Here is a 56,981-nt window from a genome sequence, read left to right on the forward strand (position 1 = left end):
GGCTACGAGATCCGCACCGCCGCGGTCCTGCGCGCGATTCCCTGCATCACCACCGTCCAGGGCCTGGCCGCAGCCGTCCAAGGCATCCAGGCGATGGCATGGAGTGACCACGATGTGAGGTCGCTCCAGGAACACGCGCGGAGGCAGAGGGCCGATCTCCGCCCCCGGGCGATCCAGGGGGAACCGGCACGGGCGGGCGTCCGTCCAGCAGATGAAACGGCGGTTCCGTGATTCTCGGGGCTTGATACGTTGTTGCTTCTGCCCAGTGTTCGTTTCTCGTGAATCGCCGGCCGATGGGAGCATTTGATGACCGGAACCGTGGTTGTGACCGGTGCGAGCAGTGGAATCGGCGCGGCGACGGCCAGACGGCTTGCGAAGGACGGATACGACGTGGTGCTGGCGGCTCGCCGCCTGGACCGGCTGCGGGAGCTCGCCGACGAGATCGGCGGGCGCGCGCTTCACCTCGACGTCACCGACCCCGAGTCCGTCGCCGCTCTCGCCGCGGCGCTGGACAGGTGTGACGTGCTGGTCAACAACGCCGGTGGGGCGATCGGCTCGGAGTCCGTCGGCACGGGCGACCCCGCCGACTGGGCCCGTAGTTTCGAGATCAACGTGCTCGGCACGCTCCACGTCACCCAGGCGCTGCTGCCCCTGCTGCGTGCCGCGGGCACCGCCACGATCGTCACCCTGACCTCGACCGCGGCCTACGTGAACTACGAGGGCGGCGGCGCCTACAGCGCGGCCAAGCACGCCGAGCACGCGCTGGTGCAGACGCTGCGGCTGGAGCTGGCGGGTGAGCCGATCCGGGTGGTGGAGGTCGCGCCGGGCATGGTGCACACCGAGGAGTTCGCCCTCAACCGCTTCCGTGGCGACGCCGGCAAGGCCGCTGCGATCTACTCCGGCGTGGACCGGCCGCTCGTCGCCGAGGACGTCGCCGAGTGCATCGCGTGGACGATCGGCCTGCCGCCCCACGTCAACATCGACCAGCTGGTCGTGCGGCCGCTCGCGCAGGCGGCCCAGCACAAGGTGCACCGCGGCCCGCTCTTCCCCTCCTCCGAGAACGATTCCTGAGCCCTCCTCATGAAGGAGGACACGGCGGATGAATCGGCAGAACAAAATGGTGTGACCGCCCGGAAGCTCTTCGTGAGAATTCCACGTCGACTCGTATTCTTTTCCGTCGGGTGACGGATCGGCACACGCCGCCGCCGGTTCGACGCCCTCCGCACGGTGTCATTTCACTGTTTACGGCCCGCCATCACCGGCGGGCCGTTTTTCATGGGTCCCGTAAGCCGTGGGATGCGGACGAAAAAGAAGGGGGCGATGGTGCGCGCGCCCATTCGTGTCCGATTCAACGTACCTTTTCATTGATATCGGTCTTTTATTGTGTTTTTGGCGGTCTTGATTGTTCACCGACCGCGAGCGCCCGGCTCCAGCGCCGGTCACGACATCCGAACACCGCTCTGTCCTGGTGCGATGACCACACCACGGCGGCACCCTCTCCCTATGGTGATCACACCGGAGCCAGGGCCGTGGCCAGGCCGGACGCACCGGAGAATCGGTCAGCGGATCACGCGGCCGGCCCGGACACGCCTCCCCGTCGGCATGGAAAACGACCTCGAATACACGGGGTCACCCATCGTGATATTCGAGTACATCCTCCGTTAACAAATGCGGACCGCTAAAACGGATAACCGCTGTTATCACATGGATATATGTCAATCAAGAGCTTGATAGCGCACGGGCGCCTTGCTACCTTTGTCGTGGTTGAGCCAATTCCCCCTGCCCTTGCGCAGGACACGGGAAAAATCGGGGTGACAGGTCGGCTGCGACGAGGACGCCGCTCAAGACAAACCTCCCTCAGTGGATATCAGCGTTCGATGACGCACCAGCTTTGACTTTTGCCATGCCCGAATACGCCAGGGCACCGGCACGAAGACCTTTTCGTCATCGCGGCCTCGGGCCGCCCGCCATCGGCGCGGGCGGCCGACGGCCACGACCAAGGAGGAATCACCTGTGAAGTCGCAGCGCGCTGCCCTCACGCCTCAAATGCTGCGGTACGACGACTTCGACCACCGCTCGGAGACCCGGTGGCTTCCCTACCTGATGTACTTCCACCGGGTCGGCTACCGCTCCGAGGTGATCAACACCGACGCGCTCGGCTTCCGGATCTCCCACGGCGCCGGTGCCCGCGCCTCCGCCGGCGGTGACCTGCCGCGCGGCCCGGTGCGGTTGTTCGCAGGCAGTTCCACCGCGTTCGGCATCGGTTCCACGACCGACGCCGCCACGATCCCGTCCCGGCTGTGGACCGAGTACGCGCCGTCGGTGCCCTGGCTGAACTTCGCCGGACGGAGCTACAACTCGACGCAGGAGCTGTCGCTCTTCCTGCTCTACCGTCACCTGCTCCCGGAGATCGAGGAGATCGTCGTCTTCTCCGGGCTCAACAACCTGGCGCTCGCCCGGCTGCCCGAGTGGCAGCGGGGGGACCACGGCGGCTTCTTCAGCTGCGGCGAGTACTTCGAGCAGATGGAGGAGCTGCGCGCCCGGCATCGCAAGGCGCCCGTGGTCTTCGGCCGGCGTGCCGAGCGCAGGGCCGCCCCGCCCGAGGAGGCGCCGGTGCCGCCGCTGGCGGACCGCATCTCCTACGCGGCGGACCTCACCGTCCGCCACCTCGAAGGCTGGCGCCTGCTGGCCGGGCAGACCGGGGCGCGGCTCTCCTTCGTGATGCAGCCGCTCGCCACCTGGGTCAGGGAGGAGCACGCCCCGCAGGAGAGGCTGCTGTTCGGCGAGCTGGACGAGAAGTCCAACTTCTGGTCGCTCTACGGCGACATCGCCACCAAGGAGGCCGGCCGCGCCTACGCCGAGGCGCTCCGCGACGCCTGCGAGAAGAAGAAGATCGACTTCTTCGACATCAACCCGGTGCTCTCCGAGGCCGTGCGGGAGCAGGACTGGCTCTTCGTGGACCGGGCCCACTTCACCGACGAGGGGCACGACATCGTCTCCCGGATCCTGGCCGACTCCCTCGGCCTGACCTGACCCGACCCGACCAGGCCTGGCTCGACCGGGCCCGACCTGACCCGGCCTCCCCCCCGCGGCCCGAGGGCTCGCAGGTCCCGAAGGCCCGTCCCGAACCGAACCGAACCCCCGAAAGGAACGTGTGCCGTCATGTCGTTCGTGCGAAGGGTGCTGTCCAGGCTTTTCGGCCGCAGGCCCAAGAAAAAGAAGAAGGACGACGCGTCCATCTACCCCATGTTCTGACGAGCCCGTGCGATCCCCCGGCTCGCCGGGGACGGGTCCCTGAGACACGAAGGAAGGGCAGGAAGGTGCGACGTCGTACGTCACACACATCTCCCCCGGAGGCGCAACCCCGGGGCGGGACGGAATCCACCTCCAGGACGCTGTACGCGAAGGCCGGCGATCCGGAGGGCTCGTTCCCGGCGGGCGGGTTCGTCCAGGAGATCCGCGCCGAACTGCGGCGGCTCGCCGGCCCGCACGACGGCACGCCACGGCTGGACGATCTCGTGGAGCAGGCCGCGACCTGGGCCGGGCAGGACAGGGAGCGCTACCGGTCCCTGATGGAGCGCGCCTCCTCCGGCCCGCCCGGCGCCGGCGACGTCCTGGTCCGCCGGGCGGCGCTCGGCTGCGCCCCGCTCGGCCTGGCGTCCGGGGCGTGGCTGCAGTGGCTGAGCTCCCCGGGGAACGCCGACGACGCCGTGGTGCTCGACATCCTCACCCTGTACGCCTCCGACGTGGGCGTCGGTCATCCCCGCGCCTCCCGGGGCAGCGCCTATCTCGTCCTGCTGCGTCACCTGCTGCTGTCGGAGAACGCCGTCCCGCGGACCCGGCTCGCGCTGGAGCGGCGGATCGCCGACGGGGCCTTCTACCTGCCGGCCCTGCTGCTCGGCATGAGCCGCCGCCCGGACGACTTCCGGCCGGAGATCCTCGGCGCCGACCTGTGCCTGCGCTCCGCCGGGCTGCCGCCCGCGCTCACCCTGGTCAGGCAGGCGCATCCGGCGGCCACGGACTGGACCGCGATCGATCCGGGCACCGTCCGGCAGGCCGGATGGCGCTCCGGGGCCGAGCAGAGCCGCGTCGCGGTGGAGGCGCTTCTCGACGCGGCGCCCGGCGGAAGGGGGGACGTGTCCCGCCCCGCCGGGGGTGACGCGGAGCGGGTGGCGCTGGGTTTCGGCTGGGCCCTGGCCGCGCTGCGACGCTGGAGCGACGACCTGCACGCCGAGCTCGACGCCTCCCTCGACCCCGCGTACGAGATGGCCGAGCTGCTGAGGATCAGGTCCCGCGAGGGCTCGGTCTACCACCACGACTTCACGCTGCAGGGCCGGTCGCTGTCGGAGTGGCTGAAGCAGAGCCGGACCGACCCCGGGCCGCTGCTGGAGGCGCTGGCCGGGAGCCGCCTGGTGAAACCCGGGCGCTCGTCGGCCAGCTCGCTGGTCAACGGCCTGGTCGGTGAGCGCGGGCCGATGTTCCGGGTCTTCGGCCCCGAGGACCTGTCGGTGATCCGCCGCTGGATCGACGCGCTCCCCGCCGGTGGGGACGGGCCGGCGGCCGTGCCGCCCCCGGCCGTTCCCGGCCCGGACCCGCTGGTGCTGCCGTCGCTGCAGGCCGCCCCGCCGGAGCAGGGACGTACCCCGTCGGGACTGCGGGAGGCCTACCACCTGCTGCAGCGCAGGACCGACACCCCGGCCCTGCGCCGCTTCGCGCTGACGTACGTGCACCGCTGGCTCGCCCGGTCCCGGCACGGGATCGACAACGGCGAGCTGCAGCTCCCGGAGCGGTGGAGCCCGGAGGGGCTGCGGCCCTGGCTGGCCGAGCAGCACGACCGGCACGGGCGCGAGTTCGAGGAGAACGCCGACGTACCGGTGCCGTCGCGCGAGGAGCTGATCGACTCCACCCTCCAGCTGGCGCCGCTGACCCTGATCGACGGGAGCTGGCTGCAGGGGTTCACCGACTACGAGCACGCCTCCTCCGAGATCGGCCACTCCCTCTTCGAGACCTACTGGGACGAGCTGGGGAACGGCGAGGTGAAACTGAACCATCCGCTGATCTACCGCCAGGTCCTCGCGGAGATGGGCATCGAGCTGCCGCCCACCGGGACGCCCGAGTTCGCGCGCTGGCCGGGCCTGCGGGAGAGCTCGTTCGAGCTGCCGGTGTACTGGCTCAGCATCGGCCGGTTCCCGCAGACGTTCATGCCCGAGGTGCTGGGGCTGAACCTGGCCATGGAGCTGTCCGGGGTCGGCGGCACCTACCGGCGCGCCCGCATCGCCCTCAGGAAGCACGGGTTCAGCACCCGGTTCGTCGACATCCACAACACCATCGACAACGTCGCCAGCGGTCACTCCGCGTGGGCCGCGGACGCGGTCGACACCTACATGGCGGCGCTGCCCTCCTCCCGGGGAACCGGCGCCCAGGCGCGGGCCTGGGGACGGGTCCGGGCCGGCTACCGGTCACTCAACCCGCCGAGGGGGTTCTGGGCCCGCCAGGCCGCACGCCGGGCACGAGCGCCCCGCGACTCCCGTTGAGCCCCCCTCCGCAGCACCCCTCCGCAGCCCCCTGAAGGAGCACGCCCGTGTCAGACCTGGTCCTGGGCATCTCGGCCTACTATCACGACAGCGCGGCCGCGCTGGTCGCCGACGGGGTCCCCGTCGCGGCGGCGCAGGAGGAACGCTTCACCCGCCGCCGCCACGACTCCGCCTTCCCGTCCCGGGCGGTGGAGTACTGCCTGCGCGAGGCGGGGGCGGACCTGGGCGACGTGTCCGCGGTCGCCTACTACGAAGACCCGAAGTTGAAGTTCCGGCGGGTGGTGTCGACCTTCCTGGGGGCGGCTCCGCGGGGCTTCGCCTCGTTCAGCGCCACCCTTCCCGAGTGGCTCTCCTGGAAGCTGGACGTCGCCACGACCCTGCGGCGCAGGCTCGCCGAGCTGGACGCCGGAAGGGTGCCGCGGATCGTGATCCGCCGCCACCACGAGTCCCACGCCGCGTCCGCCTTCCTGCCCAGCCCGTACGAGAGCGCCGCGGTGCTCTGCATCGACGGGGTCGGCGAGTGGGCGACGACCACGCTCTGGCACGGGCGGGGGAACCGGCTGCGGCAGCTCGCGGAGCTGCGCTTCCCCCACTCGCTGGGGCTGCTGTACTCGGCGTTCACCTACTTCTGCGGTTTCAAGGTGGACTCGGGCGAGTACAAGCTGATGGGCCTGGCCCCCTACGGCCGGCCCCGCTACGCCCACCTGATCAGGGAGAGGCTGATCGACCTGAAGCCGGACGGCTCGTTCCGGCTGGACATGCGCTACTTCGAGTACCTGCGCGGGCAGGTGATGACCGGCCGCGGGTTCGAGCGGCTCTTCGACGGGCCGCGCCGGCTGCCCGAAGGCCCCCTCACCGAGCGCGAGTTCGACCTGGCCGCCTCGGTGCAGCAGGTCACCGAGGAGGTCGTGCTCGCCCTGGCCCGTACGGCCCGGCGGGTGACCGGCGAGTCCCGGCTCTGCCTGGCCGGAGGGGTGGCGCTGAACTGCGTGGCCAACGGCAAGGTGATCCAGGAGGAGGTCTTCGACGAGGTGTGGATCCAGCCCGCCGCCGGTGACGCCGGAGGCGCCCTGGGCGCCGCCCTCGTCGTCGCCTCCGAGCGGGGCGCGGCCCGCGCGCACCTGGGCACCGGGCGGGACGGGATGTCGGGGTCGCTCCTCGGGCCCGCCTACGACGACGAGGAGATCGGCGCCTACCTGGACGCCGAGGGCATCCCCTACACGCGGCTGGAGCCGGACGAGCTGGCCCGCCGGGTCGCCGCCGAGCTGGCCAGGGGCAGGATCGCCGGATGGTTCCAGGGACGGATGGAGTTCGGGCCCCGCGCGCTGGGAGCCCGTTCCATCCTCGGGGACCCGCGGGACACCGGGATGCAGTCGGAGATGAACCTCAAGATCAAGTTCAGGGAGTCGTTCCGGCCGTTCGCGCCGTCGGTGCTCGCCTCCGACGCCAAGGACTACTTCGACCTCAAGCAGGACAGCCCGTACATGCTCGTGGTGGCGGGGGTCTCGGCGGCGCAGCGGATCGAGGCCGCCGACACCGGCGGCGTGACCGGGCTGGACCTGCTCCGCGTGCAGCGGTCCACCATCCCCGCGGTCACCCACGTCGACTCGTCCGCGCGGGTGCAGACCGTCACCGAGCACAACAACCCCGCCTACCACCGGCTGCTGGCCGCCTTCAAGGAGGAGACCGGCTGCCCGGTGCTGGTGAACACCTCGTTCAACGTCCGCGGCGAGCCGATCGTGAACTCCCCGCGCGAGGCGTACGCCTGCTTCATGCGCACCAACATCGACCTGCTGGCCATGGGCGGCTTCCTGCTGGACAAGACGGCCCAGCCGGAGTGGCGCGAGGAGAACGACTGGCGCGAGGCCATCCCGCTGGACTGACCCGGGCACCCGCCCCTCCCGCCCGCGGCCACGTGCCGGTGACCCTCGCGGCCGCCGTGCCCGCGGGTGCGCGTACCCGCGTGCCCTCGGGTGCGCGTGCCCGGTGTGCCCCCGTGCCCGTACGTGCCCGCCTCCCCGTACGTCCGAGAAAGGAACGCATCCCCGATGCGCAAGGTGGCACTTCTCTCCGCCTACTACCTGGTGATCACCCCGGCCGGCCTGCTGGCCCGGGTGACGCGCGATCCCCTGCGCCGCCGCTGGAACCGGCGCGCCCGCACCTACTGGATCTCCGCGGAACGGCCATGACGGACCACATCCTGGTGATCCACCGCTGGCGCGACCGGCACGCGCTGTACGAGCACTACATCGACCACCACGCCCACCGGGTCAGCTACGTGACCACCGAGCTGGGCAGGGCGTCCGTACCGGAGACCGCCGCGGAGATCGTGACGGTCCCGGCCACCGACGACCTGGGGGCGGTGCGCGCGGCCGCCGAGACGCTGACCGCGCGCTTCGGCCCCCCGGCCCGGGTGCTCGCGCTCAACGAGGGCGACCTCGACACGGCCGCCCGGCTCCGCGCCCACCTCGGGTACCCGGGGCAGCGGCCGGACCGGCTGGCCCGGTTCCGCGACAAGCTGACGATGGTCCGGACGGTCTCGGCGGCCGGTCTCGCGGTCCCCGCCTTCGCCGACGCGCCCGGCTCGGAGGCCGTGCTGGACTTCGCGGACGCGCACGGCTGGCCCGTGGTGGTCAAGCCACGGCGCGGCACCGCCAGCAGGGGCGTGCTGCGGCTCGACTCCGCCGGGGAGGTGTCCGCGCTCGGTGACCTGCCGCCGGAACCGCGGCTGGTGCAGCGTTTCTGTCCCGACCCGGTCTACCACGTCGACGGCCTGTGGACCGGTACGGAGCTGGGTCCCTGGCGGGCGTCGCGGTACCTGAACACCTGCGTGGACTTCACCGTCGGCGAGGTGCTCGGCTCCGTGGAGGTCGACGACCCGGACCTGCTGGGCCCGCTGGGCGACTTCACCGCCGCCGTGGCCGGCGCCCTGAGCGACCGGCCGTGGGTGTTCCACCTGGAGGTGTTCGTGGGGTCCGGGGGCGACGGCCTGCCGCGCATCACCTTCCTGGAGGCGGGGTACCGGGTCGGCGGCGCCGAGATCCCCTTCCTGTGGCGGGAGGTCCACGGCATCGACCTGATGGCCGCCGCCGCCGACGTCCAGCTCGGCCGTACCCCCTCGCTACGGGTGCCGGCCACCTGGGAGACCGGTGGCTGGCTGCTGGTGCCGACCCCCGTACCGGCTCCTTGCCGGGTGGTCTCGGCCGAGCTGCGGATCGACCCGCAGGAGGGCCCGTACGCGCGGGTCGTGCCGCCGGTGGGACGCCTGGTGCCCCGGGTGGGCGGTTACGAGCACGTCGGGGCGCGGTTCCGGTTCCGCGGGGCGTGCACCGACGACGTGGAGAAGGCCATCGTGAAGACCGCGTCCCAGTTCCGGCTGGTCTGCAGCCCCGTGCCGTGACGTTCGAGTGCCGTGGAGGTGAACGATCCAATATGCGTACGGACATTCCGGCGGCTCCGCCGGAACTCATGGACACCGCCGTCGCCGTGTACAGGTACGCGATCATGTGCGGTCACATCAACGCCGGGACGGTGGCGTCCGAGCTGGGCATGGGCCCGGCGGAGGCGGCCGAGGCCTGCGAGAACCTGCTGGACCTCAAGCTGCTGATGGAGAAGGACACGGAGGGGACGCTGATCCCGGTCCATCCCGACCTGGCGCTCACCGTGCTGAACGAACCGCTGGCCGACGAGATCAGGCGGCGGGAACAGGCGATCGACGTCAACACCCGCCGGATCCAGCGCATCTCCGAGGACCTGGCGCGGGCCGCCGCCCGTCCCCAGGGCACCGAGGGCGTGTACCTGGTGTCCGATCCCGCCGAGGTCCAGCGGGAGATCGACGCGGCGAGCCTGCGGTGCACCCGGGAGGTGGTCGTCATGCGGCCCGGCGGCTGGAAGCGCGAGGGCCGCCGGGCCGACGCCGTCTCCACCGAGGCGTCGATGTTCAAGCGCGGCATCACCCGGCGGATGCTGTTCCAGCACACCACCCGCGCCAGCCTGGGCATGCGCTCCTACGTCGCCCGGACCGTCGAGCACGGGGGGCTGGTCCGCACCACCTCCGAAAGCCTGGAGCGCATGTTCATCTTCGACCGGCAGATCGCCTTCATCCCCGCGGACCCGCAGGGCGACGCCCCCTCGGGCGCGGCGATGATCACTCATCCGGTGGTGGTGGACTTCCTCTACCGGGGCTTCGAACGGGTCTGGGCGGGCGCCATGCCGTTCGAGGGCAGGGACGTGAGCTACGACGAGGTCTCCGCGGACATCAAGCTCTCGCTGCTGCGGATGATGGCGTCCGGCCTCAAGGACGAGGTGATCGCCAACCGGCTCGGCATGGCGGCCAGGACCTGCCGTCGGCACATGTCGGCCATCATGGACGAGCTGGGCGCCACCAGCCGCTTCCAGGCCGGCATCAAGATCGCCCAGATGGGCGTGCTGTCGCCCGAGTACGCCCTGGACGCGGCGCGGGACGGCCGGGACGACGCCCACCCGTCCTGGTGAGGTGGGACCGGGAGGGGGCCGAGGCGGGGCGCGGGGTGGGGGCGCGCACCCGGTCGGCAGCGGGGAACCGGTCAGCGGTAGCGGAAGCCGTCCAGGAACCGGCGGAAGACCCCGCCCACCCGGGGAAGCGGTTCGGCCGGGGGTGGCGCGGTCGCGCGCTGCCGGGCGATGGGCTGGTCGTAGTCGGTCCGCGCGATGGCGTCGACGATCTGTTCCTCGTCGTAGTCCTCGGACCCCTCGATCACCGGCACGAAGCCGACCAGCATCCCGTTCCGCATCACCTGGGCCTCGAGACCGGCCGTGCCGTCGGTGTCCCAGTCGGCCTCCCGGCCGCCCGGCAGCAGCACCCGGACCCCCATGTGATGACCGCCCCTGGCCAGCTGGGCGTTGATGCCACGGTCGCGCAACGCGTCGACGACCCTCCGGGCCCGGTTCTCTTCCACCTCTCCCAAGGTAGCCGGGCCGGGCCGTTTCCGAGCGGGCGCGGGAGCCGTCCTCAGATCGGAGGACGTCCCGGGCCGCCGGTCACGTCCGCGAGGAGCTCGGCGAAGGTGATCGCGGTGTCGTCCTCGTGGAGCGGGCCGATGACCTGGACCCCGACCGGGAGCCCGCCCGGGGTGCACCCGATCGGCGCGGCCACCGCGGGCAGCCCCGGCAGGGAGGCGTGGGAGATCCAGAACGGCAGGTCCCCGTACGGCCGCTCCCCCTCGGGCGTCACGATCACCCTTTGTTCGAAGGGACGCGGGTCGTGCGGGAAGGCGGGCGTGAAGGTGACCGGGCACAGGAACACGTCGACGTCGCCGAAGTGGGCGTTCCAGGCGGCGCGGGCGGCCGTCCGCCGGTTCTGCTGCTCGACGATCGCCGGGAACGGCGCGAACTCCCCGCCGGGCCCCTGGGAGGCGAGGAAGAGCCCGACGTGGAAGCCGAACGACTCGGCCTCCCGGACCGGGTCCACCCCGTCCGGCCAGCCCTCCACGAGGGTCGCCCCGGTACGGGCGAGGGCGTCCACGAGATCCGAGAGCGGTCCCGCGACCTCGGCGGAGACCGGTGCCCGCGGGTGGTCGAGGACGAAACCGACGCGGAAGCCGGCCGTCCGGGTGTGGCGGGAGGGCGGCAACGTCCAGGAGCAGGCCCTGGCGGCCTGCCCGTCGGGGCCCGCGGTGACGCCCAGCGCCGTCCTGAGGTCACCGGCCGACCTGGCGAGCGGCCCCGCCGAGGTCATGTACGCCGCCTCGTCGGGACCCGGCGGGACGCCCGGCGGCGAGAACCCGCCCAGCGGGACGATCCCGGTGCTCGGCCTGAGCCCGTACACCCCGCAGAAGGCGGCCGGGATGCGGATGGACCCCACCAGGTCGGTCCCGTACTCCAGGAACGTCAGGCCCGCGGCGAGCGCGGCGGCCGACCCGCCACCGGAGCCGCCCGGGGTGCGCGCGGTGTCCCACGGGTTGTTCGTCACGCCGTACAGCTCGTTGGCCGTCTGCGCGAAGTCGCCCAGCATGAACGCCACGTTGGTCTTGCCCGCGATGATCGCGCCGGCCCCGCGCAGCCGCCTGACGACGGTGGCGTCCGAGGCGGCCGTGAAGCCCGCGGAGGCGGGATCGCCCCAGGTGGTGTGCGATCCCGCGACGTCGAAGGCGTCCTTGATCGTCATCGGGACGCCGTGCAGCGGCCCGGTCTCCCGGCCGCGCGCCAGCGCCCGGTCCGCCGCGGCCGCGTCCCGGAGCGCCTCCTCACGCCGGAGCTCCACGACCGCGTTCAGCGCGGGGCCGACCGCGTCGATCCGGGCGAACAGCGCCTCGGTCAGCTCGGCCGAGGAGATCTCCCGGCGCCGGATCATGCCCGCGGCCTCGGACGCCGGCAGGAACAGGACCTCGTTCACGACGTCTCCCCGGTGAGCCGGGCGGACGTCTTCCCGATCGGGGTGGCGGGCGTCTCCCCGGTCGGTGGAGCGGGCGTGTCCCCGGGCAACGTGGCGGGCAGGCCGAAGGCGGGGAACAGGCCGGCGCCGAAGGTGGTGAACTCGGCGATCGCGTCACCCCGGACCCGCAGCACGTCCAGCTTGGCCGCCCGGTACACGGTGTCGCCGGGCCGGCGCAGGTAGCAGGCGGCGGCCGGATGCCGGTTGGCCATGGTGGGCAGCAGCCTCCACTCGCCCGCGCGCCCCGGGCCGAAGGCGCGCTCGAACAACGGCGCCAGCGCCTCAGGGCCCTCGTGGCACAGCGGGTGGGGTGGCATCGTGACGCGCAGGTCGTCGTGGACGAGCGCGGCAAGCGCCTCGGTGTCGCACCGGGCGTGCGCGTCGACGTAGCGGGTCAGCAGCGTCCGCTCCCACGGGCTCGGCTCACCGGCCGGCCGGTCCGGAGAGTGCCCGCGCAGCGTGCCGCGCGCCCGCTGCAGAGCGCTGTTGACCGCGGTCACGCTGGTCCCGAGCGTCTGCGCGGTCTCCCGCGCCGACCAGCCCAGCACCTCCCGCAGGACGAGCACCGCCCGCTGCTGGGCCGGGAGCAGCTGGATGACCGCCAGGAACGTCAGCTCGATCGTCTGCCTCGCGACCACGACGGCGTCCGGCTCGGACTCGGCGGGCGCGATCTCGTCGAGCAGCCGGTCGGGGTACGGCTGCAGCCACGGCACGTCCGCGAACGAGCGCAGCAGCCCGGCCCGTCGCGCGTCACGGCGGATCGCGTCCAGGCAGGCGTTGGTCGCGATCCGGTACAGCCAGGCGCGCAGATCGGGGCCGCCGTCGAAGCCATCGCGGTGGTGCCAGGCGCGCAGGAGCGTCTCCTGCACCAGGTCCTCGGCGTCGGTGAACGAGCCCAGCATCCGGTAGCAGTGCACGTGCAGCTCGCGGCGGTATCGCCCGGCCCGCTCGGCGAACGCCGACCCCTCCTGCGTCATGTCCAGATCCTGAAGAAGTGTCATGCATGTGAAACGTCACCGGCCGGGCCGGCTCATCGGCCGGGCGACGACTTTCTCATGTCCGGATGAAGGACACCCGGATGAAAGGCCACCGTACGACGGCCCACCCGCGCTCCTCCGTACCGCGGGGTCCGCGGCGTGGCGGTCACGTCCCGCGCGGATCTACCGCGTCACGCCCGCGTTCCGCAGGAGGGCGCGCAGGATCGGCTCGGCGTGGGTCCACAGCACCGCGCCGCCGATGTCCGGCACGAGATGCCGGACTGCGCCCGGGATCCGGGCGGTGAGCGTGGCCCCCCGGTCGGGCGAGTGGCCGGTGTCCTGCTCGCCGTACCAGACGTCGACCGGAACGGTGATCCTCCCGAGGTCGAACGGCCATCGTCCCATGGCCAGGACGGTGTCGCGGGCGTAACCGGCCGGTCCCTGGCCGAATCCCTCGTCCAGGGCACGCCGGTAGGCGGCCTCGAAGGCGGGGGTGGTGTACACCGCCAGGTCGCAGGGCGGGCTTCCCGCGGTGACCATGTCCCACATCGCGGCCGGGCCGAGACCGGCGAAGATCCTCTCCGCGCCGTCCGGGTCGCGGACGGTCGTGGCGACGAGCTCGCGCAGCTGCGCGGGCAGTTCCCCGGCCCGCTCGGGCGCGGCGATCTCGTCCGCGCCGGACACGACGGCCAGCGCCGGGACGATCCCCTCCACCGCGCACGCGAGCGCGAACGGCGCGCCCTGGGAGTTGCCGACCATCACGGGGGATCCCAGCCCGCGCAGTCCGGCGAGGTGCCGGATGTCGTCGGCGAATCCGGAGAACGTCCGGCCGGGAGCGGGTGTGGAGGCGCCGAGGCCCGGCCGGTCCACCGAGATCAGGCGAACGCCGAGCGCGTCGACGGCGTCCGCGCCGAACCCGAGCCACCGGCTCGTGGCCGCTCCCGGGCAGAGCAGCACCGGGACGCCGTCCGGCGGCCCCCACTCCGCCCAGCCCAGCGTCCGCCCGTCGGGAAGCCGGCTCTCTCCGAGCCGATGAGGATCATCGATGCGCACGTTCACGTCCTCCATGATGGCCATGTGCCCGCCGTGCCCGCACGTGATTTTCGGCCTGCCCCGAACTCTGTCGGCAGAACACCCTCTACCGGACCGTGGCCCGGAACCCCCGCCCCCTCCCGGAGGAGATCCGGCGGGACCGCGATCCGGGACGGCACCCCCCGTACCGTCCCCGGGACGACCTCGGCCCCGTCCAGGCTCGTCGGGGGGAGGAGACGAGTCCGGACGGGGCCGGGGCGAGGGTGGTGTCCGGGCACCGCACGCCCGGACAAGGGTGGGAAGGCTACTGCGGGATCGTGTCCGCGCCGCCGACACCGGCACCGGCGGCAGGCGGGGTGGCCGAGGCCGAACCGGCCGAGTAGGCGTACGAGGGACGCGTGACGCTGCCGTCGGCGCGCAGCCAGTCGCTCATGGTGCTGCCGCTGCTCTGCGCCCGGCGGATCGTGGCGATGTCGTAGAAGTTACTGCTCGTCCAGGTCAGCTTGGCGTCGCCGAAGTCCTGCGTGATGGTCTTCGCGCTCTTCACGTGGTTGCTCTCGGCGTAGATCCTGCCGCCCACGCCCAGGCCGATGAAGTAGTCGTCGACCTCCACGTAGTTGGCGAACAGGTGGGCGTACCCGAACCGGACCCGCGGGTGACGGGTGTTCGACCCGTCGAACCAGTTGTGGTGGTAGGTGGCGTTCAGGTAACCGCTGTCCTGCGCGCCGTTGCCGTCGCTGTGCCCGAGAAGCATGGACTTGTCGGTGCCGACGTAGCGGTTGTAGGAGACCGTCGCCAGGTCCGAGCCGCGCTTGATGTCCACCGACCCGTCACCGGCCGGGTGGAAGGTGTTGTGGTCGATCCACACGTGGTGGGAGTAGCACTGCACGTTGATCGAGTCGTCCGGGGAGTTCCGGAAGGTCAGGTTACGGATGATCACGTTCTGGACGTGGGTGAACCTGTCCCTCTCCGCGGGGTCGCACAGGTCACCGCCCCAGGCGACCTCGTCCGGGCCCCACCCGTTGACGTCGAGACCGAACCCGCTGATCGTCGCGTTCGACCCGACGCCGATGACGGTCTTGTTCGACCCGACGTCCAGCATGTCGGCGCCGCCACCGGTGATCGTGCCCGAGACGCGGACGATCCGGGGGGTGTCGTCGGCGACGGCCGCCGCCAGCTGCGCGTAGGTGGAGACGGTCACCGTCTGCCCGCCGGCACCGCCGTTGGTACCGCTGCGGCCGTACTTGGTGAGGGTCGCGAAACCGACCAGGCCGCTCGCGTTACCGGGGGGAGCGGTCACCGTCGGCGTCGGGGAGGGCGTCACCGTCGGGGTGACCGTGGGGGTCGGGGTGACCGTCGGGGTGGGGGTCGGGTCGGGGTTGCCGCCGCCCGCCGGGACCAGACGCCACTGCTTGGTGGCGGCCGAGTCGCAGGAGTTCTGCTGGATCAGCGCGCCGGAGGCGGTGGAGTTGTCCTTGGTGTTGAGGCACTTGCCGCCGTTGGCGTTGGCCACCCGGTAGGCCGGCCCCGAGGCGGTCAGGTTCCAGGTCTGCGAGGTCGCGCCCGAGCATCCCTCCTGCTGCACGGCCTTGCCCGCGGAGGTGCTCGCGCCCTGGACACCGGCGCACTTCCCGCTGTGCGCGGCCTTGAGCAGGAACCCGGCCCCGGCCGCCGTCAGGTTCCAGGTCTGGTCGGTGCCGCCGTCGCACCCCTCCTGCGCCAGCTGCACGCCGTCGGAGCCGGCCGCTCCGGGAACGCCCAGGCACAGACCGCTGCCCGCGTTGACGACGGTGTACGCCCCGGCGGCCGGGGCCGCGGCGGCCGCGCCGGCGACCGCCCATCCGGAGGCGGTGACCGCGGCCACCGCGGTCACCACGGCGGCCCTGGCGCCGAATCTCATTCTCACAACCGAACTCCTCGCTGGTCCGGCAGGCCTGCGGGACCTGCGTCCGGGATCTCCCCCGGTGGGTGCGCGTCGCTCACGAACGCTCTCGACGACGGTTAGACACACCGTAGGAAAGCGCTTTCCCAATGTCAATGGACAGCGAGGATTTATGACACTTCATGAGTAACCGGACAGGGAGGGCCGGTGAACCGATCACGGAGGAGGAGTGCCGCACGCCCGGCGGCATGCCACCGGGCACACCGGGAAGGAGAAGGCTCGTACGGGGAGCGGATCGTGGCCCGCGCGGGACCGCGGGCCGGGAAGACGGGGAACCGGAAGCCGAGCAGCGGGAGGCGGGGGCCGAACTCCGATGATGCTGGTGGGAACGTCCGGCTGGCAGTACGCCGACTGGCGCGGGGAGTTCTACCCGTCCGGCGTGCCCCAGCGGCTCTGGCTGGAGCGGTACGCCGAGACCTTCGGCACCGTCGAGAACAACAACAGCTTCTACCGCCTCCCGGCGCGCGAGACCTTCGAGAACTGGAGGGAACGCACCCCGCGGACGTTCGTCATGGCGGTCAAGGCGAGCCGCTTCCTCACCCACATCAAACGGCTGAAGGACCCGCAGGAGCCGGTCGAGCGCCTGATGGCGGCGGCCGGTGGCCTCGGGGACGGGCTGGGGCCGGTCCTGCTGCAGCTCCCGCCGACGCTGCGCGCCGACGCCGGGCTGCTCGACGCGTGCCTGGGCTGCTTCCCCGCGCACGTGCGGATCGCGGTCGAGCCGCGGCACGAGTCCTGGTGGAGCGACCCGGTCCGCGAGACGCTCGCGGCGCACGGCGCGGCCCTGTGCTGGGCGGACCGGCTCGGCCGCCCGCAGACGCCGCTGTGGCGGACCGCCGACTGGGGCTACCTGCGGTTCCACGAGGGCCGCGCCAACCCCTGGCCCTCGTACGGTGACGACGCGCTCCGCTCCTGGCTGCGCCGCCTGGGCGAGACGTGGGACGACCGGTGCGACGTGTACGTGTACTTCAACAACGACCCCGGTGGCGCGGCCGTGCGCAACGCCGTCCGGTTCACCGGGTTCGCGGCCGCCGAGGGGTGGCCGACCACGTCGGCATGACGCGTGAGGAGCGGGCCGGACCGGTCCTGCAAGCAGCCGGAAGGAGCGTCAGGCCCGTCTCCAGAAGTCGTCCGGGTGCGCTCCCGGCCGGAACCCGCAGGCCTCGACCATCGCGCTCGCCTCGGCGAGACCCCGGGCCAGCAGTGCGGGCTCGTGGGCGTCGCTGGCGAAGGCGACGGTCTGGCCGCCCTCCCGGTGCCACCACCGCACGATCTGCGGGTGCAGGGGCACCTGGGTGTTCACCTCCAGTGCCCTGCCCGAGCCCGCGAGGACCCGAAGGACGGCGCGGTACTCCTCCTCGAACGCGGCCGGGTCGTAGGGCTCGGCCCCGGCCGGCCAGTACCGGATCGGATAGTCGATGTGCGCGAGCACCTCGAAGTCGTCGTACCCCTCGACCAGCCGCACGGCCTCGGCCAGGTAGTCGCGCACGACCGTGGCGGGTGGCCGGTCCCGGTAGAGACCGGAGACCTCGTCGAACCCGGCGCCGGCCGTTATGGAGTGCACCGAGCCGAGGACCCGGTCGAACCTCCCCGCCCGCAGCACCCGGTCGAACCGGTGGCCGTGCCGGTGCGGCTCGCTCAGCTCGACACCCGACAGGATGCGCAGGTCCGGGAAGCGGTCGCGGCAGCGCTGCAGGCACTCCAGGTAGCCGTCGAGGTCGAGCTCGGGAGGCGTGAGCACCCCGTCGGTGACCAGTACCCGCCAGGCGTCCGGGATCTCGGTGTCCTCGCGCAGGGTCCAGGGGGTGAAGTCGGCGTGCTCGGTGAACGCCAGGGAGGACAGCCCGATCTCGACCGCCCGCTCGCAGGTGCCCTCCATGGAACCGGCGAGCGCGTCCCAGGACCACTGGCTGTGCACGTGACCGTCCTGCGGAAGCGGCATGCGTCTCTCCCGATCCCCAGCTGCGACGTCCTCCCCCGGAACACCGGGGCGGCGCACGGACGTCTTTCACCGCGACGAGCGTCCCTCTCCGGACGCTACAGGACGGATCCGCGCGCGTCTGCGGGCTCGCCGCAGGACCGGCGGGTTCTCACCGTCGCCCTTCGCACGGACACGCGCGCCCGCGGTCCCGCTCCCTGCCGGGAAGCACCGGGAACGACCTTTCACGCCCCTTCCGGCCGGGAGCACCGGAGACGACCTTTCAACGGAAGCACCGGGAACACGACCCCCTCACGGCCTCGCTCCCGCCCGGAAGGCCCGCAGGAACGGCCCTCCACATGTCACGGCCTCGCTCCCGCCCGGAAGGCCCACGGGAACGGCCCTCCACATGATCCGATCCTCTTGAACATCCTCAGAAATCCAGCGAATGTAGGCGGGACAATCTCATAGCGCCTGTTTCCCGACGGTCGCGCGGAGAGGACACCCCTCCCCCGCCGGCCACGTGGTCCCCGGCCTCCTCCCCCACCCCCAGGAGACACGACCGTGCGAACCCGGGCACTTCCCGCCCTCGTCCTCTCGCTGCTCACCGCCGGTTCCCTCGCGCCGCCCACCCCGGCGGCCGCGCTGTCCCTCACGTCCCCGGCCACCGTGTCGGCCGCGTCGGCCTCCCCCGTGGTGGACGACGACCTGGCGGCCAGGCTCCGGGCCGTCCCCGGCCTGACCGTGGTCTCCGAGACCCAGGCGAGCGGCCACCGGTTCTTCGTCCTCACCTTCACCCAGCCGGTGGACCACCTGCGTCCCGGCCGGGGGACGTACCAGCAGCGGCTCACCCTGCTGCACCGCGCCGAGGACGCGCCGACGGTGCTCTACACCGGCGGGTACGGCCTGGCCGTGAACCCGACGGCCTCCCGGACCGAGCCGACCCGGCTGCTCGAGGGCAACCAGGTCTCGGTCGAGCACCGCTTCTTCCGCTCGTCCCGGCCGGAGCCCGTGGACTGGCGCAAGCTCGACATCTGGCAGGAGGCCACCGACGAGCACCGCATCGTCCAGGCGCTCAGGACGATCTACTCCGGTAAGTGGATCCAGACCGGCGCGAGCAAGGGCGGCATGACCTCGGTCTACCACCGGCGCTTCTACCCGGACGACGTGGACGGCGTGGTGGCCTACGTCGCGCCGAACGACCGGATCAACCCCCTCGACGGGGCGTACGACAGGTTCTTCGCGACCGTCGGCGACGCGGCCTGCCGCAGCGCGCTGGAGAACGTGCAGAAGGAGGCGCTCAAGCGCCGCGACCGGCTGGTGCCCCGCCTGGAGGCGGAGGCCGCGCAGAACGACCAGACCTTCACCCGGACGCTGGGCACGGCCGACCGCTCGTTCGAGATGACGGTGCTCGACACGGTGTGGGCGTTCTGGCAGTACCTCGGCGTCGACGACTGCCCGGACGTGCCACCGGCCACGGCCACCGACGAGGAGATCTACGACTGGATCGACTCCGTCGCCGGTTTCTCGTTCTACACCGACCAGGGCCTGGAGTACTACCTCCCGTACTACCGCCAGGCGGCCGAGCAACTCGGCTGGCCCGAGCTGAGGTTCGACCACCTGCGCGGCCTGACCCGCTACCGCGGCCTGTACCAGCCCAACTCGGTGCTCCCCGCCGAGCTGCGCACAGCGCACAACCCCCTGCCGATGCTGGACGTGGACCACTGGGTCCGCGGGCGTTCCAGCAGGATGATGTTCGTCTACGGCGAGAACGACCCGTGGGGCGCGGAACGGTTCACCCCCAGCCGGAACGACTCCCACCTGTACGTCGCGCCGGGCGCCAACCACGGGGCGAACATCGCCGCGCTGCCCGAGGCCGACCGCGAGGCCGCGACCGCGACCCTGCGGCGCTGGGCCGAGGTCACCACTCCCCCGCCGGCCGCGCGCACCGCGCCTCTCCCCGACGACGACATGCTCCCGCGCCGCCGTCCGCTCTGACCCCGTCGCGTCCTGTGTGGCCCGGACCGCTTCCGGGCCACACGGGACGCGTGTTCCTCGTTCACGACGAACCGCCCGACGACCTGGACCGAACCGTCGAGCGCTCACCGGGGAGAAGGCCGGGTGCGCTCAATCCCGGCGGAGTTCGCCGCGCTCGATGCCTCCGACGAAGGCGTCGTACTCGGCGTCGGTGAACAGGTGCGGCGGCCTCTGCGGGTTCTTGGAGTCGCGCAGCGCCACGAGGCCGCCGTCCAGGAAGGCGACCTGAACGCAGTTGGTGCCGCCGCTGCTGAGGCTGCTGGTCTGCCAGCGGGCGTCACGAAGCCGGGCTTCGATCCAGGCGGGGTCGAGGGTGTCCTTGTTCACGAGAGATCCTTCGCGATCGTGGCGAGAAGCGGCAGCGAAGCCTTCGGCCCCATCCCCCGTACAGACTGACACCCCATGGACACTTCGCCGACCACCGAAGCATTTCCGGTTTAGCGTCGACCGCGTGAGAAACCCCTCGAACACCGGCCATCGGGGAGAATCGCCCGCCCTGGCCGCAGCAGCCGTCACCTCCGTCCCACCGGCGATCGGATCGCCGGTTCCGGAGCCACCCGGGGCGGTACGGCGTGGAGCACGGCTCCCACGTAGCATCCGATCTGGCGCGGGCACCGGCTCCGCGGGAGACGAGGTGGCGTGACGCCGTGGGAGATGGTCGCCGTCTTCGCGGCGGGCATCGGCGCCGGTATCGTCAACGCGGTCGTCGGCTCCGGGTCGTTGATCACCTTTCCGGTTCTGCTCGCCACCGGCATGCCGCCCGTCACCGCCGCGGTCTCCAACACTCTCGGTGTGATCCCCGGCTCCATCGGCGGGGTCGTCGGTTACCGCAGAGAGCTCCGTGGCCAGGGCCGGCGCCTTCTGAGGATGAGCGTCGGCGCCCTGATCGGCGGCCTCACGGGCGCCACGCTCCTGCTGGCCCTGCCGGCCACGGCGTTCGAGAGGATCGTGCCGGCCCTGGTGGGCCTCGCCCTCGTCCTGGTCGTCCTCCAGCCCTGGATCAGCGAGAACACGCGGCGACGTCGCGAACGTACCGGCGCCTCCGCAGATCCCGACGGTGGCCCCCTGCTCCTCACCGGGGTGACGCTCGCCAGCGTCTACGGCGGCTACTTCTCCGCGGCCCAGGGGATCATCTACGTGGCCCTGATGGGCGTGCTCCTCGACGAGACCCTGCAACGCCTCAATGCCGCCAAGAACGTGCTCGTCATCGTCGTGAACGGCGTCGCCGCGCTCTTCTTCCTCTTCTCCGCGGACTTCGACTGGACGGCCGTCGTGCTCATCGCGGCCGGTTCCGCCCTGGGCGGCCCGATCGGGGCCAGGGTGGGCCGACGTCTCGGTTCCACGGTGCTGCGTGTTCTCATCGTGGTGGTCGGCACCGCCGCCATCGTGCAGCTGTTGTGGAGCTGACACGGGACTCCAGCCCGTTGAATGTCTTTCGCGCCTTTGATCCGCTTGGCCTGATTCGCCCGTTCAGGGTGGTTCGTGCGTATCTTGGGCCGGCCCGGTCACACCTCGGGGTCCTCCCAGTGCGGGGTATGCGATTCGACGTCCTCCGGCACACGAATCCGTCCGTCCGAGAGGACGAGTGGTGCGATCTCGGTGCTCTCGTGGAAGCGCAGATGACCGGCGAAGAACTCGACACCGGCGGCATGTGCGCCTGCCGAGCGCCGGCCGAGCCAGTGCAGCAGCGCCCGCAACCGGTAGAAGTCGTCGGGGTGGAGTTCCTGGCGTACCGTCAGCGCCCAGCCGTCGGCGTGCTCCCGCGCGACCAGCTCGGCCACGAGCGCGCCTCCCACCCTGCGGGCGGCGCCGCGCTGGGCGAACACGGGTGCCGGCTCCGCGTCCTCCCACTCGCAGTCGGGGTCGCCGGGGTCACCGAGCGGGTAGGTCTCCACGTACCTGCCGGTGCCGATCGGCAGCCGCTCAGGTCGCGGCCCCTGCCCCACGTGCCACCGCAGCTCGGCGAGCTCGTCGTCGGTGACGTCGGCGCGGACGTCCACGGTCAGCACGAGTTCGTAGATGTCTCCCACCGGCACACCGTACCGTCGCGACGCCATGGCCTCGATCGTGCCGAGACTGATGACGCGCATGGGGAAAGCCACCTGATTGAGTGATTTGCGGTTTTCTTAGAGCTTTCAGCACCTCATGACCCCGGTGCTTGCGCGTGAACTTGTCGTTACATATCTGCTGTTAAAGGGATTCATGGTTATTATCTGCCCAGTCCCCGCGATCAAGCGGGACCCCGATCGGAGCGAAGGTGGCGAGGTGTCCGAGCGCAGCGAGGATGGGACCGGGGCGATGCCGAACAGGGGCCAGCTTCCCGCGGAGATCGACACGACGAAACCCAGCATCGCGCGGGTCTACGACTGGTTCCTGGGCGGGAAGGACAATTTCGCCGTCGACCGTCAGGTCGCCGAGGCGGCCATGAAGGTCTCCCCGGGAGCCCAGGAGGCCGGGCAGCAGAACCGGGCCTTCCTGCGGAGGGTCGTGCACCACATGGCGGCCGAGGCGGGGGTCAGGCAGTTCATCGACATCGGGTCGGGCCTGCCCACCCAGGGCAACGTGCACCAGGTGGCGCAGGAGGTCGATCCGGCGACCCGGGTCGTCTACGTGGACAACGACCCCATGGTGCTGGTCCACGGGCGGGCGCTGCTCGCCACCGACGGCAGCACGAAGGTCATCCAGGCGGACGCGCGCGACCCGCGGTCGATCCTGGAGAACGACCAGGTCAAGGACTTCATCGACTTCAGCAGGCCGGTAGGGCTGCTGATGCTGAGCATCCTGCACCATCTGCACGACCAGGAGGATCCCGCGGGAGTGGCGGCCACGCTGCGCGCCCCGCTGGTGTCCGGCAGCTTTGTGGCCATCTCGCACTTCTGCAACCCCGGTGAGGCGCACCCGGCGTCGTCCCAGCAGGCCGCGGCGGCCGAGAAGCTCTTCAACGAGAACCTCGGCACCGGCCGCTGGCGCACCCCGGACGAGATCACGGGGTACTTCGGCGACTTCGAGCTGGTCGAACCGGGCCTCGTCCCGCTCCCCGAGTGGCGCGCCGAGCCGAGCTTCTTCGTGAAGAACACCCTTCTGTACCACACCTACTACGGCGGCCTGGCCCGCAAGCCCTAGACGAACCTCGGCCGAGCGCCGGTCCTTCGGTACGCCACCGGATCCACCGGGGCGTCGCCGGTGCGGTCGAAGGGATACGGCACGCCGCGCTCCACGCCGCCGAGGACGACCGCACGGCAACCCTCCGCACCACCGACGAGCCCTGCTCGTCCCGCATGGAACCGGCCCGCGGTGCCGGCGCGGTTCGCGTCGCCACCCCGCAGCGGGAGCGGCACCTCCGAGAAATGCCCTCGGCCTCCGGGCCGGGGGCATTTTCAGGTTTCCGCCGTCATCACGGGATCGATCCGCGTCCTACGGCGCTCAGGCGGCAGGGCCGCCGTCGCGCATCGCCTCACGCGTGTTCGTCGAGGCCGGACGGTCGAGACCTCCGGCGACCTCCGCGCGGACCAGACCGTCGGCCGGTCCCAGCGCGATCCGCCGACGGTTCGACGGGTGAGCCCGCCTCCCGGCACCGCGGCCCCTCCTCATGGTGCGCGGTGTCCTCACCATAGCGTTCATTCTTATTCCATTGCAACGAGCCCGATGGGGATCATTGCATTACAATCAAGACCATTGCAACATTTAAACGAGCTTGACCTGCATATTTGCGCCTCATACGCAACTTACACGTTGCCTTATCCAGAAATGCAACGTAGTGTTTCCCTCATCAGAAACAACGAACCGAAGGACGGCACCATGCAGAAGTTCGACACCCCCACCCCCGTGACCGCCGTCCTGGACATCCCCGCCGGCCGCATCCACCTCATCGCCGCCGACCGCACCGACACCGCCGTCGAGGTCCGGCCCGCCAACACCACCAAGAACCGCGACGTCAAGGCGGCCCAGCAGACCGAGATCACCTACAACGACGGCGTCCTGCACATCACCGCACCGCAGGCCAAGAACCAGCTCCTCGGCGCCTCCGGAGCCGTCGAGGTCACCGTCCAGCTGCCCGCCGGCTCCCACATCAAGGCCACGGCCGCCAGCGCCGAACTGCGAGGCGTCGGACGACTCGGCGAGGTCACCTTCGACAGCGCCCACGGCTCGGCCAAACTCGACGAGACCACCGCCGCCCGCCTCACCCTGCAGTCCGGCGACCTCACCGTCGGCCGCCTGAACGGCCCCGCCCAGATCAGCACCCACAAGGGCGACCTGCACATCACCGAGGCCACCCGCGGCACCCTCACCCTGCGCACCGACTCCGGCGACATCCACATCGGCGCCACCCGCGGGGCCTCCGCCACCCTCGACGCCGGCACCACCTACGGCCGCATCCACAACGCCCTCACCAACACCGGCACCGGCGGCACCGGCAGTGCCGACGGCGCCGACCTGACCATCCACGCCACCACCTCCCACGGCGACATCACCGCCCGCAGCCTGTAGCGCAGCCCGTGCCAGGGACACCTCCCAGGCGTGACCACCCCGATCCCGCACCACTTCACAAGGAGCACACCACCATGTCCCTCCCCCTCACCGACCAGGACCGCCCGCAGCTGCGAAAGGTCATCGAGGAGATCGTCGAGTCCGGTTTCACCGGGATGACGATGCGCGTACACGACGAGCACGGCGCCTGGGCCGGCAGCGCCGGCACGGCCGAGCTGGGCGGAACCGACGAGCCGCCGATCGACGGGTACGTCCGGATCGGCAGCAACACCAAGACCTTCACCGCGACCCTGGTGCTGCAGCTGGTGGCCGAGGGCGTCATCGAGCTGGACGACCCGGTCGACGACCACCTGCCCGAGTTCGGGCTGGACCGGCGCATCACCGTGCGGATGCTGCTGCAGCACACCAGCGGGATCTTCAACTTCACCGGCGAGTACTACGACGACGGAAGTTACGTCCCAGGGATCCCCGCCACGACCGCGGGCCAGGAATGGGTCGACAACCGGTTCAAGACCTACCTGCCCGAGGAGCTGGTACGGCTGGCGCTGTCCAAGCCGGCACGCTTCGAGCCGGGAACGGGGTGGAGCTATTCCAACACCAACTACGTGCTGGCCAGGCTGCTGATCGAGAAGGTCACCGGCCGCTCGGTCGCCCAGGAGATGCGGCGGCTGATCCTGGATCCGCTGGGACTGTCGGGCACCGTGGTGCCGACCACCGAGACCGACCTCCCCCGGCCGCACGCCCACGGCTACTACCGCTACGCCGAGGACGGCGAGCACAGGACGGTCGACGTCACCCGCCAGAACCCCTCCTGGATCTCCAGCGGCGGTGACATGATCTCGACCACCCGGGACCTGCACACGTTCATCTCCGCCCTGGTGAGCGGAAAGCTCCTGCCGGCCCCGCTGCTGACCCAGATGTGCACCCCTTATCCGACCGGCGCCCCCGGCATGGACTACGGCCTGGGAGTGTTCGTGCTGACCACACCGGGCGGCACCGTCATCTCCCACAACGGCGGCATGGCCGGCCACGCGGCACTGATGTACAGCACCCCCGACGGCGCCACGACCCTGACCGCCTCGCTGAACTACGTCGAGGACGTCGAGATGACCCTGGGCGAGCCCTTCCAGAAGGCGACCCAGAGGCTCATCGAAGAGGTCTTCGGCGAGAAGACCGGGCCGGCCGCGTCACCGCGCTGATCGAGGCCGAGCACATCCACGAGCTATCAACAGGGACGCATAAGAGCAGGCCGGAAACACTTTTCCTGCTCACGAGAGGTAGGGCGGGCGGGACTCGAACCCGCGACCCAGGGATTATGAGTCCCCTGCTCTAACCGGCTGAGCTACCGCCCCTCGCGCACGCCGTACGCGGCATTCAACCAAAGGTCGGGCCCGTTCGCATCGCCGCCCGGCGGGCCGGGTTCAAGATGTGACCTTCGGCGAGGCCGCGGGCGGACCCGAGGGGCAGGGGACTCGCTACCCTACTGGGGAACCTTGTTGAGGAGTGTTGGATCATGCGCGTTGTTGGAGCTTTCCGGGAGTCGTACGGCGTGGAGCCCGCGGGGGTGTGGCATGCTCCCGGGCGGGTCAATCTGATCGGCGAGCACACCGACTACAACGACGGGTTCGTGCTGCCGTTCGCGGTGCCGTGGGGGGTGAACGCGGCGGTCTCGCCCCGCGAGGACGGGGTGGTCCGGCTCCGGTCGCTGCAGGCGGCGGACGAGCCGGTGACGCTGGAGCGGCTGGACGCGGCCCAGGGCTGGGCCCGCTACGTGGCCGGGGTGTTCTGGGCGCTCCGCGAGGCCGGGCACCGGGTCGGCGGCGCCGACGTGGTGATCGACGGGGACGTCCCGCAGGGGGCGGGCCTGTCGTCGAGCGCGGCCCTGGAGGTCGCGGTCGGCACGGCGCTGAACGAGCTGTACGGGCTCGGCATGACCAAGATGGAGATCGCGCTCGCCTCACAGAAGGCCGAGAACGACTTCGTGGGGATGCCGTGCGGGATCATGGACCAGGCGGCCTCGGCCCTCGGCGAGGAGGGGCAGGCGCTGTTCCTGGACTGCCGCAGCCTCGGCACCAGGAACATCCCGTTCGACCTGGCGAGCCTGGGCCTGCAGCTGCTCATCGTCAACACCGGCGTGCACCACTCGCACGCCGGCGGGGAGTACGCCGACCGCCGCCGGGACTGCGAGAACGCCGCCGCGCACCTCGGGGTCGACGCGCTCCGCGACGTCACCGACCTGGCGGACGCCCTCGGGCGGCTCAGCGGCGACGAGCGCAGGCGCACCCAGCACGTGGTGACCGAGAACCACCGGGTGGAGGCCGTGATCGGGCTGCTGCGAGCCGGGAAGGTGACCGAGATCGGGGCGCTGCTGAACGCCTCCCACCTGTCGCTGCGCGACCAGTTCGAGGTCTCCTGCGCCGAGCTGGACGTGGCCGTGGAGTCGGCGATCCGGGGCGGGGCCCGGGGGTCACGGATGACCGGTGGCGGGTTCGGCGGGTCGGCGATCGCGCTGGTCGCCGACGACCGGGTGGAGGCCGTACGCGCGTCGGTCACCGGCGCCTACGCCGAGCGCGGCTGGGCCGCACCGGAGATCTATCCCGCGGTGCCCGCGGCCGGAGCCCGCCGGCTGGCCTGAACGCCTCCGGCTCGAACGCCTCGTCCCGGCCCGGGCCCGCGTTCCGCGCGGGCCCGCGTCCATGTCCGGGCCCGCGTCCGTACCCGGGCCCGCGTCCGCACCCGTGTCCGAGCCCGCAGCCGTGCCCGAGCCCGTGGCCGTGCCCGTGTCCAGGGCCGCCCCTACCGCGTGGTCGTCGCGCCCGAGGCCGGACCGGAGGACGGGCCCGGCGGGACGGGCGCCTTCGGGCCGGCCGGCCAGTCGGGCATCAGCGGCGGGCCCTCCTGCTCGGCCGCGCGGACCAGGCGGCGCAGGAGGCCGTCGAGAAGCTCCCGCTCGTCCGCGTCCAGCGGTGCGAACAACGCCCGTTCCGACCGGTCGCCCTCGTCCATGCGCTCCTGCCAGGCGGCCCGGCCGGCCGGGGTGAGCCCCACGAGCAGGCGGCGGCGGTCGGCCGGGTCGTGCGCGCGGTCGACGTACCCGGCCTTCTCCAGCCGGTCGAGCCGGTTCGTCAGCGTGGCCGGGTGGGTGTCGAGCCACTCGGCCAGCGTCGAGGGCGTCGCCCGGTAGGGCGGCCCGGTGGCCACCAGGTGGTGCAGGATCTGGAACTCCCACGGCTTGAGCCCTCCGGCGGCCAGCCACTCCTCCTTGTGCCGCTTGAGCAGCCGCACGAGCATCTGCATGCGCGTGACCATCCCCTCGATCTGTGGGTCGAGGTCGGACAGCTCCCGGGACCAGTGCGCGATGTGACGGTCGACGGAGTCGGGCTCTGACATGCCCACAGGGTACGCCGCCCGTCGGCGATCCAAAGTTATGAATGCATATATTTTGCTTTCATAGTACTTTTCTCTCATGACCCCCATGCGAGACACCCTGTCCCCCCTGCGGGACGCCCGCTTCCGGCTGCTGTGGGCCGGGCAGAGCCTGTCGGCCGTCGGCGACTCGATCACCGCCGTGGCGCTCGCGCTGGCGATCGTCACCACGACCGGTTCGGCCACCGACCTGGGCCTCGTGCTGGCCGCCCAGTCGATCGCCACGGTGACGCTCATGCTGCCCGGCGGGGTCTGGGCCGACCGGCTGCCGCGCCGCCGCGTGATGGTGGCCGCGGACCTGGTCCGCGGTCTCGCCCACGCGGCCATGGGCGTCGAGCTGGTCACCGGCACGGTCGACATCGCCCACCTGGCGATCCTGGCCGCCCTCTCCGGCGCGGGGTCCGCCTTCTTCCTGCCCGCCACGACCGGCCTGGTGCCCGCCACCGTGGCCCCGGAGCACCTCTCCCGGGCCAACGCGCTCATGGCGATCGCCCAGCGGGGATCCATCCTGCTCGGCCCGGGGATCGCCACCGCCCTGGCGCTGACCGTCGGCGCCGGCTGGGCACTGCTCCTGGACGCGCTGACGTTCGCGGCCAGCGCGGTCCTGCTGGGCCGCCTCCGGCTCGCGCCGATCCCGCCCACGCCGCACGAGCCGTTCCTGCGGCAGCTCGCCGAGGGCTGGACGCAGATGCGACGGCACCGGTGGTACTGGACCAACCTGGTCGGCCACTCCATGTGGAACCTGAGCCGCTGCGTCCTGATCACCATCGGGCCGGTGCTCGCCGTCACCACCCTGGGCGGCGAGCTCGCCTGGGGCACGATCGTGCAGGGCGGCACGATCGGCGCCCTGGCAGGGGCGCTGCTGGCCCTGCGGGTGAGGCCGAAGCGGCCCCTGGTCGTCGCCAACCTGGTGCTGGCGCTCGGCGCGCTGCCGCTCGTCCTGCTCGCCGCGGGGATGTCCGCGCCGATGGTCGCGGTGGCCTACGGGCTGATGACCGGTGGTCTGGCGCTGATGGCCCCGATGTGGGAGACCCTGGTGCAGGAGCACATCCCGGCCGAGGCGATCTCCCGGGTGTCGGCGTACGACTGGCTGCTCTCCCTCGGGCTGATGCCCCTCGGCATGGCCCTGGCCGGGCCGCTGGCCACCGCCGTGGGGACCGCCCCCACCCTGTACGGGGCGGCGGCGCTGCTGGCGGCCTCCTGCCTGGGCGTGCTGCTCCTGCCCGACATCCGCAGGCTCGGCCACCGGAGCACGGACGCCGTTCCCGAGGCCGTGCCGAGTCACCCCGCGACGTAGCCGTGCCGCACGGGACCGGGCGGGACCCGCACGGAGAACGGGCGGGACCGCTCCCGCGACCGTGGCGGGCGAGACCGGGGCCGCGGGGCGTGCCGTGCGGGATCAGGTGGGGTGCCGTCCCCACACCGGCGTCGTCGCGAGGATCCTGGAGTACCTCGTCTCGGTCCTGGGCGCCGGTCTCCTGCGCGGTGCCCTGGCCCACGGGTCCGCGCCGGAGGCCGTGACCGCCGTCCTGTCCGGCGACCACGCGGGCCGTCCGGTGTCGACGAGGACCGTGGAGGTCACGGCCCCGGGGGCGGTGGGGCTCTGTGCCCGCCAGCGTCCCTCGTACCGGTCGATCACCAGGTCGGCGCCGAGGAAGACGACCACCCCGGCCTCGGCGAGGGCGCGGAGTTCCTCCAGGTACGACGCGGGCGAGCCACCGGCGACATGGTCGGAGAACTCCCGGAACCAGGGGTCGGAGACGCCGGCCTCGGCGAGGACGGCGCGGACGGAGAGCAGGGCGAGGACCATGGCGTGGTCGGCGCTGTGCGCCGGGTCGGAGCGCCGTTCCAGGTCGGCGGCGAGGTAGCCGCGCATCCACCTGCGCACCCCCGCCCGGTCGCCGAACCGGATGCCGTGCAGCGGCCGGTCGAGGCGGTCGAGGTCGAGCCGGTCGGGGTGCCGGGGGACGGCGGCGCGGACGAGCCTGCGCATCGCGGGGCTGTTCCACTCCTCGGCCGCGAAGGCCTCCTCGAACTCCTCCCAGGTCGACCGCGTCCGCTCCGGGTGGGCGGTGATGAGCTCGTGGTAGTACGCGAAGGCGAGTTCCTTGGCCACCAGGGGCCACAGGTCGCGGCGGAGGTTCCACGGCCCCGTGCCCAGCGTGCCGCGGGTGACGAAGCGCGGCACCGGCGGCTCGGCGCCGCCGAAGGGGTGGGCGAACCCGCGGTGGTGCGGCACGCCGCGCGAGGACCCCACGTGCAGCAGGGGCTCGCCTTCGCCGGGCAGGTAGACCAGCTCCCCGTCGTACCCGCGGGCGCACCGGCCGCCCCTGCCCGAGGTGAGCGGCACCAGCAGGCCGGCCAGGGCCGGCCCCATCCCCTTGACGATCACCGGCTCCCCGGCCGGGACGCCGTCCGGGTCGAGGGCGAGGGGTTCGGGATGGTCGGGTTCCGGTGTGGCGCTCTGCGACATGTGGCACTCCCGTACACGTCTCGGCGGCCCGGCGGGGGCCGCGTCCGCGGCACGCCGACCGTGCCGCCGGGTTCTCCCCGGAGGCGCCCCTCGCGACGGAAGGGGCGCCGGTCAGCCGGCCGGGGTCTCACATCGACGCGTTTAACCTATTTAAAAGGTAGGAAATGCATGGATCATTGTCAAGCCCTACTGTCGAAGGATGTCCTACGAGATCGTGAACGTGGTCTACCGCAAGTACGACGGATCGCTGCACTGGCACCACCGCGGCCTGCTGCTCGGCGAGGACGAGCACGGGGTCTGGACGGGCTGCGTGGCCGGCTCCAGCGGCCACAAGGGGGACGGCCCCGCCGTCGCCTGGCCGCAGCCCTTCGTGATGCTCTTCCCCCGCGACGCCTGGTGGACGGCCGCCTTCAACGCCGCCCCGAACAAGCACGAGATCTACTGCGACATCTCCACGGTGCCCGAGTGGCGCGACGGCGAGGTCACCATGATCGACCTCGACCTCGACGTGATCCGGACCCGCCGTGACGTGCTCAGGGGCCGCACCAGGCGGATCTTCCTGGACGACGAGGACGAGTTCGAGGAGCACCGGATCCGGTACGCGTACCCGCCCGACGTGGTGCAGAACGCCCGTGACTCGGCCGCCTGGCTGATGAAGGCCGTCACCGCAGGAACCCCTCCCTTCGGTGCCGCCCCGCACTGGCTCTCCCTGGTCACCTGAGCCCGCCGGAGCCGTACGACCCGGCAGGGCCGGCACGACCCGCCGGGGCCCGTACGACCCAGGGCCCGTGCGACCTGGTGGAACACCCGCACGACCGCGCGGGCCCGTCCACGGCAGGGCTCCGTCCACGGCGCGGGCCCGTCTACAGCGGCGGGAACGCCGGGGCGCGGCGCTCGACGAAGCTGGCCACGCCCTCCACGAAGTCCGGGCGGGTGAAGGACTCGGCCATCAGGCGGACGGCCGCCGACTCCGAGGACTCCAGGCTCTGCTGCCAGTCGCCCCAGACCTGCCGCTTGATCACCGCCATCGAGGCCGGTGAGCTGTGGGTCGCCAGCTCCCGGGCGTAGGCCATGGTCTCCTCCATCAGGCGCTCCCCGGGCACCGACCGGACGGCCAGCCCCAGCTCGCGGGCCTCGGCCCCGGTGAAGGTACGGCCCGACAGCAGCAGGTCCATGGCCGCGGCCTGGCCGGCCAGGCGCGGCAGGATCCACGACAGGCCGTACTCGGCGACCAGTCCGCGGCGGGCGAACGCGGTGGTCCACTTGGCCTCGTCCGCGGTGAAGACCAGGTCGCAGACCAGGGCGTGGACCATGCCGAGCCCGGCGCAGGCACCGTTGACGGCGGCGATGACCGGCTTGCGGATCGTGGTCGGGAAGGTGGTGGGACGCCGGTCGGGCTCCCCGGAGTAGGAGCCGTCCTGGATGGCGGTGAGCGTCCGGAAGTCCGCGCCCGCGCAGAACCCCCGTCCCGCCCCGGTGACGACGATCACCCGGACCTCGGGGTCCTTCTCGGCGTCGGCCAGCTGGTCGAAGTAGCGCCTGCCCATCTCGTCGGTCCAGGCGTTCAGCCGGTCCGGCCGGTTGAACGTCAGGGTGAGCACGCCCCCCTCGACCGACGACAGCACCAGGTCGAGCATTCCGCCTCCCTCCGGGGAGCCCTCGGGGCACCCGCGTCAGAACCTCCGTCCCGAGGTTACAGAATATCGTTCTACACCTTTTCCCGCCCCGGCGTCAGCAGGGGCGGGGGCTCCGGAGGGAGGACGGGCCGGTGATCAGCTTCCCGGTCCGCGGGGGCGGCCGAGACCGCGCTCCAGGGAGTCGGGGTGGTGGACGAAGTTCGGCGTCAGCCGCCTGTCCTCGTAGTAGCGGTGGAACACCGGCGTGGCCGAGGCCGACATCGGCGGAACGATCCAGCTCCAGTCGGCCGGGCAGACCCTCCCGGCCTTCTCCTCGCGCTCCAGGTGCATCAGGAAGTGCCGGGACTCGGTGTGGTGGTCGGTCATCGTCACCCCGGCCCGCTCGAAGGAGTGCAGCACCGCCGCGTTCAGCTCCACCATGGCGTAGTCCCGCCACAGCGAGCGGTCGGTGCCGGTGTTCAGGCCCAGGCGCCGGGCGATCAACGGTGTCAGGTCGTAGCGGTCGGTGTCGGCCAGGTTGCGGGCGCCGATCTCGGTGCCCATGTACCAGCCGTTGAACGGCGCCGCCCGATAGCAGACCCCGCCGATCTCCAGGCACATGTTCGAGATCACCGGTACGGCGTGCCAGCGCAGTCCCAGCTCCTCGAACCAGGCGTGGACCGGGTGCGAGAGCGCGACCTCCAGGACGGCGTCGCCGGGCAGCGTGGACAGCAGCGGCGGCCCCTCCCCCACCGAGATCGCCAGCGGCAGGACGTCGAACGGGCTCCCGGGACCGCCCGGCCAGCCCAGCTCGCGCAGCATCTCGGTGAAGGCGACGTAGCGCGGGTCCCCGACGACGGACCCGTCCGCCGTCCGGTAACCGGCGTACCGGATCAGTTGCTCGTTCCAGATCCGGGGCCCGGGGACGCCCGGCCGCTCCTGGGGGAACACGGTGATCGTCGGGCGGATCCTGCGGGCCAGCGCCGCGTCCCGCAGGTGGTTCACGCACTCGACCGCGATGCCCTCGGCCGTGGTGACGTACCGCCGGTCGCGCACCCGTAGCGAGCGCCAGTACAGCCGGCCGATGCACCTGCCGCTGTTGCGCCAGGCCACCCTGGCGCCGAAGACCAGCTCGCTGGGAGTGTGCGTGTACGTGCCGGTCCGGGCGATCTCCTGCCGGACCTCGCGCAGGCGCTCCCGCGGGTCACCTGCCCCGGGATTCTCCGCGTGGAACAACCTCAGATAGTCCTCGGCCGCGGCCTCCACATCGGCCGCGGCCCTCTCGTCGGCCGGGGTCCGCGCGACGGCAGGGGGCGCCTCGGGGACGACATGGACCGGATCCGGGGCATGACGCCGGGACCTTCGCCAGGTGAGCACAGCAAAACCACCCAATGTGGCTCACGGGCACGACGGCCGTTCCGGGCGGCACGGTGCCCTGAACGCGGCGGCCCTTCCCCGCTGCGATCGGTGTGGTCCGCGGCAGCCGCGCGCCGGTCCATCCGCTGCGATCACGGGGCCCGGGCACGGCGATCTCATTTTCTGTGATTCGCCGTGCTTTGTCCGCTGAATCGGGATACGAGACGCCGAAGGCCCCGGAAGCGGGGCTTCCGGGGCCTTCGTGATGGCTCCCGCGATAGGACTCGAACCTATAACCTGCCGGTTAACAGCCGGCTGCTCTGCCGATTGAGCTACACGGGATCGCGCTTTGCGCTGGTCGGAGCGGATGTTCCCCGTTCCTTGCGGCGCAGGAATAGATTAGCGCACTCCATGGGTGTGTGTCGCATCGATACTCCGGGGTAGGGGCGGGACGAGTGGCGATCCGCAGGTGATCGCATCACGGGGTCCGGCGGAACAGCTTGTGGAGGTGGACATGCGTTATCGGATGATGTTCTGTGTGGGATTCGCGGCCGGGTACGTCCTGGGGAGCCGTGCCGGACGGGAGCGTTACGAGCAGATCAAGCGGATGGCCCAGCGGGTCTCCGACAACCCGTCCGTGCAGGAGACCGCCGGTCTGGTGGGCGCCAAGGTCTCCAGGGCCACCGGCGTGGCGAAGGACAAGGTCAGTGACGTGGCCAAGAACCGGCTGCCGTTCCTGAAGTCGGCCAACGGCTGGCACGGCGACGAGGTGGACGAGACCGGCACCGGCTGGCCGGAGAACCAGCGGACCTCCGCGCCGTACTGATCCCCGACGCCGCTTCCGGACCCTCGGGCCGGGAGCGGCCCGCAGGTGCGAAGGCCCCCTCGGGGGCCTTTTCGCGTGTACGGAGCCGTTCCGGGTCCGTGGGGCGTCCCAGGACCGGTCCGGACGCCGGAGACCCGCCGGGTCCCGTTCAGACGCCGAAGCTGCGGCGCGTCTCCTCCAGCGCCTGCTCGGCCAGGGCGCGCAGGCCCGGGTCGGCCGGGTCGAGACCGGCGTCGAAGACGAGCTCCCAGACCAGCTCGTCGGCCTCGGCCCTCCTCGCCACCAGCCGCACTCCCCCGCGGGCGTCCAGCGGGACGTACTGGTTGACCACGATCGAGGCCGTCACCCGCTCCCGTACGGCCTCGGGGATCCGGCCCGGCTCGGGCAGCAGCGCCCGGTGCGACCGCCCGTCCGTGGTGACGACCGTCAGCCCCTCCTCGTCCCACGTGCCGCGGTCCACCTGGAACCAGGGCAGGCGCACGTCCCCCAGGTACAGCGCCCGGTCGGCGGCGATCACGTAGCCGTCCGGCCCTCCGGCGTAGGTGAGCACCCGGTCACCCGGGACGACGGCCGCGCGGACCTCGGAGGGCATGCGGTTGAAGAGCCTCATTCCTCCACGGTATCGGCGAGCAGGTCCAGGGTGAGCGCCGCCGACCACGAGAAGTCCCTGCTGCCCCGGCCGCTGCCGTCGAAGGGGTCGAAGCACTCGCGGAAACCCGCCTGCCGTACCAGGCGCAGGGTGCTCGCCCCGAGGATCCTGGCCAGCCCCGTCAGGTCGTGGACGGTCGCGGCCCGGCGCAGCAGCCAGTTGGTGTTCACCCAGGACGGCCCGCGCCAGTAGCGGGAGCGGTCGAACTGCCGGGCGCGGATCTCGCAGCTGGGCACCGGGTACCCGGCCGCCCCCATGAAGCGGGCCGACTCCAGCACCCCCACCAGCTCCGCGACCCGGTCCGCGGGCAGTTCCCGGTCCAGCAGCGGCCCGAAGCACCCGACCGTGCAGACCGGGCTGAGCCCTCCGCCGCGCAGGTCGCGGGCGCGGAAGAGGCCGTCGGCCCACAGGCGTTCCAGCAGCCCGGCGCGGATCCGCTCCACCGCCGCCCGGTGCGGCCCGGCGTCCGCGCCGGCCACCGGCGCCAGCTCGGCCAGGGCCTGGCAGGAGGCGAGCCAGATGCCGTTGAACATCGGGTCCTCGACCGCGAACGGGTGCTCGTCGCGCAGGTAGGCCGGATCGTAGCCGGAGTCGCGGTAGCGCAGGGCGAGCGTGACGAAGGGGTCGTGGTGGCCGCCCGGCCGCCCCTCGCCGCAGGATCCCCCCGCCCTCCGGTACGGGGCCCCGGTCATCGGCAGCGCCTCCAGCGGGGCGTCCCAGACGGGGCTGTCGTCCATTCCCGACTCCCAGGGGTGGACGATCGCGGCCAGCCCGGCCCCGCCGAGGTCCCTGACCGTGGCGAGGTAGTCGTGCTGGGCGACCAGCATGGGGTAGAGCCGCCGTACCAGGGCCGCGGCCGTGTCGCGGTCGGCCGCGTGCCGCCAGATCCACCACAGCGCCAGCGCCTGCAGGGGCGGCTGGGTCAGCCCCGAGGTGCCCACCCCGTTGGGGGCCGAGCGGTGCTCCCGGGAGCGCCACACCGACGGCCCGGGGAAGTAGACCTCCGCCCGGACGGGCCGGAAGACGATGTGCGGCACCATGCCGTTGCCCCACTGCCCCGCCAGCAGGCTGAGCAGCTCGGTCCCGGCCCTGCGGGTGTCCCGGCGGGCCAGGCCGATCGCCACGAAGGTGGAGTCCCAGTTCCACTGGTGCGGGTAGAGGCCGGGGGCGGGGACGGTGGCGGACCCCGTCCAGTTCGCGTCGAGCACGGCCCATGCCTCGCGCCCCAGCGCCGCGTCGTCCACCGCCGCTCGCGACTCCATCCGCCCAGTCTGCGCCTGTATCGGCCGGGAGAACAGCCCAGAACGGCCGGAAACCGGCCCGGACCGCGCCGGACCACGGGGGCGCCGCTCCGGATCGCGGGAAGACCGGCCCGGATCGCGGGAAGACCGGACTACTGGAAGAGCGGCTCGCGGAAGGCCCCCGGGCGACGAGCGACGACGGGCCGGCGACCGGGCGGAACGCCGGGTCGCCGGCCCTGACGGGGCACCGGGGACGGTGCCTCAGTCGAGATAGTCGCGCAGCATCTGCGCCCTGGTCGGGTGGCGGAGCTTGGCGAGGGTCTTCGACTCGATCTGCCGGATGCGCTCCCGGGTCACCCCGAACTCCCTGCCGACCTCCTCCAGCGTACGGGGATGCCCGTCCGCGAGCCCGAAGCGCAGCTGGATGATGCGCTGCTCCCGGTCCGACAGGGTCGCGAGGATGTCGTCGAGCTGGTCCTGCAGCATGATGAAGGCGGCGGCCTCCATCGGCACGACCGCGTCCGCGTCCTCGATGAAGTCGCCGAGGTCGGAGTCCTCCTCCCCGATCGGGGACTGCAGGGAGACCGGCTCCTGGGCGATCCGCTGGATCTCGATCACCCGGTCGATCGGCAGGTCCATCTCCAGGGCGATCTCCTCCGGGGCGGGCTCGCGGCCCAGATCCTGGTGGAGCTGGCGCTGGACCCGTACCAGTTTGTTGATCGTCTCGACCATGTGCACCGGAATGCGAATGGTGCGCGCCTGGTCCGCGATCGCCCTGGTGATCGCCTGGCGAATCCACCAGGTGGCGTATGTGGAGAACTTGTAGCCCTTGGTGTAGTCGAATTTCTCGACCGCCCGGATGAGCCCGAGGTTGCCCTCCTGGATGAGATCCAGGAAGAGCATGCCGCGTCCCACATATCTTTTGGCGATTGACACCACCAGCCGGAGATTGGCCTCGATCAGCCGCTGCTTGGCCCGCGTCCCCTGCCAGACGAGCTCCCTGAACTCCGGGAACCCCAGGCGTGAGACGACGCTGGTCAGCTTGTCCTCGGCGAACAGGCCCGCTTCGATCGACTTGGCGAGCTCCACCTCCTCCTCGGCCGTGAGCAGGGGCACCCGGCCGATCTCCCGCAGGTAGATACGGACGAGATCGCTGGTCGGCGCCCTTTTACCGACATCCTCCTCATCGGGTCGGGCGGGTTCCTCGTCGCCCTGGGGCTCGAGGACCTCCACACCCTGTTCGGCGAGCATGCGGACGACGCGCTCGAGCGCGTCGGACGGCAGCTCGGATCTGTCGAGAGCGGCGGCCACGTCATCGACCGTGACGCTTCCGCGCTCTCTTCCCTTCGCGACGAGGTCGGCCACCTGGTCTACCGATGGCGGCCCACTTGGCAGCACCGATGCACCCACGGGAGACAGTCTGCTGTATTGGATCCCCTAAATGGCAGACCTATTTTTGTCACCGGAGGTAAGGCCCTGTTCCTTATCGGATCGAGACCTTATTAAGGTTTGGCGGAATCGGCGGATGGACATTAAAGCAAATTACGCCGTCAGCTCGCGGCGGTGCGCTCCCTCAGGACGCGCCGCTGCTGCTCCAGCGCGACCAGCTCGCCGAACAGCCGGTTGTACTCCTGCTGCTCCTCGACCGGGTTCGTCCGCTGCATCTTCGACTTGAGCTGCTCGATGGCCCGCGCCACCGAGACCAGCTCCAGCGCGGCCAGCATGGCCGAGGCGTAGCGCTCCTCGCTCGCCAGGTCGGCCCGCAGCTCCTCCACGGCGAACCTGGTGACCATCCCGCGCAGGGAGTCCTCGGCCCTGCCCAGCAGCAGGTCGACCCATTCGCGGCCGCCCTGCCCGGCCGCGGCGGTGCCGCCGCAGTCGGCGATCAGCCGGTAGAGGGCCACGTGCTCGGGGAGCGTGAAGGCCTCCGGGCCCACCGCCTCGAAGCGGGGACCGAGCAGCGCGGGACGCTGGACGGCCAGCCGCAGCACCTCGGCCTCGGTCCGCACCCCGGGGTCGGTGAGGTCGGCGACCCGGCGCGGGCCCGCGGGGCGTTCGGCGCGCGGCCGGGCCGCCGTGGAGATCTCGGCGATCCGGTCCATCACGAAGCGCTCGTTGTTGAACCCCAGCCACCGGTCGAGGTCGACGGCGTACAGCTGGCGCAGGGACCTGTCCTTGATGCCGGCCACGATCGGGGCGGCGGCGTCCAGGGCGGAGAGCCTTCCCTCGTTGGTGCTCACGTCGAACTTGGAGATCACGCTGCGGATGGCGAACGCGAAGAGCGGTTCCCTGGCCGCGATCAGGTCGCGCACGGCCGCCTCACCGTGCTGGACGCGCAGGTCGCAGGGGTCGAGCCCGTCGGGCTGCACCGCGACGAAGGTCTGGGTGACGAACTTCTGCTCGTCGGCGAAGGCGCGCAGCGCCGCCTTCTGGCCCGCGGCGTCGCCGTCGAAGGTGAAGACCACCTCGCCGTGCGAGCCCGACTGGTCGAGCAGCAGCCTTCTGAGCACCTTGATGTGCTCCTCGCCGAACGCGGTGCCGCAGGTGGCCACCGCCGTCGGCACCCCGGACAGGTGACAGGCCATCACGTCGGTGTAGCCCTCGACGATCACGGCCTGCGAGCGCTTGGAGATCTCGCGTTTGGCCAGGTCGATGCCGTACAGGACCTCGCTCTTGTGGTAGAGCGGGCTCTCGGGGGTGTTCAGGTACTTCGGGCCGTCCTCGGCGTCGTTCAGCTTCCGCGCGCCGAACCCGATGACGTCGCCGGTGATGTCGCGGATGGGCCAGACCAGCCGGCCCCGGAACCGGTCGATCGGGCCGCGCCGGCCCTCCTTGGCCAGCCCTCCCTTGATCAGCTCCGCGGCGGTGAAGCCCCTGCCCATCAGGTGCCGTGCCAGCGCCTCCCACTCGGCCGGGGCGTACCCGACGCCGAAGCGCTCGGCGTCGACCCGCTCGAAGCCCCGTTCGGACAGGAAGCGGCGTCCGGGCGCGGCGTCGGGGGCCGACAGCTTCGAGACGTAGAACTCCGCCGCCGCCCGATGTGCCTCGATCAGGCGGCTGCGCTCACCCTGCTCGCGGCCGGGCACGTAGCCGCCCTGCTCGTAGCGGAGCTGGACGCCCGCCCTGTTCGCCAGCCGCTCGACGGCCTCGCCGAACGACAGGTGCTCCAGGCGCCGGACGAAGGTGATGACGTCACCGCCCTCGGCGCAGCCGAAGCAGTACCAGTACCCCCGGGTGGGGGTCACGTTGAACGACGGGCTCTTCTCGTCATGGAAGGGACAGAGCCCTTTCAGGTTGCCGCCGCCCGCGTTGCGGAGCTGGATGTGCTCGCCCACGATGTCGGCGATCGGTGAGCGCTCCCGTACGAGCGCGATGTCCTCGTCACTGATCCGGCCTGCCACGCCGCGAGTCTAGTCCGGCTCCCCGACAGCCCCCGACAGCCCGGACGGTACGGACGGGGTGGCGGGGGCAGGAGGAACGATGACTTTCCCGAAGAGGTCATGACCAACCATGACGTCGGTTACAAAGGTAAGAGCGAATTCTCGATACTGTACGCGGGTGGAGATCATGCGATCGCGGCACATGGCACGACTGGCCGCGGTGACCGGCGCGGTGCTCGTCACCGGAGGCTGCGCTTCCCCGGGCGGGGTGGCCGGCATCGGCACGGCGCCCCCGACGCCCGGGGCGGAGAGCGCCGCCGGGACCCCCGGCTCGGTCACCGCGACCATCCCGGACTCGACGCCGACACCCGTCCCGCAGACGGCGGTCGACCGCCCCAAGGCCGACCCGCCGGTGCGGGTCCCGCCACCGAAGCTCTCCAAGTACAGCTACGTCTTCCCGGTCAAGGGCTGCTCGGTCAACTACCAGAGCCGGCTGCTGGTGCTGCCCAAGACCACGATCTGGGCGGGCAAGGGCTGCGCGTTCGTCTCACCGGTGTCGGGGGTGGTCGACGAGGTCAACACCAAGAACCGGTGGAAGCCCTCCACCGACCGCGGCGCCGACCGCGAGGGCCGGTTCGTCACGGTCGTCGGCGACGACGGGGTCCGCTACCTGGGCGGCCACCTGGACGAGGTCGCCGACGGGATCAGGCCGGGGGTGCGCGTCGGCGCCGGGCAGACGCTCGGCCGCATCGGCAACTCCGGGAACGCGCGCTCCACCGCCAGCAACCTCTACTTCGCGATCTCCTGGAAGACCTCCCCCCAGCTCTGGTGGGTCCGCCGCGGCATGGTCAACCCGTGGAACTACCTGGACGCGTGGCTGAAGGGCAACCCCACGCTCTCGCCCCGGGAGGAGATGCAGGCCGTGATGAACCGGACGGGAGCGGCCCCGCGCTGCTTCACGCTGTGCGCGTCCAAGCCGCAGCCCGCCAAGAAGAAGCCCAAGCCCTCGCCGACGCCGGAGGAGCCCGAGCAGATCACCCTGGGCGGCGACGGCGGCGTCGGCTGACAGGGTCGTCGCGGGCACGATGGCGCGGGTGGCGCGGGCGTCGTCCCGCCGGTGCGCGGGGACGCCGGCGAACGCGTCCCCGTCCCCGTCCCCGTCACGCTGATCGTCCTAGTCGTCCTCGTCGTCGGTCAGGAGGAAGCCGGGCCGGTTCTCGCGCCACTCGGGGACGTCCATCGCGTTGAGCACGGAGACGAGCTTCTTCTCCTCGTAGGTGAAGTGCGTCCGCATGACCGCCGACAGCGCTCCCACCTCCTCGCGCACCTTCGAGGCCGTGGCCGGGTCCGGTCGCTCCGGCAGGGCGTCGAGGAGCTTGCGCAGGTTCCCCATCAGCCAGTCCAGGTGGTTGTGGTCGCTGCGCAGGTCGGAGAGCACCTTGCGCAGCTCGGGGTACTCCTCGGCGATCGCCGGGAACGCGCCGCCGTCCTCGCCGGTGTGGTGGCGCGTCAGCGCCGTGCAGAACGACAGGCAGTGCGCGCGCAGGTCCCGGGGCGGGAGTCCCCTGCCGTCGAAGTAGTCGTCGATGCCGTCCTCGAGGTCCTCCAGCATCTCGCGGAGCCAGACGTGCACCTCGAGCAGCTGGGTGCCCAGGGCGGTGAGACGGCCTCCCGCCTCGGAGCGTGCGTTCATGTTCGTCCTTCGGGTGGGGGATCCGTCCGGTCCTCGCGGGGTGCCGGGAGCGGACGGCCGGTCAGCGGCCCGACAGGCGGCGGTGCCAGGCGACCGCCGAGGTGTCGGTGAGCGAGGCGATCTGGTCGATGACCACGCGCAGGCGCCCGGCGTTGCCGGACGCCCGGACGAACGCGGGCCTGAGAGCGGGCTCCAGGGTGCCGGGGGCGCCCAGCATGATCTGGTGGGCCAGGTCGTGGATCAGCTCGCGCTGCCGCGCCTGGTTCGCGTTGTGCTCGTCCCTGGTCATCACGTAGTGGGCGGTGACGCCTTTGAGCAGCGCGCACTCCAGCCGGGTGGTCCTGGGCACGATCAGGTCCGCGCCGTGGCGCCCGGCGGCCGGGTCGTACGCCTCGCGGGTGGCGAACTCGGCCGACCTGCAGAAGTGACCGATGAGCGAGCTGGTGAGCCTCTTGATCGCGGCCAGGTCGGCGAGCGAGCGGTCGAAGTGGCGAGGCCAGAGCGACTGGGCGGTCAGGCGGACGAAGACGTCCTCCAGCTCCCCGGGCTCGGCGTCGGGGGCGTACCAGTCGCGGGTGGTGGCGCAGACGTCGCGGCGCTCCACCGGGTCGCGCAGCGCCTCCAGCACCACGTCACCGGAGTGCAGGGCGTCCTCCAGGTCGTGCACCGAGTAGGCGATGTCGTCGGCCCAGTCCATGATCTGGGCCTCGAAGCTGACCCGCCCCTCCGGCGCCCCCTGCCTGATCCACTCGAAGACCGGCATGTCGTCGTCGTAGACGCAGTACTTGGCTCCCCGCTCGCGGGTCCACGGGTACTTCACGGCGGCGTCCAGGCAGGCCCGGGTCAGGTTGAGCCCGGCGCTGCGGCCGTCCTCGGTGACGACCTTGGCCTCCAGCCGGGTCAGCAGGCGCAGGCTCTGCGCGTTGCCCTCGAAGCCGCCGCAGCCGCTCGCCAGTTCGTTGAGCGCCGTCTCCCCGTTGTGGCCGAACGGCGGGTGACCCAGGTCGTGGGCCAGGCAGGCGGTCTCCATCAGGTCGGGGTCGCGGCCGAGCGCCTCGCCCATCTCCCGGCCGACCTGTGCGCACTCCAGCGAGTGGGTCAGGCGGGTACGGGGGATGTGCTGGCCGCCGCCGAAGGTCTCCCCCGGGCCGACGACCTGCGTCTTGGCCGCGAGCCGCCGTAGCCCGGCGCTGTGCAGCACCCGCGCCCGGTCGCGCTGGAACGGGCCTCTTCCCGGGTTGCCGGGCGGTTCCGGCACCCACCTGGCCTGATCGTGTTCGTCATAACGGTGCATACGTGCAGTGATTTTATCCGCGAAAGGCCCGCCTCATGCCGAACGGCGAGAAAACACCTGGTTACCGGGGGTACGGGTGTCCCCTCGCCCGGCCCGGGAAGCGACCGGGCCGGACGGGGGCGACCGGGCCGGGTGAGGGACGAGAGGGGGCGGAGCCTCGGGAGGCCCGCCCGGTCAGCGGGTGTCGGACCCGGCGCAGGCCAGGGTGGCGCGGGCGGCCTCCAGCCGGGCGACCGGGATGCGGAACGGCGAGCAGGACACGTAGTCCAGGCCGGCCCGGTGGCAGAAGTGGATCGAGTCGGGGTCGCCGCCGTGCTCGCCGCAGATGCCCAGCTTGAGGTCGGGACGGGTGCTCCGGCCCTGCTCCACCGCGATCTCGACGAGCCTGCCGACGCCGTCGGCGTCCAGCGTCTCGAACGGGGACACGCCGAAGACGCCCAGCTCCAGGTACTTCGCGAAGAACGCGGCCTCGACGTCGTCCCGGGAGAAGCCCCAGGTCATCTGGGTCAGGTCGTTGGTGCCGAAGGAGAAGAACTCGGCGGCCTCGGCGATCTGGGCGGCGGTCAGCGCGGCGCGCGGCACCTCGATCATCGTGCCGATCAGCGCCTCGACGCCGGCCTCGGCGAGGATCGCCCGCGCCTCGTCCCTGACGTGCTCCAGCTCCTGCACCGCGGCCACCAGCGGGATCATGATCTCGGGACGGCTGCCCGGCACGGCCTTGGCCGCCTCGGCGATCGCCCGGACCTGCATGGCGAACACGCCGGGGATGATCAGACCGAGCCGCACCCCGCGCAGGCCCAGCATGGGGTTCTCCTCGTGGAGACGCTTGAGGGCGACCAGCAGCCTGCGGTCCTTCTCCGGCGCCTCGTCCCCCGCTAGGGCGATCTTCACCGACAGCTCGGTGAAGTCGGGCAGGAACTCGTGCAGCGGCGGGTCGATCAGGCGGACGGTGACCGGCAGTCCCTCCATCGCCCGGAAGATGGCGGTGAAGTCCTCCTTCTGCAGCGGCTCCAGCGCTGCCAGCGCCCGGTCCCGTTCCTCGTCGGTGCCGGCCAGCACCAGGTCCTCGACCAGGCTGCGGCGCTTCCCGAGGAACATGTGCTCGGTGCGGCACAGGCCGATGCCCTGGGCGCCGAACCTGCGGGCCCTGGCCGAGTCCTCGGCCGTGTCCGCGTTGGCGCGCACGTCCATCCTGCGGACCTCGTCGGCGTGGGTCATGAGCCGGTGCACCGCGCGGACCAGCTCGTCGTCCCGGTCGCCCGAGCCCTCGAAGTACTCCACGACCGGGGAGGGGACCACGGGCACCTCGCCGAGGTACACGGTCCCGCTGGTGCCGTCGATGGAGATGACGTCCCCCTCGGAGACCACCACGCCGCCGGGGGCGGTGAACGTGCGGTCGGCGGCCGAGACCTCCAGCGCCTCGGCGCCGCAGACGCACGTCCTGCCCATGCCGCGGGCGACCACGGCGGCGTGCGAGGTCTTGCCGCCCCGGCTGGTCAGCACCCCCTGGGCGGCGATCATCCCGGCCAGGTCGTCGGGGTTGGTCTCGCGGCGTACCAGGATGACGGCCTCGCCCTGCGCGGCGAGCTCGACGGCGCGGTCGGTGGAGAAGACGGCCTTGCCCACGGCCGCGCCCGGTGAGGCGTTCATCCCCCTGGCGATGACCGTGCTGCCGGTGTCCTCGGCGAAGCGGGGGAACATCAGCTGGGCGAGCTGGTCGCCGGTGACCCGGGTCACCGCCTCGTCGAGGTCGATGACGCCCTGGTCGACGAGCTGCACGGCGATGCGGAACGCGGCGCCCGGGGTGCGCTTGCCCACGCGGGTCTGCAGCATCCACAGCTTTCCGCGCTCGACCGTGAACTCGATGTCGCACAGGTCGCGGTAGTGCTCCTCCAGGGTGCGCATGGTCCGCATGAGCTCGTCGTAGACGGGCCGGTCGATGCTCCGGAGCTCCTGCAGCGGCAGGGTGTTGCGGATGCCCGCGACCACGTCCTCGCCCTGCGCGTTCTGCAGGTAGTCGCCGTACACGCCCTGCTGGCCGGTTCCGGGGTCGCGGGTGAAGGCGACCCCGGTGCCGGAGTCCATGCCGCAGTTGCCGAACACCATGGAGCAGACGCTGACCGCGGTGCCAAGGTCGGCCGGGATGCGCTCCTGGCGACGGTACAGCACGGCGCGCGGCGCGTTCCAGGAGGAGAACACCGCCTCCACCGCCATGCGCATCTGCAGGTACGGGTCGGCGGGGAAGTCCTCCCCGGTGTGCGCGCGGACGATCTCCTTGTACGTCGCGACCAGGGCGCGCAGGTCGGCCGCATCCAGCTCCAGGTCGTCGCGGCCGTCCTTGAGCCGCTCCAGGGCGTCGTCGAACAGCTCGCCGTCGATGCCCTGGACGGTCTTGCCGAACATCTGGATGAGGCGCCGGTAGGAGTCCCAGGCGAAGCGCTCGTTGCCACCGGCCTGCTTGGCCAGCCCGTGGACCGAGTCGTCGTTCAGCCCGATGTTGAGGACCGTCTCCATCATGCCGGGCATGGAGAACGCGGCCCCGGACCGTACGCTGACCAGCAGCGGATCGTCGGCCTGGCCGAGCCTGCGGCCCATCGCGGTCTCCAGCGCGGCCAGGTGCCCGGCGATCTCCTCCTCCAGCCCCTCGGGCAGGACGCCGCTCGCCAGGAAGCTCCGGCACGCCTCGGTCGTGATGGTGAAGCCGGGGGGCACCGGCAGCCCGAGATTGGTCATCTCGGCGAGGTTCGCCCCCTTGCCGCCGAGCAGGTCTCTGAGATCTTTGTTTCCCTCGGTGAAGTCGTAAACGTACTTGGGCACGGTCGCTCCTTCTACGGCTTCCTACGGCTTCAAAAACGACGTATGGTCCCGCCTCTCCCCGGACTCTACAGACGAATCGGCCGATGAATCGGCACCCATCACCAGGAACGACATAGCCGCAGTTCAGAACATGTTCACCGGTCTAATCCAATGCAAATTAAGATCGAACGAACGACAACTCAGACCATCACAAGAATTGGTTTACACCAATTGGTATACACCAATTCCACCGGCATTCACGCCCGTTCACGACGGCCCTGGCGGGTGATCGGGGCCGCGTCCGCGAGGGGGTTGAGGTCGGGGACCTCTCCCTCGGCGGGCCCGTTCCCGGCCGGCAGCCAGAGCACGAACACGCTCCCCTGGCCCGGCCGCGAGAACAGGCGGACGTGGCCGCCGTGGGACTCCACGATCTGGCGGACGATCGCCAGGCCCAGGCCGCTGTGCCGGTCCCGGCGGCCGGTACCGCCACCGGTCCCGCCACCGGTCTCGCTCGTCTCGCCGCCGCTCTTGCCGCGCCAGAAGCGGTCGAACACCCGCGCGTGGTCGTCCTCGGACACCCCCGGCCCGGCGTCGCGCACCGCCACCCAGATCCAGTCGTCACTGCGGCCCGCCGCCACGACGACCTCGCTGCCGGCGGGGGCGAGCCGTACGGCGTTGGAGAGCAGGTTGCCCACGGCCCGGCGCAGGGCGTCGTGGTCCCCCACCCCGCGCAGCCCGGAGGGCAGCGCCTTGCGGATCGTCAGCCCGCGCCCGGCCGCGAGCGCGGTGAACTCCTCGGCCGCCTCGGCGGCCAGCGTCCCCACGTCCACCTCGGCGTCGGCCAGCGCGGGCGCGGAACGGCGGGCGGTCGCCAGCAGGTCCTCGACCAGGCGCGTCATGCGGGTGGTGGCCCGGTCCACGATGGCCACCGCGCGCATCCGCTCCTCCTCGGTGCTGTCGGGGGAGGCCAGGACGGCGTCGACGTTGGCCCGGATGATGGCCAGCGGGCTGCGCAGCTCGTGGGAGGCGTCGTCGATCAGCTGCCGCTGCGCCAGGAACGCGCCCTCCAGGCGGCCGAGCATGGTGTCGACGGTGTCGGCGAGGTCGCGGAGCTCGTCCTTGGGGCCGGTGAGCAGGATCCGCCGCGACAGGTCCGTGCCCTGGATCTCGGCGGCGGCCCTGGTGATGGAGCGGACCGGGCGCAGCACCCGGCCCGAGAGCATCCAGCCGATGCCGAAGCTCGCCACGAACAGCCCGCCCAGGGTCAGGAGCGAGTAGTCGCGCATGGTCTTCAGGGTCAGCAGGTTGACCGCGTTCTCGACCTCGGCGAGCTCGACGACCGGGGCCTTGCCGATGTAGCGCTCGGTGTCGACGCTGTAGAGCTTGGCCTGCTGCACGGTGTAGGGGCGCTCCTCTGCGCTCCTGGCCACCGCGACGTACAGCAGGCCGACGACCAGCCCGGAGAGCAGGAACAGCAGGCTGGAGTAGAGCACGGTCAGCCGGAAGCGGATCGTGTGCACGAAGGAGAACCTCACGCGTCCTCCCGCGGGCGGTGGCGGATCACGTGCGCGGCGGGGGGCCTCACGTGTCCTCCTCCGGCCGATGGCTCACGCGCATGCGAGAGGGCCTCACGTGTCCTCCCTGAGCCGGTAGCCCTTGCTGACCACGGTCTCGATCACGGCGTCGGTGCCGAGCTTGCGCCGCAGGTTGCCCACCGTCACCCGCACGGTGTTGGTGAACGGGTCGGTGTGCTCGTCCCAGACGTGCTCCAGCAGCTCCTCGGCGGAGACGACGTGCCCGGGACGGGTCATCAGGTAGTGCAGGACCCCGAACTCCTTGGGGGTCAGCCCCAGCTCCCTCCCGTTCGAATGGCTCTCCACCCGGGAGGTGTCCAGCCGCAGCGAGCCCACCTGCAGGATCGCCGTCCCGCCGCCCTGCTCCCTGCGGAGCAGGGCGCGGACGCGGGCCAGGAGCTCGGGGAAGGCGAACGGCTTGACCAGGTAGTCGTCGGCGCCCTCGTCCAGCCCCCTGACCCGGTCGTCCAGCCGGTCGCGCGCGGTCACCATGATGATCCGCACGGCCTGGCCCTGGTCGGTGCCGCGCAGGGCCCGGCACACCTCGAAGCCGTCCCCGCCGGGCAGGTTGAGGTCGAGAAGGACCAGGTCGTAGGAGTTGACCTGGAGCTTCTCGCGCGCCTGGGCCACGTCGTAGGCGACGTCCACCGCGTATCCGGCCCGGACGAGCCCCACGCGCAGGGCGTCGACCAGGTCTTCCTCATCTTCGACAACGAGCAGTCGCATGGTACGAACCTAGGTCGTGGGCGGCCGGAAACGCGGATGCCACCGCCGTCCCGTCTTCTCGTTCCCCCCGCTCACCCCCGTCACCCCCGTCATCCTCAGACGCCGCCGTCCCGTGTCCCCGTCCACCGCGCTCACCCCCGGATGATCCGTTCGGCGACGGGCACCGCCCGGTCGATGGGGATGGCGAAGCCGATGCCGATCGAACCTGTCCCCCGCCGTGAGAGCGTCGCGATCGCGGTGTTGATCCCGACCACCTCGCCCCGGGCGTTGACCAGCGGCCCGCCGGAGTTGCCGGGGTTGATGGAGGCGTCGGTCTGCAACGCGGTCTGCCCGCGCCCGCCCAGCCTCACCTGGCGGTCGAGGGCGCTGACGATGCCGCCGGTGACCGTGCCCGCCAGGCCCAGCGGGGAGCCGACGGCCAGCACCTGGTCCCCCACCGCGAGGTCCGCGGACCTGCCCAGCACCGCGGCGGTCAGCCCGCGGGCGTCGTCCACCCTGAGCACCGCGAGGTCGTACGCCTCGTCGGTGCCCACGACGGCGGCGGGCAGGCGGCGCCCGTCGTCGAGCACGACGGTGACGCCGGCACCCGCGGCGCTCCCGGCCAGGACGTGCGCGTTGGTGAGCAGGTGGCCGGAGCCGTCGATCACGAAGCCCGACCCGGCGCCCCGGCCCGACTCGACCGACACGACGCTCGGCAGCACCCTGGCGGCGGTGCCGCTGAGGCCGCCCGCCGTACCGGGCGAGCCGGACGGGACGGGCGGGGCCGCGGCGGCGCGGGGCAGGGCCGCGGGAGCCGCCTCGTCCCCGACGGCCAGCCGGCCGCCCGCGACGCCCGCCGCGCCTCCGGTGAGCGCGGCGACGAGCACCGCGGCGGCCAGGAGACGCCCGCTCCCCTTCCGTACGGGGACGGCCGGGGCGGCGGTCACACCGGCCGCCCGCGAAGGCACCTCCGGCGGCGCGGGCGGCGGGGGGCCCGGGGCGAAACCGGGGCCCCGGGGCCGTCCGAGTCCGGGGGGCCGGTCGTGCGACATCACCATGATCGACTCCTCACAGGATCCTCGAGAACCAGAACAGGGACGTCCCGGCGGCGACCACCGCGCCGAGCAGCGCGATCCCGACGAACCACGGCCAGACCTCCTGCCGCTCGGTCCGGTAGCCCACCGAGCTGCCGATGTCGTCGTACACCGCCCGCAGTTCGTCACCGGAGGCCGCCTCGTAGAAGCCCCCGCCGGTGCTGCGCGCCAGCTCCCGCAGGGCCGGGCCGTCCACCGGCACCGGGGTCTCCCGGGTGCCCATCCGGATCGTGCCGCCGGGCGTGCCGTACGCGATGGTGGACACCGGCACGCGCCGGGAGGTCGCCTCCCGGGCCGCCTGCTCGGGCGGCCTGCCCATGGTGCTCGACCCGTCGGACATCAGCACGATGTGGGCGGGCGGCCGCTCCCGGCTCCGCAGGGCGTCGATCGCGTCCAGGGACGAGAACACCGCCTCGCCGACGGCCGTACCGGAGTCCGTGGTGAGCCGGTCGATCGCCGACAGCACCGCCGCCCTGTCGGTGGTGGGCGGCACGCTCACCGAGGCCGAGGAGGAGAACGTGACCAGGCCGAGGTTGAAGCGGGCGGGCAGGTCCCCGACGAACCGCCGCGCGGCCTCGCGCGCCGCCGTGAACCGGTCGGGCGCCACGTCGGTGGCCTGCATCGACGCGGAGACGTCGAAGGCCACGATGATCGTCGCCTCTTCCTTCGGGACCCGCGTCTCGGCCGTCGGCCGCGCGAATCCGACGACGAGGAGCACCAGCATTCCCATGAAGGCCGTGGCGGGCACGTGCCTGCGCCACCCCGGCGTCCTGGGCGCCAGCTTCTCCAGCAGGTCCAGGTTGGTGAACCGCAGGGCGTACCGGCTGCGCCGCCGGTACATGACCACGTACAGGACCGCGATCATCAGGGCGGGGACCAGCAGCCACAGCCAGACGGGGGAAAGGAACGTCACGCGACACCACCTCTCACGGCTCTCGTCCGCGCCAGGCGGCGCTGGACCATGACGTGGCGGACCAGATCGCGGACCCAGTCGCGATCGGTGCCCAGGCGCAGGTGGGCGGCCCCGGCCCTGCGCAGGGCGTCCGCGATGGCCGCCCGCTGACCGGCGGCGGCCTCGGCGTAGCGCTCGCGCAGGCGGGGACCGGCCGTGGAGATCTCCCGGCGCCGGCCCGTCTCCGGATCGACGAGCGTGAGCACTCCCACGTCGGGCAGGGTCAGCTCCCGGGGATCGACGACCTCCACCGCCAGGAGCTGGTGGCGGACCGCGAGATGGCGCAGCGACCTCTCCCAGCTCTCCGGGGGGTCGAGGAAGTCGGAGACGACGACCACGAGCCCGCGCCGACGCGTCACGCGGCGCAGGTCGTCGGCGGCCGGGCCGAGGCGCGGCGCCGGGGTCCCCGGCTCGGTGCGCGGCAGCGAGAACATCGTGCCGAGCAGCGCCATCAGGTGCGCGCGCCCGCTCCTGGCGGGGAAGCGCCGGACCTCGCCGCCGTGCAGGATGTGCGTGCCGACGCGGTTGCCCGTCCGCTCGGTGAGGAAACCGACCGCCGCGACGGCGGCGAGCGCGAGCTCCCTCTTCTCCATCAGCGCGGTGCCGAAGTCCATGCTGGCGCTGGCGTCGAGCAGCACCCAGGTCTCCAGCTCCCGGTCGGCGATCATGTCACGCACGTGCGGCTCCGCCGTGCGGGCGGTGACGTTCCAGTCCATCCGCCGTACGTCGTCGCCGGGCGCGTACTGCCTGGCCTCGGCGAGCTCGCCGCCGGGGCCAGGGGTCAGCCCGAGGTGGTCTCCCTGGAGCAGCCCGTCGAGCCGCCTGACGACCGTCAGCTCCAGCCTGCGCAGCACCCGTTCGGACGGCAGGGGCCGCATCAGGCCGCCTCGGTCTGCCCGGGGGCGACCCTGGGCACCGGGATGGTCGCGACCACCCGGTCCACGATCTCCCGCGGGGAGACGTCGTCGGCCAGCGCGTCGAAGGACGGCACCAGCCGGTGCGCGATCACGTCACGGGCCAGGTCCGCGACGTCCTCGGGCAGGACGTAGTCGCGCCCGCGCACCAGCGCCAGCGCGCGGGCCGCGGCCACCAGCCCCAGCGTCGCCCGGGGGCTCGCGCCGTAGGTCAGCAGCGGCGCGACGTCGGCCAGCCCGAACCGGGCGGGCTCGCGGGTCGCGTACACCAGCCGGACCGCGTACTCGGCGACGGCGTGGTGGACGAAGACGTCGTCCACGGCGGCCTGCAGCGCGAGCAGCCGCCGCGGGTCGAGCACCCCTCGCGGGACGGGCCGGTCGGTGCTCATCCGGTAGAGGATGGCGAGCTCCTCCGACTCGCTCGGGTACCCCACCTCGATCTTCATCAGGAAGCGGTCCCGCTGGGCCTCGGGCAGGTGGTAGACGCCCTCGGACTCGATCGGATTCTGGGTCGCCAGGACCAGGAACGGCGCGGGCACCGGGTGGGTACGCCCGCCGATGCTCACCTGGCGTTCGGCCATCACCTCCAGCAGCGCCGACTGGACCTTGGCCGGGGCCCTGTTGATCTCGTCGGCGAGCACGAAGTTGGCCATCACCGGGCCGAGCTCGATGTCGAAGCCCTCGGTGGACGGCCGGTAGATGCGGGTGCCGACGATGTCGGCGGGCACCAGGTCGGGGGTGAACTGGATCCGGGCGAACGTGCCGCCCACGACCCCCGCGAGCGTCTCGGCCGCCAGCGTCTTGGCGATGCCGGGCACCCCCTCCAGCAGGCAGTGCCCCCGGGCCAGGACCGCGACGAGCAGGCGCTCGACCATCCGGTCCTGGCCGACGATCACACGCTTGACCTCGAACAGCGCCCGCCCGAGCACGGCGCTCTCCGGCACCCTGCCGGTGTCGTCACCCGTGCCGCCCCCGTCGCCCGTGCCGGGCGGCACCTGGTGTACGTCGCCGGTCACGGGGCGGTCGCGGAGGTCGAGGAGGGGCAGTCGTCGACGAGCAGCCGCAGCTCGACCGCGCCGGGGCGCGGGTCGGCGTGAGCGGCGCTGCCGGTGAGCAGGAAGACGGCCCCGCCGAGGGCCAGGACCCCCGGCACGGCCTTCCACGGTGATACGCGGGTCATCGTTCTCCCCCTTCGTTGAACGAACGATCCCCCTGATGTCATCAAAAGGCCCCGAAAACCGCTGTAAGGCGGGTTTTTATGTTGTCTTTCGCTCCGGTCGATCATCGAAGGGGCGCCGGGGCGGACGGGGACGAGGGCGGGGACAGGAGCGGGCCGGGGCGGGGCCGACCGGGAGAGCGCGACGGCCGGCGACCCCGTGTGCGGGGTCGCCGGCCGTCACCGGGCGGACGTGGCCCCGATCACCGGGGCCGAGCCGTCTCAGTCGTTGAGGTGCTGGCGCAGGTAGGACTCGACCTGGTCGAGGGCCACGCGCTTCTGGGCCATCGAGTCGCGCTCGCGGATGGTCACCGCCTGGTCGTCGAGGGTGTCGAAGTCGACGGTGATGCAGAACGGCGTGCCGATCTCGTCCTGGCGCCGGTAGCGGCGGCCGATCGCGCCCGCGTCGTCGAAGTCGACGTTCCACCGGCGGCGGAGCTGGGCCGCCAGGTCCTTGGCCTTGGGCGACAGGTCCGCGTTGCGCGAGAGCGGGAGCACCGCGACCTTGACGGGCGCGAGCCGGTGGTCGAGGCGCATGACCGTGCGCTTCTCCATGACGCCCTTGGCGTTGGGCGCCTCGTCCTCGGTGTAGGCGTCGATCAGGAAGGTGAGCGTGGCGCGGTCCACACCGGCGGCCGGCTCGATCACGTACGGGACGTAGCGCTCGCCGCTGTCCTGCTCGAAGAAGCTGAGGTCGGTGCCGGAGGCCTTGCCGTGCGCGGTCAGGTCGAAGTCCGTGCGGTTGGCGATGCCCTCCAGCTCACCCCACTCGGTGCCGGTGAAGTTGAAGCGGTACTCGATGTCGACGGTCCGCTTGGAGTAGTGCGAGAGCTTGTCCTTGGGGTGCTCGTACAGCCGCAGGTTGTCCTGGGTGATGCCCAGGTCGGTGTACCAGCGGAAGCGCTCGTCGATCCAGTACTGGTGCCACTCCTCGTCACTGCCCGGCTTGACGAAGAACTCCATCTCCATCTGCTCGAACTCGCGGGTACGGAAGATGAAGTTGCCCGGGGTGATCTCGTTGCGGAACGACTTGCCGATCTGGCCGATGCCGAACGGGATCTTCTTGCGCGCCGACTGCTGCACGTTGAGGTAGTTGATGAAGATGCCCTGGGCGGTCTCCGGCCTCAGGTAGGCCAGGCCCGACTCGTCCTCGACCGCGCCGAGGTAGGTCTTGAGCAGGCCGCTGAACTGCTTGGGGGCGGTGAAGGCGCCCTTGTTGCCGCAGTTGGGGCAGGTGATGTCGGCCAGGCCGTTGATCGGCTGCTTGCCGTGCTTCTCGGCGTACGACTCCTCGAGGTGGTCGGCACGGTAGCGCTTGTGGCAGGACTGGCACTCGGTCAGCGGGTCGGTGAAGGTCTCCACGTGGCCGCTGGCCTGCCACACCTCGCGGGCCAGGATCACCGAGGAGTCGAGGCCGACCACGTCGTCACGCCCCTGCACCACGGTCTTCCACCACTGCCGCTTCACGTTGTTCTTGAGCTCCACACCCAGCGGGCCGTAGTCCCACGACGCGCGCAGGCCGCCGTAGATCTCGCTGGAGGGGTAGACAAGACCACGTCGCTTGGCGAGGCTGACGATGGTGTCCATGATGTCCGTGCGGCGTGCCATAAGGGAAAATCTCCATCCGGCTGGAGGTCGGCGAGGAAGTGATGGAGCCTCCAGCTTAGGGGAGACGGGCCGCCGGGACATTCGCATGACCCATCCCGCCCACCTCCCCGGGCAAAGCTTGTCCGCCCCCGCCGGAAGGCCCCGGTCCCGCGTCCGATCCCGCGTCCGGTCCCCGCGCGATCCCGGGCCGGCCTTCCAACAGGGCGGCCCCTTCCACGATCCCCGGCCCCGTACGACTCCGGGCCCCGCACGGTCCCGGACCCCGCGCGATCCCGGGGCGCGGGCTCAGGGGCGGTCGGCGTCCTCGAAGGCGCTCGGCTCGTTGATCATCAGTGTCATCAGCGGGTACATCACCATCCGCGCCGCGCCAAGCGCCCTGCGGTAGAACCCGGCGCCCTCCCACTCGCTCACCAGGGCCCACAGCTCCGGTTCGTCCACCGACCTCGTCACCCGGCCACGGAGACACCCCGGTTGCGCGGCGAGCGTGTCCACGATCTCGTGGGCCCGGGCCAGGAACTCCTCGGTCCGGGCCTGCGGCACCGAGTAACGGATGAGAGCGAGCATCCGCCCAGCATGCCAGAGCCCGCCCGCGTCACCGGCCGCGTCCCCCGTGTCCCCTGTACCCGCCCGCGCCCCACCTGCCCGCGTCCCTGCGTGACGGCCCGGTCCGTTGCCCCCGAGATCGGGCCGGGCACCGGAGGTGTCACCGGCGGGCCCCGGAGCGTTAGGCTCGGCCCGTGGCCGACAAGCGCGGAGAACGCCCCGCACACCCCCTGGCACAGTCCCGTCCCCAGCGGGGCAAACGACCCCTGCCCGCGGGCGAGCAGTTCTTCACCCCGGGGGCGACCGGGCTGCGGCGCAAGGTCGAGCTGCGCAGCGCGGCCCCGCTCGTCTTCCTGTTCCAGCTCCCCCGGTGGATCGCCCCGGTGGTGCTGGTGGTGCTCATGCTGGCCGGCTTCGCCGTGTCCTCCTTCTGGGGCGGGGTGGCCGTCCTCCCGGTGATCGGATTCGTCGGCTGGCTCGCCTACATGTCGTGGCCCTCCCTGGGCAACGGAGGCCGGCTCCTGCGCGTCGCGCTGCTCACCTTCCTGATCCTGCTCGCCGCCGACCGCTTCGGCGCCTTCTGACACGCCCGGCGGCACGCCCTCCCCGATACAGCCCCTCTCCCGGGTACGGCCCCTCTGCCGGTACGACCCAGGTCTCCGGTGCGACCCCGATGGACCGTCCGCCCGGTCCCCACGGGGAGCCTCACCCACCGCTCTCCGGGCCTCCCCGTGACCGCGGCCGCCGGTCACGCCGCGCACCGGACGTCCCCGCGCCAGGGATGACCAGGGACACCCTGCCCGACGCCTGCCCGGCGTCCGCCCGGCGTCCGCCCACCGCCGACCCGTCCCGCGTGTCCTCACCCGCGAGTCCCCCGGTGACCCGGCCGATCTTCGCCGATTTTGACAACCATTTTCATTTACCGGCATACTGTCCGCATGATGTCCGAGTTCTCCCGACGTATCCTCATACGTAACGCCAGCCTGGTTGCGTCCACCGCCCTTCTCGCCGCCACCACCGCGTGCGGTGCCGAGGCCGGTTCGACAGGCTCCGCCGGGAGCTCGAGCCCGTCCGCGACCGGCAAGCCCGACGTCACCGCGGCCATCTACCCCCTGCAGTGGCTCACCGAGAAGGTCGCGGGCACCGACGCCGCCGTCACCGGCCTGACCGAGCCCGGGGTCGAGCCGCACGACCTGGAGCTGTCCCCCGCGCAGGTCGCCGGGTTGTCGAAGACCGGGCTCGTCGTCTACATCAAGGGCGTCCAGCCCGCCGTGGACGAGGCCGTCGAGCAGCACGCCGCCGACCGCGGTTTCGACGCGGCCACCGCGGTCGCCACCCTCCCGGCCACCGAGGAGGAAGGGCACGAAGAGGAAGGGCACGAGGAGGAGGAGCACGGCCACGAGGTCGAGTACGACCCGCACCTGTGGCTCGACCCGACCCGCTTCGCGACGGTCGCCACGCAGCTCGGCGAGAAGCTCGCCGCCACCGACCCCGCGCACGCGGCGGCCTACCGCGACCGTGCCGCCCGGACCGCGGCCGACCTGACCACGCTGGACGGCGAGCTGACCAAGGGCCTGGCCACCTGCTCCTCGCGGGCGATCGTCACCAACCACGCCGCGTTCGGCTACCTCGCCGCCCGGTACAAGCTCCAGCAGATCGGCATCAGCGGCCTCGACCCCGACGCCGAGCCCTCGCCCGCCCGCCTCGCCGAGGTGGCAAAAGTGGCCAAGCAGCAGAAAATAACTACGATCTTCACCGAGACTCTCGTCAGCCCCAAGGTCGCCGAGATTCTCGCCCAGGAGGTCGGCGCGAAGACCGCGGTCCTCGATCCGATCGAGAGCCGGCCCTCCAACGGCGACTACCTGTCCGCCATGCGGCAGAATCTCACCACACTCCGAGCGGCGCTCGGCTGCTCGTAAGGGTCATATGTGACATCCACTACAGCGGTTTTCACCATGAACGGCGGCCAGGTCGACCTGGACCGCCGTCCGGTGCTTCGCGGGATCGACCTGTCCGTGGAGCCCGGCGAGGCGGTGGCCGTTCTCGGCGCGAACGGGTCGGGGAAGTCCACCCTCGTCCGCGCCCTGCTCGGCCTCGTCCCCCTGTCCGGCGGCCGGACCCTGCTGTACGGCAGCCCTCCCGCCCGGTTCCGCGAATGGTGGCGGATCGGCTACGTCCCCCAGCGGCTCTCGGTGGGCGGCGGCGTGCCGACCACGATCCGGGAGGTCGTCGCCTCCGGCCGGATCTCCAGGCAGCGGCGCCTGCGCCCGACCGGCGCGGCCGACCGCGAGGCGACCATGCGGGCGCTGGAGACCGTCGGCCTGGCCCACCGCGTCTCCGACCCGGTGCAGTCGCTGTCCGGCGGGCAGCAGCAGCGGGTGCTCATCGCCCGCGCCCTGGCCGGCGAGCCCGACACCTACGTCATGGACGAGCCGACGGCGGGCGTCGACTCCGAGAGCCAGCTGCTCCTGGCCGAGACCCTGTCCGTGCTGGTCGCGCGGGGCAAGACGGTCCTGCTGGTCGCGCACGAGCTGGGCCCGCTGGAGCCGCTGATCACCCGGGCGGTGGTCCTGCGGGACGGGTTCGTCTGCCACGACGGTCCCCCGCCGCGGGCGGTCGGCACGCACGCGCTCCCCGGCCACGACCACGTACACCCGCACGCCGAGCAGGCGCCCGTGGGCCCGCTCGACTGGAGGCCCACGTCGTGATCGAGCTTCTGCGCTTCGACTTCATGCAGCGGGCGCTGATCGCCGCCCTGCTGGTCGGCCTGGCCGCCCCGGCCATCGGCACGTTCATGGTCCAGCGGCGCCTGGCCCTGCTGGGAGACGGCATCGGGCACGTCGCCCTCACCGGGGTGGCGCTGGGCTTCCTCACCGGGACCGCCCCGGTGCTGACCGCCGTACTGGTCTCGGTGCTCGGCGCCGTGGCCATCGAGCTGGTCCGCGCGCGCGGCAGGACCAGCGGGGACGTGGCGCTCGCGCTGCTGTTCTACGGCGGCATCGCCGGGGGCGTGCTGCTGATCTCGCTGGCCCCCGGCGGCAGCAACGCCACGCTGATGTCCTACCTGTTCGGGTCGATCAGCAGCGTCACCGTCCAGGACGTGTGGGTGATCGGCCTGCTGGCGGTGGCGGTGCTCGGCGTGGTGGCCGTGTTCGGGCGGGAGCTGTACGTGCTCTGCCAGGACGAGGAGGTGGCCAAGGCCGCCGGCCTGCCGGTCCGCTTCCTCAGCCTGCTGATCGCCGTCACGGCCGCGCTGACCGTGGTCATCGCCATGCGGGTCGTGGG

The 56,981-nt window shown here is 71.8% G+C and carries 51 protein-coding genes, 2 tRNA genes and 1 riboswitch (1 of these 54 running past the window's edge); of the genes, 23 read left to right on the forward strand and 30 right to left on the reverse strand.

All coding sequences use genetic code 11. The features are described from left to right. The 8 genes from ACZ6RT_RS16470 to ACZ6RT_RS16505 form a co-directional block, all read left to right on the forward strand. Window positions 1-231, forward strand: a 231-nt coding sequence (locus tag ACZ6RT_RS16470) for a hypothetical protein (RefSeq protein WP_470154271.1), incomplete at its 5' end; no start/stop codon positions are given. A 75-nt stretch (window positions 232-306) separates the two neighbouring features. After that, the gene (locus tag ACZ6RT_RS16475; RefSeq protein WP_399197266.1) at window positions 307-1,071 is read left to right on the forward strand and encodes an SDR family oxidoreductase; all 765 of its coding nucleotides are present in this window, start codon (window positions 307-309) and stop codon (window positions 1,069-1,071) included. Window positions 1,072-2,013: 942 nt separating this feature from the next. Then, window positions 2,014-3,033 carry an SGNH/GDSL hydrolase family protein gene (locus ACZ6RT_RS16480; protein WP_399197265.1) on the forward strand — a complete coding sequence of 340 codons (1,020 nt, stop codon included), beginning with the start codon at window positions 2,014-2,016 and terminating at the stop codon, window positions 3,031-3,033. A 287-nt stretch (window positions 3,034-3,320) separates the two neighbouring features. Then, on the forward strand, window positions 3,321-5,534 hold the full coding sequence (locus tag ACZ6RT_RS16485) for an iron-containing redox enzyme family protein (protein WP_470154273.1): 2,214 nt from the start codon (window positions 3,321-3,323) through the stop codon (window positions 5,532-5,534). 47 nt (window positions 5,535-5,581) lie between these two features. After that, complete coding sequence (locus ACZ6RT_RS16490; RefSeq protein WP_470154274.1) at window positions 5,582-7,417, forward strand: carbamoyltransferase family protein; 1,836 nt, start codon at window positions 5,582-5,584, stop codon at window positions 7,415-7,417. 165 nt (window positions 7,418-7,582) lie between these two features. Beyond that, window positions 7,583-7,723 (forward strand): hypothetical protein, encoded by a 141-nt coding sequence (locus ACZ6RT_RS16495; RefSeq protein WP_399197262.1) that lies wholly within the window; start codon window positions 7,583-7,585, stop codon window positions 7,721-7,723. Then, entirely contained in the window at window positions 7,720-8,934 is a 1,215-nt protein-coding gene (locus ACZ6RT_RS16500; protein ID WP_470154276.1) for an ATP-grasp domain-containing protein, read from the forward strand. Before ACZ6RT_RS16495 ends, ACZ6RT_RS16500 begins: the two co-directional genes overlap by 4 nt. Window positions 8,935-8,966: 32 nt before the next feature. After that, a complete protein-coding gene (locus tag ACZ6RT_RS16505; protein WP_399197260.1) occupies window positions 8,967-10,028 on the forward strand; it encodes a helix-turn-helix transcriptional regulator in 1,062 nt (353 codons plus the stop codon). 71 nt (window positions 10,029-10,099) lie between these two features. Here ACZ6RT_RS16505 and ACZ6RT_RS16510 read toward each other — a convergent pair whose 3' ends face one another. The 5 genes from ACZ6RT_RS16510 to ACZ6RT_RS16530 all read right to left on the reverse strand — a co-directional run bounded on the left by ACZ6RT_RS16510 (window position 10,100) and on the right by ACZ6RT_RS16530 (window position 15,855). After that, the gene (locus tag ACZ6RT_RS16510) at window positions 10,100-10,471 is read right to left on the reverse strand and encodes a hypothetical protein (protein WP_344898395.1); all 372 of its coding nucleotides are present in this window, start codon (window positions 10,469-10,471) and stop codon (window positions 10,100-10,102) included. Window positions 10,472-10,524: 53 nt separating this feature from the next. Further along, on the reverse strand, window positions 10,525-11,907 hold the full coding sequence (locus ACZ6RT_RS16515; protein ID WP_470154279.1) for an amidase family protein: 1,383 nt from the start codon (window positions 11,905-11,907) through the stop codon (window positions 10,525-10,527). Next, entirely contained in the window at window positions 11,904-12,947 is a 1,044-nt protein-coding gene (locus ACZ6RT_RS16520; protein WP_399197258.1) for an RNA polymerase subunit sigma-70, read from the reverse strand. The genes ACZ6RT_RS16515 and ACZ6RT_RS16520 overlap by 4 nt, the downstream gene beginning before the upstream one ends. Window positions 12,948-13,106: 159 nt before the next feature. After that, window positions 13,107-13,991 carry an alpha/beta fold hydrolase gene (locus tag ACZ6RT_RS16525; protein WP_470154630.1) on the reverse strand — a complete coding sequence of 295 codons (885 nt, stop codon included), beginning with the start codon at window positions 13,989-13,991 and terminating at the stop codon, window positions 13,107-13,109. A gap of 268 nt (window positions 13,992-14,259) precedes the next feature. Then, window positions 14,260-15,855, reverse strand: a complete 1,596-nt coding sequence (locus ACZ6RT_RS16530) for an RICIN domain-containing protein (protein WP_470154632.1) — start codon at window positions 15,853-15,855, stop codon at window positions 14,260-14,262. Between the two features lie 355 nt (window positions 15,856-16,210). Here ACZ6RT_RS16530 and ACZ6RT_RS16535 point away from each other — a divergent pair, with 355 nt between their 5' ends. Beyond that, window positions 16,211-16,957: a DUF72 domain-containing protein gene (locus ACZ6RT_RS16535; protein ID WP_470154281.1), complete on the forward strand. Its 747-nt coding sequence runs from the start codon at window positions 16,211-16,213 to the stop codon at window positions 16,955-16,957. A gap of 48 nt (window positions 16,958-17,005) precedes the next feature. Here the strand turns inward: ACZ6RT_RS16535 and ACZ6RT_RS16540 are convergent, their stop codons facing one another. After that, window positions 17,006-17,839, reverse strand: coding sequence for a PHP domain-containing protein (locus ACZ6RT_RS16540; protein WP_399197255.1), 834 nt, complete (start codon window positions 17,837-17,839; stop codon window positions 17,006-17,008). Window positions 17,840-18,379: 540 nt separating this feature from the next. Here ACZ6RT_RS16540 and ACZ6RT_RS16545 point away from each other — a divergent pair. Beyond that, on the forward strand, window positions 18,380-19,813 hold the full coding sequence (locus tag ACZ6RT_RS16545; protein ID WP_470154283.1) for a S28 family serine protease: 1,434 nt from the start codon (window positions 18,380-18,382) through the stop codon (window positions 19,811-19,813). A 129-nt stretch (window positions 19,814-19,942) separates the two neighbouring features. Here the strand turns inward: ACZ6RT_RS16545 and ACZ6RT_RS16550 are convergent, their stop codons facing one another. Beyond that, entirely contained in the window at window positions 19,943-20,179 is a 237-nt protein-coding gene (locus tag ACZ6RT_RS16550; RefSeq protein ID WP_470154284.1) for a DUF397 domain-containing protein, read from the reverse strand. Window positions 20,180-20,491: 312 nt separating this feature from the next. Between ACZ6RT_RS16550 and ACZ6RT_RS16555 the strand changes: the two genes are divergently transcribed. Beyond that, on the forward strand, window positions 20,492-21,259 hold the full coding sequence (locus ACZ6RT_RS16555) for a sulfite exporter TauE/SafE family protein (protein ID WP_470154286.1): 768 nt from the start codon (window positions 20,492-20,494) through the stop codon (window positions 21,257-21,259). A 98-nt stretch (window positions 21,260-21,357) separates the two neighbouring features. Here the strand turns inward: ACZ6RT_RS16555 and ACZ6RT_RS16560 are convergent, their stop codons facing one another. Further along, complete coding sequence (locus ACZ6RT_RS16560; protein ID WP_470154288.1) at window positions 21,358-21,942, reverse strand: hypothetical protein; 585 nt, start codon at window positions 21,940-21,942, stop codon at window positions 21,358-21,360. Between the two features lie 175 nt (window positions 21,943-22,117). Here ACZ6RT_RS16560 and ACZ6RT_RS16565 point away from each other — a divergent pair, with 175 nt between their 5' ends. From ACZ6RT_RS16565 to ACZ6RT_RS16575, 3 genes are all read left to right on the forward strand, one after another. Further along, window positions 22,118-22,975 carry an SAM-dependent methyltransferase gene (locus ACZ6RT_RS16565; protein WP_470154290.1) on the forward strand — a complete coding sequence of 286 codons (858 nt, stop codon included), beginning with the start codon at window positions 22,118-22,120 and terminating at the stop codon, window positions 22,973-22,975. A 675-nt stretch (window positions 22,976-23,650) separates the two neighbouring features. Further along, window positions 23,651-24,340, forward strand: coding sequence for a DUF4097 family beta strand repeat-containing protein (locus ACZ6RT_RS16570; RefSeq protein WP_470154291.1), 690 nt, complete (start codon window positions 23,651-23,653; stop codon window positions 24,338-24,340). A 74-nt stretch (window positions 24,341-24,414) separates the two neighbouring features. Then, window positions 24,415-25,539: a serine hydrolase domain-containing protein gene (locus ACZ6RT_RS16575; RefSeq protein WP_470154293.1), complete on the forward strand. Its 1,125-nt coding sequence runs from the start codon at window positions 24,415-24,417 to the stop codon at window positions 25,537-25,539. A gap of 79 nt (window positions 25,540-25,618) precedes the next feature. On the opposite strand, the gene ACZ6RT_RS16580 is transcribed toward ACZ6RT_RS16575, so the two are convergent. Further along, window positions 25,619-25,692 (reverse strand) — tRNA-Ile (locus tag ACZ6RT_RS16580). A 161-nt stretch (window positions 25,693-25,853) separates the two neighbouring features. Between ACZ6RT_RS16580 and galK the strand changes: the two genes are divergently transcribed. Continuing rightward, complete coding sequence (gene galK, locus ACZ6RT_RS16585; RefSeq protein WP_470154295.1) at window positions 25,854-26,975, forward strand: galactokinase; 1,122 nt, start codon at window positions 25,854-25,856, stop codon at window positions 26,973-26,975. A 161-nt stretch (window positions 26,976-27,136) separates the two neighbouring features. On the opposite strand, the gene ACZ6RT_RS16590 is transcribed toward galK, so the two are convergent. Then, window positions 27,137-27,730, reverse strand: a complete 594-nt coding sequence (locus ACZ6RT_RS16590) for a MarR family winged helix-turn-helix transcriptional regulator (protein ID WP_399191247.1) — start codon at window positions 27,728-27,730, stop codon at window positions 27,137-27,139. A gap of 76 nt (window positions 27,731-27,806) precedes the next feature. Between ACZ6RT_RS16590 and ACZ6RT_RS16595 the strand changes: the two genes are divergently transcribed. Continuing rightward, the gene (locus tag ACZ6RT_RS16595; RefSeq protein WP_470154297.1) at window positions 27,807-29,063 is read left to right on the forward strand and encodes an MFS transporter; all 1,257 of its coding nucleotides are present in this window, start codon (window positions 27,807-27,809) and stop codon (window positions 29,061-29,063) included. Window positions 29,064-29,165: 102 nt separating this feature from the next. On the opposite strand, the gene ACZ6RT_RS16600 is transcribed toward ACZ6RT_RS16595, so the two are convergent. After that, complete coding sequence (locus ACZ6RT_RS16600; protein WP_470154299.1) at window positions 29,166-30,239, reverse strand: hypothetical protein; 1,074 nt, start codon at window positions 30,237-30,239, stop codon at window positions 29,166-29,168. Window positions 30,240-30,274: 35 nt separating this feature from the next. Beyond that, window positions 30,275-30,386: riboswitch (SAM riboswitch) on the reverse strand. Between the two features lie 52 nt (window positions 30,387-30,438). On the opposite strand from ACZ6RT_RS16600, the gene ACZ6RT_RS16605 reads away from it, so the two are divergent. Beyond that, window positions 30,439-30,960, forward strand: a complete 522-nt coding sequence (locus ACZ6RT_RS16605) for a DUF402 domain-containing protein (protein ID WP_399191242.1) — start codon at window positions 30,439-30,441, stop codon at window positions 30,958-30,960. A gap of 142 nt (window positions 30,961-31,102) precedes the next feature. Here ACZ6RT_RS16605 and ACZ6RT_RS16610 read toward each other — a convergent pair whose 3' ends face one another. The 3 genes from ACZ6RT_RS16610 to ACZ6RT_RS16620 all read right to left on the reverse strand — a co-directional run bounded on the left by ACZ6RT_RS16610 (window position 31,103) and on the right by ACZ6RT_RS16620 (window position 33,553). Further along, window positions 31,103-31,876 carry an enoyl-CoA hydratase gene (locus ACZ6RT_RS16610; protein WP_344898423.1) on the reverse strand — a complete coding sequence of 258 codons (774 nt, stop codon included), beginning with the start codon at window positions 31,874-31,876 and terminating at the stop codon, window positions 31,103-31,105. A 135-nt stretch (window positions 31,877-32,011) separates the two neighbouring features. Next, the gene (locus ACZ6RT_RS16615) at window positions 32,012-33,232 is read right to left on the reverse strand and encodes a nitric oxide synthase oxygenase (protein WP_470154302.1); all 1,221 of its coding nucleotides are present in this window, start codon (window positions 33,230-33,232) and stop codon (window positions 32,012-32,014) included. Window positions 33,233-33,477: 245 nt separating this feature from the next. After that, window positions 33,478-33,553 (reverse strand) — tRNA-Asn (locus ACZ6RT_RS16620). A 172-nt stretch (window positions 33,554-33,725) separates the two neighbouring features. On the opposite strand from ACZ6RT_RS16620, the gene ACZ6RT_RS16625 reads away from it, so the two are divergent. Further along, window positions 33,726-34,037, forward strand: a complete 312-nt coding sequence (locus tag ACZ6RT_RS16625) for a YtxH domain-containing protein (protein WP_344898427.1) — start codon at window positions 33,726-33,728, stop codon at window positions 34,035-34,037. Between the two features lie 148 nt (window positions 34,038-34,185). Here ACZ6RT_RS16625 and ACZ6RT_RS16630 read toward each other — a convergent pair whose 3' ends face one another. From ACZ6RT_RS16630 to dnaG, 4 genes are all read right to left on the reverse strand, one after another. Next, the gene (locus ACZ6RT_RS16630) at window positions 34,186-34,647 is read right to left on the reverse strand and encodes a hypothetical protein (RefSeq protein WP_470154304.1); all 462 of its coding nucleotides are present in this window, start codon (window positions 34,645-34,647) and stop codon (window positions 34,186-34,188) included. Further along, entirely contained in the window at window positions 34,644-35,948 is a 1,305-nt protein-coding gene (locus tag ACZ6RT_RS16635; RefSeq protein ID WP_470154306.1) for an MGH1-like glycoside hydrolase domain-containing protein, read from the reverse strand. Before ACZ6RT_RS16635 ends, ACZ6RT_RS16630 begins: the two co-directional genes overlap by 4 nt. A gap of 240 nt (window positions 35,949-36,188) precedes the next feature. After that, window positions 36,189-37,292, reverse strand: coding sequence for an RNA polymerase sigma factor RpoD (gene rpoD, locus ACZ6RT_RS16640; RefSeq protein WP_344898432.1), 1,104 nt, complete (start codon window positions 37,290-37,292; stop codon window positions 36,189-36,191). Window positions 37,293-37,477: 185 nt separating this feature from the next. Further along, window positions 37,478-39,328, reverse strand: coding sequence for a DNA primase (dnaG, locus tag ACZ6RT_RS16645; protein ID WP_470154308.1), 1,851 nt, complete (start codon window positions 39,326-39,328; stop codon window positions 37,478-37,480). 166 nt (window positions 39,329-39,494) lie between these two features. On the opposite strand from dnaG, the gene ACZ6RT_RS16650 reads away from it, so the two are divergent. Further along, on the forward strand, window positions 39,495-40,373 hold the full coding sequence (locus tag ACZ6RT_RS16650) for a M23 family metallopeptidase (protein WP_470154634.1): 879 nt from the start codon (window positions 39,495-39,497) through the stop codon (window positions 40,371-40,373). 108 nt (window positions 40,374-40,481) lie between these two features. Here the strand turns inward: ACZ6RT_RS16650 and ACZ6RT_RS16655 are convergent, their stop codons facing one another. The 12 genes from ACZ6RT_RS16655 to ACZ6RT_RS16710 form a co-directional block, all read right to left on the reverse strand. Further along, window positions 40,482-41,000 carry a hemerythrin domain-containing protein gene (locus ACZ6RT_RS16655; protein ID WP_470154309.1) on the reverse strand — a complete coding sequence of 173 codons (519 nt, stop codon included), beginning with the start codon at window positions 40,998-41,000 and terminating at the stop codon, window positions 40,482-40,484. 61 nt (window positions 41,001-41,061) lie between these two features. After that, on the reverse strand, window positions 41,062-42,294 hold the full coding sequence (locus ACZ6RT_RS16660; RefSeq protein ID WP_399191229.1) for a deoxyguanosinetriphosphate triphosphohydrolase: 1,233 nt from the start codon (window positions 42,292-42,294) through the stop codon (window positions 41,062-41,064). Window positions 42,295-42,468: 174 nt separating this feature from the next. Then, a complete protein-coding gene (gene ppdK, locus ACZ6RT_RS16665) occupies window positions 42,469-45,111 on the reverse strand; it encodes a pyruvate, phosphate dikinase (protein ID WP_470154311.1) in 2,643 nt (880 codons plus the stop codon). 236 nt (window positions 45,112-45,347) lie between these two features. Then, on the reverse strand, window positions 45,348-46,625 hold the full coding sequence (locus ACZ6RT_RS16670) for a sensor histidine kinase (RefSeq protein WP_470154313.1): 1,278 nt from the start codon (window positions 46,623-46,625) through the stop codon (window positions 45,348-45,350). A gap of 93 nt (window positions 46,626-46,718) precedes the next feature. Next, the gene (locus ACZ6RT_RS16675; RefSeq protein ID WP_344898446.1) at window positions 46,719-47,390 is read right to left on the reverse strand and encodes a response regulator transcription factor; all 672 of its coding nucleotides are present in this window, start codon (window positions 47,388-47,390) and stop codon (window positions 46,719-46,721) included. Between the two features lie 131 nt (window positions 47,391-47,521). Beyond that, window positions 47,522-48,316: a S1C family serine protease gene (locus ACZ6RT_RS16680; RefSeq protein WP_470154315.1), complete on the reverse strand. Its 795-nt coding sequence runs from the start codon at window positions 48,314-48,316 to the stop codon at window positions 47,522-47,524. A gap of 121 nt (window positions 48,317-48,437) precedes the next feature. After that, complete coding sequence (locus ACZ6RT_RS16685) at window positions 48,438-49,376, reverse strand: VWA domain-containing protein (protein WP_399191221.1); 939 nt, start codon at window positions 49,374-49,376, stop codon at window positions 48,438-48,440. Beyond that, window positions 49,373-50,293 carry a DUF58 domain-containing protein gene (locus ACZ6RT_RS16690; RefSeq protein ID WP_470154317.1) on the reverse strand — a complete coding sequence of 307 codons (921 nt, stop codon included), beginning with the start codon at window positions 50,291-50,293 and terminating at the stop codon, window positions 49,373-49,375. The genes ACZ6RT_RS16685 and ACZ6RT_RS16690 overlap by 4 nt, the downstream gene beginning before the upstream one ends. Next, window positions 50,293-51,345 (reverse strand): AAA family ATPase, encoded by a 1,053-nt coding sequence (locus tag ACZ6RT_RS16695; protein WP_470154318.1) that lies wholly within the window; start codon window positions 51,343-51,345, stop codon window positions 50,293-50,295. Before ACZ6RT_RS16695 ends, ACZ6RT_RS16690 begins: the two co-directional genes overlap by 1 nt. Next, a complete protein-coding gene (locus tag ACZ6RT_RS16700; RefSeq protein ID WP_399191215.1) occupies window positions 51,342-51,509 on the reverse strand; it encodes a hypothetical protein in 168 nt (55 codons plus the stop codon). Before ACZ6RT_RS16700 ends, ACZ6RT_RS16695 begins: the two co-directional genes overlap by 4 nt. Before the next feature lie 258 nt (window positions 51,510-51,767). Further along, on the reverse strand, window positions 51,768-53,153 hold the full coding sequence (locus tag ACZ6RT_RS16705; RefSeq protein ID WP_470154319.1) for a glycine--tRNA ligase: 1,386 nt from the start codon (window positions 53,151-53,153) through the stop codon (window positions 51,768-51,770). Between the two features lie 285 nt (window positions 53,154-53,438). Beyond that, window positions 53,439-53,717, reverse strand: a complete 279-nt coding sequence (locus ACZ6RT_RS16710) for an antibiotic biosynthesis monooxygenase family protein (RefSeq protein ID WP_470154321.1) — start codon at window positions 53,715-53,717, stop codon at window positions 53,439-53,441. A gap of 173 nt (window positions 53,718-53,890) precedes the next feature. Between ACZ6RT_RS16710 and ACZ6RT_RS16715 the strand changes: the two genes are divergently transcribed. The 4 genes from ACZ6RT_RS16715 to ACZ6RT_RS16730 form a co-directional block, all read left to right on the forward strand. After that, a complete protein-coding gene (locus ACZ6RT_RS16715; protein WP_399191209.1) occupies window positions 53,891-54,280 on the forward strand; it encodes a DUF6703 family protein in 390 nt (129 codons plus the stop codon). A 354-nt stretch (window positions 54,281-54,634) separates the two neighbouring features. After that, window positions 54,635-55,615 (forward strand): metal ABC transporter substrate-binding protein, encoded by a 981-nt coding sequence (locus ACZ6RT_RS16720; protein ID WP_399191207.1) that lies wholly within the window; start codon window positions 54,635-54,637, stop codon window positions 55,613-55,615. 36 nt (window positions 55,616-55,651) lie between these two features. Beyond that, window positions 55,652-56,404: a metal ABC transporter ATP-binding protein gene (locus ACZ6RT_RS16725; protein ID WP_399191281.1), complete on the forward strand. Its 753-nt coding sequence runs from the start codon at window positions 55,652-55,654 to the stop codon at window positions 56,402-56,404. Next, on the forward strand, window positions 56,401-56,981 hold the 5' portion of the coding sequence (locus ACZ6RT_RS16730) for a metal ABC transporter permease (RefSeq protein ID WP_399191205.1). The gene runs 253 nt beyond the window's last position; only the first 581 of its 834 coding nucleotides appear in the window; its start codon is at window positions 56,401-56,403; its stop codon lies beyond the right edge, outside the window. Before ACZ6RT_RS16725 ends, ACZ6RT_RS16730 begins: the two co-directional genes overlap by 4 nt.

This window comes from Streptosporangium sp. NPDC050148 (genome assembly GCF_055586505.1).

Coding starts and splice junctions, on each gene's coding strand:
- ACZ6RT_RS16475 (WP_399197266.1), top strand. CDS start 307: ATGACCGGAACCGTGGTTGTGACCGGTGCGAGCAGTGGAATCGGCGCG.
- ACZ6RT_RS16495 (WP_399197262.1), top strand. CDS start 7,583: ATGCGCAAGGTGGCACTTCTCTCCGCCTACTACCTGGTGATCACCCCG.
- ACZ6RT_RS16500 (WP_470154276.1), top strand. CDS start 7,720: ATGACGGACCACATCCTGGTGATCCACCGCTGGCGCGACCGGCACGCG.
- ACZ6RT_RS16505 (WP_399197260.1), top strand. CDS start 8,967: ATGCGTACGGACATTCCGGCGGCTCCGCCGGAACTCATGGACACCGCC.
- ACZ6RT_RS16520 (WP_399197258.1), bottom strand. CDS start 12,947: ATGACACTTCTTCAGGATCTGGACATGACGCAGGAGGGGTCGGCGTTC.
- ACZ6RT_RS16525 (WP_470154630.1), bottom strand. CDS start 13,991: ATGGAGGACGTGAACGTGCGCATCGATGATCCTCATCGGCTCGGAGAG.
- ACZ6RT_RS16530 (WP_470154632.1), bottom strand. CDS start 15,855: ATGAGATTCGGCGCCAGGGCCGCCGTGGTGACCGCGGTGGCCGCGGTC.
- ACZ6RT_RS16535 (WP_470154281.1), top strand. CDS start 16,211: ATGATGCTGGTGGGAACGTCCGGCTGGCAGTACGCCGACTGGCGCGGG.
- ACZ6RT_RS16540 (WP_399197255.1), bottom strand. CDS start 17,839: ATGCCGCTTCCGCAGGACGGTCACGTGCACAGCCAGTGGTCCTGGGAC.
- ACZ6RT_RS16560 (WP_470154288.1), bottom strand. CDS start 21,942: ATGCGCGTCATCAGTCTCGGCACGATCGAGGCCATGGCGTCGCGACGG.
- ACZ6RT_RS16570 (WP_470154291.1), top strand. CDS start 23,651: ATGCAGAAGTTCGACACCCCCACCCCCGTGACCGCCGTCCTGGACATC.
- ACZ6RT_RS16575 (WP_470154293.1), top strand. CDS start 24,415: ATGTCCCTCCCCCTCACCGACCAGGACCGCCCGCAGCTGCGAAAGGTC.
- galK (WP_470154295.1), top strand. CDS start 25,854: ATGCGCGTTGTTGGAGCTTTCCGGGAGTCGTACGGCGTGGAGCCCGCG.
- ACZ6RT_RS16590 (WP_399191247.1), bottom strand. CDS start 27,730: ATGTCAGAGCCCGACTCCGTCGACCGTCACATCGCGCACTGGTCCCGG.
- ACZ6RT_RS16595 (WP_470154297.1), top strand. CDS start 27,807: ATGACCCCCATGCGAGACACCCTGTCCCCCCTGCGGGACGCCCGCTTC.
- ACZ6RT_RS16600 (WP_470154299.1), bottom strand. CDS start 30,239: ATGTCGCAGAGCGCCACACCGGAACCCGACCATCCCGAACCCCTCGCC.
- ACZ6RT_RS16605 (WP_399191242.1), top strand. CDS start 30,439: ATGTCCTACGAGATCGTGAACGTGGTCTACCGCAAGTACGACGGATCG.
- ACZ6RT_RS16610 (WP_344898423.1), bottom strand. CDS start 31,876: ATGCTCGACCTGGTGCTGTCGTCGGTCGAGGGGGGCGTGCTCACCCTG.
- ACZ6RT_RS16625 (WP_344898427.1), top strand. CDS start 33,726: ATGCGTTATCGGATGATGTTCTGTGTGGGATTCGCGGCCGGGTACGTC.
- ACZ6RT_RS16630 (WP_470154304.1), bottom strand. CDS start 34,647: ATGAGGCTCTTCAACCGCATGCCCTCCGAGGTCCGCGCGGCCGTCGTC.
- ACZ6RT_RS16635 (WP_470154306.1), bottom strand. CDS start 35,948: ATGGAGTCGCGAGCGGCGGTGGACGACGCGGCGCTGGGGCGCGAGGCA.
- ACZ6RT_RS16650 (WP_470154634.1), top strand. CDS start 39,495: ATGCGATCGCGGCACATGGCACGACTGGCCGCGGTGACCGGCGCGGTG.
- ACZ6RT_RS16655 (WP_470154309.1), bottom strand. CDS start 41,000: ATGAACGCACGCTCCGAGGCGGGAGGCCGTCTCACCGCCCTGGGCACC.
- ACZ6RT_RS16660 (WP_399191229.1), bottom strand. CDS start 42,294: ATGCACCGTTATGACGAACACGATCAGGCCAGGTGGGTGCCGGAACCG.
- ACZ6RT_RS16675 (WP_344898446.1), bottom strand. CDS start 47,390: ATGCGACTGCTCGTTGTCGAAGATGAGGAAGACCTGGTCGACGCCCTG.
- ACZ6RT_RS16690 (WP_470154317.1), bottom strand. CDS start 50,293: ATGCGGCCCCTGCCGTCCGAACGGGTGCTGCGCAGGCTGGAGCTGACG.
- ACZ6RT_RS16700 (WP_399191215.1), bottom strand. CDS start 51,509: ATGACCCGCGTATCACCGTGGAAGGCCGTGCCGGGGGTCCTGGCCCTC.
- ACZ6RT_RS16705 (WP_470154319.1), bottom strand. CDS start 53,153: ATGGCACGCCGCACGGACATCATGGACACCATCGTCAGCCTCGCCAAG.
- ACZ6RT_RS16710 (WP_470154321.1), bottom strand. CDS start 53,717: ATGCTCGCTCTCATCCGTTACTCGGTGCCGCAGGCCCGGACCGAGGAG.
- ACZ6RT_RS16720 (WP_399191207.1), top strand. CDS start 54,635: ATGATGTCCGAGTTCTCCCGACGTATCCTCATACGTAACGCCAGCCTG.
- ACZ6RT_RS16725 (WP_399191281.1), top strand. CDS start 55,652: ATGAACGGCGGCCAGGTCGACCTGGACCGCCGTCCGGTGCTTCGCGGG.